Below are 57,671 nucleotides of genomic sequence, written 5' to 3'. Positions count from 1 at the left end.
TTTTTTTAGTCGTCATGGTGCCGTTCCTCCTTTCACGATCAAGTAATCGAGCGGTCTAACGGTAATGCCGCCGCTGGAATACGTCGTGTTGCCGTAGTTGACGATGATGCGCTTGCCGCCGGCGTAAGTCGTTTCCTTAACGTCCGGCGCGAGCTGCCGGTGATTCGTAATGAATTTGTTCTGAACGTCGCCCAGCGCTTCGTTGAACTTCTGGTATTCCTGTACCGCTTGGGTTTCCCAATCGCGGTAGTCCAGACTATACGTGTGCAAAGCGTCGGCGTTCTTGAGATCTTCGGCATTTTCGGCGATGAAGATGAACGCTGGAATCGAACCATACTCCAGGTCGCGCAAAAATTGCTTCTGATACTCCGAACGGTTATTTACATAAGCGGACGAGTAATTGACCAGCCCGTGCAGCGCGATTTGTACGAACGGAATCGAGGTTTCCGAGAACGAGTCGTACGAGTAATCGTCGATCAGATGACCGATCGTGCTGACGTAAGGGAAAGCGAAGTTACTGGACTGGGTTCCCCGAATATCGAGAGAAGCGTCCTTGAATTTCTGGAACAGCTCTTGCTGCTTCTTCCGGCTCTCCTCGCGGCTAAGCGGATAGTTCGTGTTATAGTCGCTGTCGACCGTGCGTCCCAAGCCTGCTCTATTCTCTCCTGGTGTGCCATCCACACCAAGAGTGATACCGTCTGCGCCCAGTTCTTTGAAGTTTTTGATCTCTTTATCGAGCAGCTTCTCAAGATAGCCCAGGCTGACATAATTGCCTTGAACGGTACCGCCCAAATCACGCAGGCCGTGCTGTCTTCTGTTGAAGCTTCCGGCTTTGGTCGAATTGAACATATAGTTCGTATCCAAGTAAACCGGAATATCGAGCGTATGGGCGAACTGGATGAACTGCTTCATCCCGGATGCACCGCCCAGGCGGCTGTCCACCGGCAATGGCGCTCCGAATTCGGCGAAGCCGCCTTCCTGCCATGCCATGTAGTTGACGACCATGTTGTCGATGCCGAGTCCGTACAGACGCTGTACGATTTTCATCGCATCGGACGTTGTAGTAGCCTTCAAGTAACGGTCAGTAACAAGTCCGTCCTCGCGGCCGGCCCCGAGTAGGTTAACCGTCATCGGAACTTTCGAACCGTTTTTAGGTTTAATCGGTTGCATTTTATAAGTATCCATCAAATATTGACGATAACGTTCGGCCATGCCTACATAGTTTGCCTTCGCTTTGTCAAGCATGACGTAACGGACGGCACGATCGCCCGTGAACCGTTCTTTCTTGTTGTAGGTAATAAAGAAACGGCCCTTCTGCTCGTTCGTTACTTGTCTGTAAGTAGACCGGTAGTTCTGCTGAGCGGTAATCCAGTTGTAACCGCTGAATACGCCGGATGGCGAAGCGACTACATCGGCCGCTTCGGCGCCGTTCTCGACGATCGTCAAGAAGCCTTTGTCGCCGGACTTAGCCCCGAATACGGGCACCGTGATCGGATTTCGCGATTGCGGATCGTTGTTAGCTTTGAACGATGCATCCATTCCGTATATCGGCTCTTGGTAAATCCGGTTGACGTTCGTATTATGCTCCCGATACGGAATCAATGCGCCGGAACCGTCCGGTATGAACAAGTAGCCGTCCTGACCGTAGGAATGGTCTGCTCCGAAGAACGGGTACAATCGGATCCAGATCAGGCTTAAGGAACCTTCCTTAATGCCGGAATCCACAATCTTGGTTACGACGGTGTCTTTCTCCACCTTTACCTCGATCGGAATCGTAAATTGCTTGGACGGCATATCGAACGTAAGCTTGAATCCGCCGTCAATCGATGCGACATCGATAATTTTACCTTGCTCTTCAAGCAGGTTCGTTTCCTTCGGCTGCGTAACTTTCCCGGTTAAGTCGATATAGCGCAGCATGACCGGCGAGCGAAGGTGGGTTCTCCAGATCCCTTCCTGCTTTTCATTCGCCCACCGCTCCGGATCGGGGTACGACCGCCAAATGTTGCCGTTGCGTTTATCCAGCACATTGAAATGACCCGTCTTGGAATCGAGTCTGAGCTCAAGCTCTCCGGATTGGGCGACCGTCTTGAAATCCGCTTCGTTCGGCAGCTCCGCCAATCCTTTGTCGACTTTCACCGCTCCCACGTTCGCCTGGGCGGCCGCCTGAACGGCTCCCCTGTCGAGCGTGCTTATATCGAGCCGGAGCGTAACATACAGGAGCAGAGCAATGATTAGAGCGGCCCATATCCAATATTTGATAGGAACTCGTTTGAGCAGCTTCATCGCATCTTCACCTCCTGATACACTTCGATAATAAAGTCTTTCAAGTCACTGCTCAGACCGATGACGACGAGTGCAAGAATCGCAAGCGTTGCAAAAGCGACGATCGTAAGAAAGATGTTGACGATCGTCTCGCCGACCGAATAGTTTTGCAGCGATTGGATTTTCCAGAATATCATCGCGGCAGTCCATACATACAATATATTTTCGATGAAATCGTAAATCGCAAGCTCGGACGTGGTCATAACATTGGAAATAACCGCAAGCGGAATTCCTACCAATATGACCGGAATCAGTGCATATGCACTGCCGACGAACACGTCCTTGAACCGTCCTTCGCCTCGATAGATCGAGCTGACCAAGTAGTTCGCTACGACCCAGCCGAGCCAGATAAGCACGAATTGAATCAGGATCGCGATGATGTTGACTCTGCGAATGTCGACCATGTTGAAGGAGAAGCTCGTAAACAATCTCATGATGACGATCGATGCATAAGCTCCGATCAGCAAGATGATAGCGCTCAAGTAGCCGCCCTTGAACTCATAGCGAAGTGCGGTGAAGCCGTCGATCGGGTGCTTCAGCAAATAGAACATATGCTTGAACTGCACGATAAAGTTGTTTTTGGAGCGTACCCGGTTGCGCCACGCTTTCCGCCATTTCGCCTTCCGTGTCGATTTCTCGAGAACGGCATACAGGATGGCGGCGATGATTAGGATGGAAGCCATCAAGGAGAAATGGCTCTGGAACCATTGCAGACGGATTTGCCAGAAAGCGTCGGAGTAGCCTTTATGGTCGTCGCCTTGCTTGAACAGCTCGAGCGCTTCCTGGTAATTGCCTTGCTTGTAAGCCGCTTTCGCCAAGCCGAGAATCGCCGGGGAGAAGCTGGCGTTCAACCGCAGCACTTCCCGCCAATGCTTCTCGCTCTCCTCGTAACGTCCGGCCAGCGTCAGCTTGTTCGCTTCGTTCACCTTCGCCCCGAACTCGGACAGCTTGAACAGCTGGATAACGCCTTCCTGACCGTCAAGCAGGAACAAATCGTTCTTGGAGTTGGCGTCGACCGCTACGGGGTTTTTCATCAAACCGAGCTGGGTCGTGTTCGCCGACGAAGGGCCTGCCCAGAAAAACAGCAAGTTGCCGTTGGCATCATACTGGTTAATGTATTTGTAGGAAGAGTCGATTGCCGTAATGTTGCCATTCGAGTCGATCGTCAAGTCGACCAATTGCGAGGTCACTTGACCTCCGGTCGCGAATCGGACATCGAATCGGCGAATCTCGCCGAAGGCCTTGCTTTCAAGCATATTCAAGCCTTTGATACTGAGCTTCTTAATCTGCTCGGTCTTGATGCCTTGACCTGCCGTAGTCGTGTACATGAAGCCGTCATCGTCGGCCGCGACGCTGCTGATCGCGCCAGGCAGCTTGCTGATTTCGTTCGCGTACATTTCCTTCGTATACAAGAGCCTCTTCATCGCATCGAGCGGAGAGAAGATCGTCTTATTCGCTCCGTAGAAGCTTTGGAAGTTGCCTTCCGGATCAAGCTGGAGCAATCCTTGGTAACCGCCCAAAACGGCGATATAAAGGAATCCCCGCTTGTCGACCACTAGCCGCGTCGGGTCGTATTTGAATGCTTCCGGAATATATTTTGAATTCGGCTTTATATACTCCCGTACGAACTTGCCGTCTTTATCCAGCCGAACGACGCGTTTGTTGCCCGTGTCGGCTACGTAAATGTCCAGCGAGTCGGTGACGAACACGCCTTCCGGCTTGTTGAACGGTTTTCCTCCGCCTTCCGTCGTGATATAGCGGACGAACGTTCCGTTCTGGTCGAACTCGACGATCCGGTTGTTACCGGTATCGGCTACATAAATATGGTCGTTCTTGTCGATAAACAAATCTTTAGGATTTTGCAGCGGCGACGGGCTCGTTTCTCCCGGCTTGTCTTTGTTCGGAATCGTCAGCTCTTTGCCGAAAATCCCTTCGGGCGTATAAGCCGGCTGCGTCCAGATGAGGCGTCCCTGCTTCTCTTTCGAGTTCGTCCAGTAAGGCACTTCCGCGTAAGCGGACAGCGGCATCGCTGCCACCGCGGCCACCATCAGGACGAGTAGCGACAGGATCCGCCAGCTTCTTCTCGATTTCATGGTCAGACCTCCGAATCTGTCTAGTCCTTTATTTGATGCCGGAATGCGCCATCGTGGCGATAACTTTTCTTTGGAAGATCAGGAAGAATATCAAGTTCGGCAAGAACAGTACGAGCGCCGAAGCGGCCGCTACGCCTTGTCTCGCTATCCCCGTAGCTCCGCCTGTAACGAAGGTGGTGAGGAAGAACGGGAACGTCTTCATCGACTCGTCCTGCATAAACAATCTGGACGTCCCAACATCACCCCATGCGGCCTGGAACGTCAGAATGGACACGGTTGCTACGGCCGGCAGAATGAGCGGGATAACGATTTTATAAAAGACCGTAATCTCGCGTGCGCCGTCAACCTTGGCCGCTTCCAGCAGCTCGTTCGGAACGTTCACTTCGATAAACTGCCTCATCAGGAACACGCTGACGGGAGCCGCCAAATGCGGCAAAATATGGCCGAAATACGTGTTCATAATGCCCAGATGAGAAACGACCAAATACCGTGGAATGGCTACCGTTTCCGCCGCGAACATGAGCGACAGCAAGATCGTTGCGAACAAAATATTGCGGCCCGGAAAATTGTGCTTAGCGAGCGGATAAGCGCACAAGGCGCTGACCAGTACGACCCCGATAACCGTAAGCGTCGTAACTACGATACTATTAAACAAATATCGGGTAGCCGGTACGACCGCGTTGGCCGTCAGCAGGAACAAATCCTTGAAGTTTTGCAGCGTCGGATCTTCCACGTAAATGCGCGGCGGGAAAATAAACAGCTCCTGAACCGGCTTCAAGGCGTTAGTGAAGTTAAATACGATCGGCACAACCATGAATAGTCCGACCAGCGTAAGCAGGACGTATAATATTTTTTGAAATCCGTCAATCTTATTCAATCGACTTCTTCTGCGCAGCCCTACGGATGACAGCATGCGCGAGAGCCGGCTTGTAGTGGCGGTGCCTGCCATCATTCGTCACCCCGCGATCCGAATAGTTTGTGACTGAATTTGTTGGCCATGAACATCAGAACGAGCAGGAATACCGAAATGGCAGAAGCATAACCCATCTCGAAGCGGACATCTCCGTAGTCCTGGATATGGCTCATCAATACGTGTCCCGAATATTGGGGAGTCGGGAATTGGCCTGACAATTGTTGTCCGATCTCTCCCGCCTTAAACGCTCCGACAATCGCCATAACGGCGGCGAACAGCAATAGCGACTTCATCGACGGGATCGTAATGTACCAAATTTCCTGCAGGCGGCTCTTGATGCCGTCGATCCGCCCGGCTTCGTAAAGCTCCTTATTGACGCTTAGAATGCCGGCCAGTTGGGCGAGGAAGCCTACGCCCATACTCGACCATAACGTCAGCGTAACCATCGAGCCCATCAATAATTTGGGGTCGGTAACCCACAATACCGGTTTCTCGATGATGCCCAAGCTAAGCAGAAAGTTGTTCAAGTAACCGATCCGGTCCCCTGCGAGCAGCGGCCCCCATATGGCCGTCATCGCGGCGCCTGCCGCAAGAGACGGGCTATAGAACACCAGAGCGTACAGTGTTCTGGAATAATTAGGGAGTTGGGCAATCAACCATGCCAAGATAAAAGAAGCGATATAACCGCCCGGACCTATCATGAGCGCGAATTTGATCGTATTCGGCAGCGCATGCTTCAGGAAGATCAAATCCTGGGACAGCAGGTACAAATAGTTTTGCCAGCCTACGAAGCGGAACGGCTCCAACGCGTTGAAGTACGTAAAGCTTAGCAGTGCGGCAAGAAAAACCGGAATAAAAATGAACAGCATAAAGCAGATTACGAAAGGCGCGATGAACATATAAGAAAGGCGATAAGACCATACAAGCTTCAGAAACGTGTTCAGTCGCTCTCCGATTCCTGGCTTCTTACTCTCAGCAGTTTTTATTGCGACTCCGGCATTACTTCGGGACAAATCGGTCAACTCCTTCCCACGGCTTCGTCACTTGAGGCATATCGAGCGTATGCAGCACGGTTCCGTCCGGCGCGACAAACCCGAATTCCTGTTCCTTGCGGACCATCTCGCGGTCGATGTTGACGATCGCTTCTTCGAGCGATTCGCGGTAGTTCATCGCGTCAACGACCGTACGCGTCCATGCATTGTTTAGTTCCCGCGGCACGAAGTAGGCGCCCGGCGGGTTCGGCATTTCTTTGTACCATTTCCATTGCTCCAAAATCACTTTCAAGTCATCTCTCGGCCACGGCAGACGCGTGAATGCTTCGATATTAGCCGTAGCCCAGCGGAACGTGATCCCGTTGAACGATTCGAGATCATTGCCGTACCGTGCCTGCACGTCAGCGGACACGAGCCATTTCAGGAATTCCCATGCCTGTTCTTTTTTGTTTGAGCTTTCGTAAATAAACCCTGTCGTTTGACCGCCGGACGACCAGCGCTCGACGACGCCACTCGAATTTTTGATTCCCGGCAATGGCGCAATTCCCCACCAACCGGTCAACTCCGGAGCGGCTGCGGCCATCGTTACGTACGTATTGTAATCGGCAACCCCGATCGGCATGTTGCCTTTGCGGAAATGCTGGTAGAAGCTCGGAACGCTTCTCTCGAGATCGTAGATGTTGAACAGGTCGGTCCACTGCTTGAACCCTTTAAACGCTTCCGGCGTATTCAAGGCCGTACCCATGCCGTCTTTGGTGAAGAACTCCGCGCCGTTCTGGTATATGAACGTAATGAAGTCGGTTGGCGGCACATAGAAGTTATACCCGCTCTGCTGCAGTGTCGGCAGCATGTTGTATACGTCTTCCCATGTGTCCGGCACTTTCAGATTGAGCCGCTCCAATATATCTTTGCGGTAGAACAATACTTTGAACGACTGCGTCTCCGGCAGGGCGTAGTAGCCTTTATTGTAATAGAACGGAAGTAGGGCGCCCGGCGCGAATTGACTCGCAACCTTGTTGAAATCCGGGAATTTCGTCAAATCATACAGCGCGTTCCGCATTGCGAAGTCGATCGATTTGTCCTGCGGCTGCCCGAGAGCGATGTCCGGCGAAATACCAGCGGCGTTGGCGTAAATGAGCAGGTTTTCGTCCGGCAGCAGGCTGACTTTTACTTTGATGCCCGTCTGCGGCGTGAACATTTCGTTCGTCAATTCCTGCAGCAGGTTGACCCAGTCGCGTCCGCGGTTGACCCATACGTTAAGCACTTGATCATCCATCTTGCTTAAATCTTCCTTCTTGGAGAACGAACGGAAGAAGTTCAGCAAGCCCGTCTTCGTTTTCTGGAAGAAATTCGCTTCCATCTTCGGCTGGCTCGCGCCTACCGGCACGATATAGATTTGGTCGAGCTGCAACGGCGCTCTGATTAACGTCTCGCGGATCGTCCCGATTCTTTCCTGCAGACTCGAGATGTCGTCCATATGGTACGGAATTTCGTTCGGATATCTCAGGTAGCTTTCGATATCTTTGACCGCGTTCAGAAGTATTTGCGTCACGTTCTCGCGAATTCCGTTCGCTTTCAGCATATCGTCGGCCATCAGTTTCATCTGATCGCGGATCGCCTCAAGCCGCTTCGGCAGCTCCGGGAAATCCTCTTCGATTTTCCATGTCCGGTTTTTGTCGACCACGTTGCCGGTGAGCGCCTTCAATTCGGCCGTCAGCTCGCGCAATTGGCTTGTCGCCACTTCGGACTCGACGATCACCTTTTGGAAAGGACCGGTGGTAGCCGTCATGGTCAAGACGTGATCGCCTTTCTCGAAATAAAACTCATATGGCTTCTCGTCCGCTCCGGATAAAGTAACGCCTTTCCAGTTCGGATCGTAACGGAACTGGTAAGCGCTCAATTCCTGGAACGGAATCTTTCCGTCGATGGCAATCGTCCGGAAGGACGCCATGTTCGAGATCACATTTTGCTTGGCCCGCATGGAGATTTGGTACCGGCCGCTTTCCGGAGCGTTGAACGACCAGGAGATCGATTGTCCGCCTTTCTCCCAGCGCGTGCCGCCTACCGTATTGAACGTCTCGTATTTGCCTGCTTCCGGCAATGACAAAGCGTCCTTATCGACTGCCATCTGGATGGCGGCGTCGTTCTTGGTCGTCATTTCTTCGGCTTGGAACGTTATCGTCTTGCCGGACTTGGCTTGCTCCGCCGGAAGCTTCGCGGCGTACGTCTTGTAATCCGGATAAGAATCGGGAGGCGCGAGCGTCAGTTGGCTGATCGCTATTGCTTCGCTGCCGGCCAGGCGGATCGTATGCTCGCCCGCGGACAAATACCATTGCAGCGGCTCGCTGTAGGCGTTCGCGGAATCGCGGAACGGCTCGTCCAGCCACCGCTCGACGGCGAGCGATCTGGGCCGGATGTCATCGCCCTTCTCGTCCTTCTTGACCGGCAAATCGTCCTTGAACAATCTGCGGAATGGAACCGCTCTCGCTTCGCGGAACGGAAATTTGCCGTCGATCGACACGGCCAGCATAACCGGCCGGCGGTTCAGCTGCGATTCCGGTTGGGCGCTGTAAGGATAATATTGCAAATTAAACTGGTAAAGCCCTTCCTTGTCCACGCGGACCTTGTACTCGATCCAGTTGTCGCGGTCGCTCTTCCAGAGCAGCACATTGCTTTTCCCTTGGTAAGAGCCGGGCCCGGCCAACTGCAGCGATTGCGAGGAAATATCGGCACCGTTTATCCGGTAAGTGTTCGTAGCATTCGCATAATTTTTCTTCTTCCATTCTTCGAGCGTCTGGGCGAAAAACGGCTCGAAATTCGTTGTCAACCCCGCTGAAAGCAGAGGGGTGCCCGACGACGAGGCGGCTGAAGAGGCCGGAGCGCTAGGCGCTGTCACATTGGACGCGTGTACCGCTTTCTCCGCACCCGGATTGACGATGCCCGAGCCGAGCAGCACCGAAGCGGCCAGCGTGACGGCTACGGCGGCGCGTTTATTGTTTGTTCGGCGACGTTGCAATGGAGATCCTCCTTTCTTCCTCACAAATCGATGAGCCGTTCTCCGCTATCCCGGTCGAAGAACAGCGCCTTGTGCATGTCTACGGCTACCGAAATTTTCATCTCGTCATTGTAGAAATTGCGCGGGCTTGTGCGGACGACCAACAAATTGGGCGCTCCGACATCCAGATGCAGGAAGCGGTCGGCCCCCATCAACTCGTTGAATTTATGAATGCCGTTCATGACGGCGTTCGGGAACGCGTCGAATACGATCTGATCGACGCTGATGTTTTCCGGGCGGATACCTAGCGTTACGACTTTGTTGACTAACCGTTTGGCGATGAGCGCCTTCGCTTTGCCTTGGGGAATTTCGAGTGCGAAGCGGTTCGTGTGGAATTCCAGCTTGCCGCCGTGCTCTTCCAATCTTCCTTCGATAAAGTTCATCGGCGGCGATCCGATAAAGCTGGCCACGAACGTGTTCGAAGGATTGTTGTATACTTCCTCCGGCGTGTCGACCTGCTGAATGATGCCGTCCTTCATGACTACGATCCGGTTCGCCATCGTCATGGCTTCGGTCTGATCGTGGGTTACGTAGATGGTCGTAACTTCGAGCTGCTTGTGAAGCCGGATGAGCTCGGAGCGCATCTGCACGCGCAGCTTGGCGTCAAGGTTCGACAGCGGCTCGTCCATGAGGAATACTTCGGGATTCCGTACGATAGCCCGGCCCAGCGCGACCCGCTGGCGTTGACCGCCGGACAGCTGCTTCGGCTTGCGCTCCAAGTACGGCTCGATCTCCAGAACGCGTGCCGCCCGTTTGACGGCGATATCGATTTCGTGCTTGGGCGTTTTGCGCAGCCGCAGGCCGAAGGCGATGTTTTCGTACACGGACATATTCGGATACAAGGCGTAGTTTTGGAACACCATGGCGATATCGCGGTCTTTCGGAGGAAGGTCGTTGACGAGAACGTTGTTGATGTAAATCTCGCCTTTGCTGATGTCCTCCAAGCCTGCGATCATGCGGAGCGTTGTCGATTTGCCACAGCCGGAAGGACCGACGAACACGACGAACTCTTTGTCTTCGATTTCCAGATTGAAGTCTTTTACGACGTTCAGCTTGTCTTTGCCGTACTGCTTATAGACGTGATTGAACAATATCCGGGACATGAGCCGATTACCCCCTCGATTGATTTGCTGACAGAAAACGGTTACATGGCAACATACACTTCATTATAAAGAGATAGCTGTGAAATTGGTGTGAAGAAAACGACACGATTCGGGAGATAGACGGCTTCGGGGGCTGAATAAGATAAATTTATTGTGAATTTCCCGCGTATTTCCGGTTATTCACGAGAGAAGTCCCAATTCCTGCCTCGGGTTGCGCGGATGAATTTCATGTGAAGATTGCGTGCGTAGTCGGCGTGGACATCGGCTAAGCGTGTACAATTAGGAAGATATGAAATAACTACGCGGGGAGTGAGCCGTTTATGCCTTATGAGCAATATGAAGACAGTATCCGACTGGATAAGCGCAAGAATGCGAAAGAGAACCGTTATTCCCCATATTGCGACTTCATTTATTACGAATCGACAAAAACGCCGGGAATTATGCTGGCCGCGCGCATTATTAAGCCGTCCAAGCCATCCTACATCGTCGCGGGCACGCATGGCTGGCACATGAGCATTCCGAAGTTCGTGCATATGGATGAGCCCGAGCCCGGAAACGAATATTTGCGGGTCGAAGTCGATATGCGCGGACGCGCCCACTCCGAAGGATCCCCCGACTGCAACGGCTGGGAGCTATACGACGTGATCGACGCGATCGAATACGCGAGAATCCATTACGCGGACTATATCATCGATTCGGACACGGTCTATTTCGAAGCGGGAAGCGGCGGCGGCGGCAATGCGATGGCGATCGTGGGCAAATTCCCGGATTATTTCGCGGCGGCGACCGCCTTATGCGGCATTTCCGATTATGCGCTTTGGTACGAGAACGATGAAGTCGGCGAGTTCCGCGACGAGTTGGACGTATGGATCGGCAGAAGTCCCGCCGACGACGCGATGGCCTATCGTTCCCGCAGCGGCGCGGAGCTGGTCGGCAACCTACTCACTCCGATCTATCTGGCCCACGGGGAAACGGACATCCGGGTTCCGTGCGAGCATACTCGCCTCTTCGTCGCCAAAGCGGCTGAGGCCGGTAAGAGCGATCTGGTCCGCTTCTACGAGCTGCCCGGAGTCGGAACCCGCGACCATTGGGGACTCGCGACAGCCGAGATGATGGACAAAGTCAAGAAGGAGAGCGAATCGAACCGGCTTCGTCACCGGTCGCCGGTTACCCTTCCCGAACGCGGCAGTCTCACCGTCGGCGGATATTTGTTCACGAAGCGTTTTTCCGTCGTGCTCGATAGTTCGGATAAAGTCGCTTATCTGGACTACGATTTGAATACCGGCCGCTTCGACGTTACTTGTGAGGTGGAATGCGGATATACGCTGAGGGTCGGGGACGAGTCGTTCGTTCGCCAGGCGGTATTGCTGCGCTGACCGACATCTGGCAATTTGTAAAAGTAATCGATTGCACATGCTAACCGCTGCCGGAGGCTCCCCTCTCGCAGCGGTTTGTTGTTGTTTTCCACAAAAATCAAATTTGCGCGGCATAAATACTCGATTTTATATTGACTTTGAGAATGATAGACATTATCATTTGTTATGTGATATTGAGAATCGTTATCATTAAATTGCGCCGGCGACGGCTGATTCGAATACGGACAAAGGAGTGTGCGGAATGGCTCGTTTATTCGCCGAGAAGCTGCATATCGCGTACGGAGACAAGGTGATAGTCAACCAGCTCGACCTTTCGATACCCGCGGGTAAAGTTACCGCGCTCGTAGGAGCGAACGGTTCAGGGAAATCGACTATTTTGAAAACGATGGCGCGGATCATGAAGCCGCAGAAAGGCGGAGTGTTTCTCGACGGCAAATCGATTCATCAAATGCAGACGAAGGAAGTGGCGAAGCAGCTGGCCATTTTGCCGCAAAATCCGGTGGCGCCCGAAGGTCTCACTGTAAGCGAACTTGTCTCGTTCGGCCGGTTTCCCCATCAGAAAGGCTTCGGCTCGCTTAGCAAGGAAGACAAGGAAATGGTCGGCTGGGCGCTGCAGGTGACCGGCATGACCGGTTTCTCCGACCGTCCGATCGAGCAAATGTCCGGCGGACAGCGCCAACGGGCATGGATTGCCATGGCGCTCGCGCAAGGAACGGATATTTTATTCCTCGACGAGCCGACGACGTTTCTCGACATGGCCCACCAGCTCGAGGTGCTGAAGCTGCTCGAGCGTCTCAACCGCGAGGAAGGGCGCACGATCGTTATGGTCGTTCACGATTTGAACCATGCGACCCAATACGCGCACCATATCGTCGCCATCAAGCACGGTGAAGTCGTCTATGAAGGCAGCCCGGGCGAAGTCGTCCATCCCGACATGCTGCGCGAAGTGTTCGGCATCCGGGCCGATGTCATCCCCGACCCGCGCACCGGCGCGCCGCTCTGCCTGCCGTACGGTTTGGCCGGGGAAGCGGACCACGCCGATTCCAATGTCGTGAATTACGGCCACAAACCCGGGGACAATCAGGCGGCCGTGGGCCGAACCGAAGCCGCGAAGGAAAAGGTCGGCGCGCTTTGATCCGCAGTTTTGCTAATTACCAGAAAAAAGGGGACCCTATTCCATGAGTAAGCTTATTAAACCGTTAACCTTCATGCTCGTTTTCGTATTTATTTTGGCGGGATGCGGCTCTTCCTCCCCCGCTCCGGCAGACAACAAGCAGGGTGCCGCGCCATCGGCGAACAATTCGGGAACGAACGCCGCTCCCGCGACGAAATCGATCCAGCATGCGATGGGCACGACCGACATTAAAGGCACGCCTTCCAAAATCGTCATCCTGGAATGGAGCTATGCGGAGAGCTTGCTGGCTGTAGGTATGCAGCCCGTCGGCTTGGCCGATATCAACGGCTATAAGAAATGGGTCAACGCCAAGCCCGAGCTGGCCGCAAATGTCGTGGACGTGGGAACGCGCCAGGAGCCGAACTTGGAAATCATCGCGAGCCTGAAGCCGGATCTGATCGTAACAACTACTGCCCGCTCCAAAACGTCTTATGACAAGCTGAAGGCGATCGCCCCGACGATCGTGTTCGACCCTTCCTCGGAGCAAGCATCCAAGGACATGTACGCCGATATGATCAATTCGTTGAAGACGATTGCCGACATCGTGGGCAAAAGCGCTGAAGCCGACAAAGTGGTCAAAGATCTGGACAAAACCTATGAGGACGCCAAAGCGAAGCTGAAGGCGGCGAGCAAGGAGGGCGCGGAAATCGTCCTTACGCAAGCCTACAGCAATCAGAACGCGGCCGTTCTACGCATCTTTACCGACAACTCGTCGGTTGTCCAAATTTATACGAAACTCGGTTTGAAGAATGTCTATAAGCCGGAAAAATTCGAATCGCAAGGGTTCGCCACCGCATCCGTCGAATCGCTGCCGGCGGTCCAGAAAGCCAACTTCCTGTACGTCGTACAGAACGACGACAACGTGTTCGAGAAGCAGTTGAAGGATAACGCCGTATGGAAAGGACTCGCCTTCGTGAAGGAAAACCGCACTTATTCGCTCGGCGGCGACATGTGGCTGTTCGGCGGACCGCTCTCGATCAAAAATATCGTCGATAAAACCGTAAGTCTGTTGACGGCGGCAAAATGATGACTCAACCTCAGCCAATCGTCCAGAACAGACCGAAACGCTCCGGCTTGAAGAGCATTTTCGTATTCGGGGGCGGCCTGCTAGCGCTGGTCGTCCTCCTTTTTGCGTCCTTGACGCAGGGAGAAGCCGATATTACGACGAGGACGGTAATCGACGCCCTCCTCTCGCCGCAACAAAGCCTACAGCATAACCTGGTGCTCGGCATCCGCTTGCCGAGAGCCGTAATGGGCATGCTGGCCGGAGCCGCGCTCGCGGTCGCCGGCGTGCTGCTGCAGACGATTACCCGCAACCCGCTTGCGTCTGCGGGTACGTTCGGCATTAATTCGGGAGCCTACTTCGTCGTCGTGGCGGGCACCGTATTTATGCCGTCGTTGATTTCCTCCGCCCCGCTGCTAATGGCACTGGTCGGCGGCTGCGGCGGCGCCGTCATGGCCTACTTAATGGCAGGGGGAACGCGGGGAACACCGGTGCGGATGGCATTGTCCGGCATGATCGTCACGATGGTGCTCTCCTCGTTCACAAGCGCGCTGCAGCTTCTGTTCGAGAATGAAACGAACGGCCTGTTCATGTGGGGCTCCGGCTCGCTTATCCAGAACGACTGGAAAGGCGTCCAGCACGCCTGGCCGTGGATCGCGGCGGGAGGGGCCGTCGTGCTGCTGTTCATCCGCACGCTCGATATGCTGGAGCTCGGCGACGACACCGCCAAATCGCTCGGGCAAAAAGTCGATGCCGCCCGGCTGAGCGCTCTTGCCGCCGCCATCCTGCTCGCGGGCGTCACGGTCAGCGTCGTCGGTCCGATCGGATTCGTGGGGCTGATCGCCCCTCACCTCGTCCGCCTGATCGGCTTCCGCCGTCATCGTCTGCTGCTTCCGGCAAGCGCTTTATGGGGGGCCGTCGTCCTCGTAGGAGCGGATACGATCGCCCGGCTGTTCCGCAGCACGATCGGCGAGCTTCCGGCGGGTGCGGTTACGGCCCTTATCGGGGCGCCGTGGCTGATCTGGCTGGCCGTCCGGGGAACGAAGGAACAGCGGAGCGTGGAAGCGGCCAGCTCGATGAGCGTCGGCTTCGCTCCAAAGAAAGTGCCATATTGGCTTATGCTTGCTCTGATGGGCGTGCTTCTGGCATCATGCTTCGTAATCGGACTTGCCGCAGGCGGATTGAAAATTCCGGTCGGCGAAGTGCTCGCCGTGTTAACCGGCGGCGGTCAGGATATGTACCGGAACATCATCCTGGATATGCGGATGCCGCGGATCGCCGTCGCGATGCTGGCCGGGGCCGGACTTGCGGTGTCGGGCGTCATGCTCCAGGGAGCGGTGCGCAATCCGCTTGCCGACCCTTCCATTATCGGCGTAACGTCGGGCGCCGGCGTCGGCGCTTTGCTGCTGCTGGTCGTATGGCCGTCGGCGCCGGGATCGCTCCTTCCCGTTACCGCCTTCATTGGAGCGATCGCCGCCGCCATCGTCGTGTACGCACTCTCCTGGCGCAAAGCGCTCCATCCGACCGTGCTGACGCTGGTCGGTATCGCCGTTACCGCAATCGGATCGGCCGCGATTCATTTTCTCGTCATCAAATCGGGGATGGGAGCCGCCCCGGCGCTAGCGTGGTTGGCCGGCAGCACTTACGGGCGGGGGTGGGAGCAATTCCGGTGGCTGGCGGCGGCTATCGTCCTATTCGTCCCGTTCGCCTGGCACCTCGGCCGTAAAATCGACTTGCTCGCCTTCGGCGATCCGGTATCGCTCGGGCTCGGCCTCAAGCTGCAGCGCACGCGGATGATCTCGGCCGGCGTCGGTGTCGCACTGGCGGCTATCGCCGTTTCCTGCATCGGCACGGTCGGATTTATAGGTTTGTTGGCGCCACATGCCGCCCGGATGCTGGTCGGCCAAAACCAGCGTAAATCCGTAGGTTTGGCGGCACTCCTCGGTGCACTGCTGCTTCTGCTCGCTGACATTGTCGGGAGAGTCGCCATCGCGCCCAAGGAGGTTCCCGCCGGGCTGGTCGTCGCCTTGATCGGGACCCCGTATTTGCTGGCGCTTATGTACCGGAGCTTCGGTAGACGTTAAATGAGGCCCTTTTCAAAATTACCCGAGCCATGATCCGGCTCATTCGAACCGATTCCGCAACTGTAACTGGAAAACATGCCGTTAATTTAACGTTATACGCCTCTTCGAATCGTTTAACTGGAGAACCGAGACTGTCGATTAACTGAAAGCGAAGCGAAAGCACGCCGTTCCAAGTGAAAAGATACCTTCTTTTACTCAGACAGCTTGTTTTAAAGTCCTTGATTTATCAAAGATTTAGCGGTTGGAATTTAAATCCAAAACTCGCCAGAAGGTATCCTTTTCACTTTCCACTCCTTTACACACGAGTTAATCGACAGTCTCGAACCTGCAGTAAATTTTGACCGAATTTGCTCTTTCGGCTCGATTATGACAAATTTTGATGGAGGTTCCCGTTATTGCCCGCTATTTGATCTTTTCCGAATAAATGTACTGCATGATTTCCATTTAGCGGGTCGAGGTTGAGTTTGCACACCAAGGACCGTCCGGGCGTTTTCCCGGACGGTTAATTTTATGTCGTTATACCGCCATCGTCACGACAAAACCGCAACAATTGCCGCCGCTGCCACCGCCGCCAATCCCCCGGCCAACGATCCGGCTACATTGACCACATCGTTGTTCCAGCCCGCGTAGCCGCGGATGCGGACAGCAGGTCGGCCGCAATGGTGCTGCAGTTCAACCTCGCGGCCGCATACGCCGCACCGGAACATCTGCTGCACCGTAGCGCCAAGCAGCGAATCGGCAAGCGATCCGATCGTGCCGCCGAACAAGCCGATGCCTGCCCATACCGGCAATAGGAGCCATTCTGAAGCCATTCCGGATGGATTGTACTGCCCGGGAACCACCTGCAGCAACAGCCAGGCCGCCAACCCGATAAACAGACCGCCTGCCATCGACGCCGCCAAGCCGAGTCCGGACACGCCGCCCGATGTCCCGGCTTCAACCCGCCGTCCGCTTAGGATCGATCTTGGCGGAGTTTTGCTCAAGCCCCCGATTTCCGTCGCCCAAGTGTCCGCATTGACGGAAGCCATGACGCCAAGGAAGGCGTACCACCATACCGGATGAGGCATCCACGCATGGGCGGCGCACATTAGCAAGGCGAGCCCTCCGTTCGCCGCCACCTGGCCGGCATCCCGTCTTCCCGATTTTTCATACCCGCTCTCGGCTTTTTCCTTGGCCTTCTTCTTCCACTTGGATAACAGCGTCGACGATAAGAAGAAAGCGATAAGCGTACCGAACCATACCACGCTGCCAAGCGTAAACATGGCCGTTCCCAAAATCACGGCCGCGGCAAACCCGCTTCCCGACAGCGACCGTTTCAAGTAAGCCGCCCCGGCTATGAGCAAACTTCCCGAAAATCCAATCAACAGTTCCAACGCGCGCCCTCCCGTTAACCCGATTCATGCTCTCGAACTTATCATACACGGACGACGGCGGGAGTCAAGCCGGCCCCGCATCTCGACCTGCCTCCTTCCCGTTCGCCAGCATTCGACGCCGGAATAGGACTTTTTTTCGTCAAGATGCAGGAAGAATGACCCTTCACAGGGAATACAATGAAAATTAGAGTTACGCAGATGAGGAGTGGAACAGGTGCACGAAACATATGACTTTGAAAAGCCGCGTCTGAAAAAAGATTTGGAGCCGGAGGAGCTGCTCGGCGTCATTCTCGAATACGCAGCCAAAATTGCTAACGAGCGGAATCTGGACAACGTGCTCATGCTGATGGCGGATATGGGCAAGCAGATCGTCATCTCCGACCGGTGCACGGTGTGGCTGCTGGACGATCAAAGAGGCGAGCTGTGGTCCAAGGTCGCGCACGGCGTAAAAGAGCTGCGCATACCGCTCGGTGCCGGCTTGGCCGGTCATTCCGTACGGACCGGGGAACCCATATTTATCGACGACGCCTACACGAACGAAGAGTTCCACGATGTGTTGGTCAGCGGGGCGCTGCGCACCGACCAGCAGACCGGCTACCGGACGAAGGCTCTGCTCGTGATCCCGTTCCGCAACAACGAAGGCGAGGTAATCGGTTGCTACCAAGCCGTCAATAAAATGACGGACAGCGAAGTGTTCTCCGAGCGCGATCTGCGCAACTTGTCGCTGGCCGCCTCGTATTCGGGCAAATCGATCGAGTCGGCGATGCTCGCCCAGGAAATCGAAGAGACGCAGCGCGAAATCATTTTTACGATGGGCGAGATCGGTGAAAGCCGGTCGAAGGAAACGGGCAATCATGTCAAGCGGGTTGCCGAGTACTCGTACATTTTGGCGCTCGGCATGGGCATTCCGCAAGCGGAGGCGGAAATATTGAAGATGGCGTCCCCGATGCACGATATCGGCAAGGTAGCAATCCCGGACTCCGTGCTGAAGAAGCCGGGCAAGCTGACCGACGAAGAATTCGACATTATGAAAACCCATACGGAAATCGGCTACAGCTTGTTGAAAAACTCGAAACGGCGCATCTTGAAGACGGCCGCCGTCGTTGCGGAGCAGCATCATGAGAAATGGAACGGGAAAGGTTACCCGCGCGGCTTGAAAGGCGAAGAAATTCATGTATACGGACGAATTACGGCGATCGCGGACGTATTCGACGCATTGGCGAGCGACCGAGTGTACAAGAAGGCATGGGAGCTCGACCGCATCTTGAACTTGTTCAAGGAGGAGCGCGGCCAGCATTTCGACCCGGACGTCGTCGATTCGTTTTTCGAGCATTTGCCCGCCATCTTGAAAGTCCGGGATGAATATGCGGACCATTTACTGGAACAGCACTGACGAAATTGACATTTAAAAGTACCGCTGCGCCCCGTACGGCGGCAACGGTACTTCCGCCGAACGCGGCCCGGATCCGAATCGACCGGGCCTTTTTCGTTCGAGCAGCTGTCCGGCGCGCCTGCCCTCTCTCCTACTCCTTAAGCGATCCGACCATGGCGCCTTTGACGAAATATTTTTGCAGAAACGGATAGACGATCAAAATCGGCGCAGTGGCGAACAAGGTGATGCCCGCCTTGAGCATTTCCGGCGTCAGCATCGTTGCGACTTCGGCGGAATTCGCCACGTTATTCGCCTGCTCCTCCACGACAAGGTTGCGCAACAGCACCTGAAGCGGCATTAAATCTTTGCTGCGGATATAAATCAGCGCGCTGAAATACGAATTCCATTGGCCGACCGCATGGAACAAGGCGATCGTGGCGATAACGGGAGTCGACAGCGGAATGGCGATACGCGCGAAGCTGCCGAGCTCGCTGCAGCCGTCGATTTTCGAGGCGTCGAACATTTCGCTAGAGATACCTTGGAAAAATGTTTTCATAATAATCACATTGAACGCGTTCAGCGCTCCGGGGATCATGAGCACCCACAGCGTATTCTCCATCCCAAGACTGCGGATGAGCAAATAGTTCGGAATGAGCGGCGCCGAGAAAACGAACGTGACGATGATCCCTCTCAGCACCCATTTCCTCCCGTTCATTTGCGGGCGCGACAGCGGATAGGCCATCGTCGCCGTGAAGGCGAGGGCGATGATCGTACCGAATACGGTAATGAAGATGCTTACGCCCATCGAATTCCAAATGTTGCTCATCCCTAGTATCGTTTTATAGACGTCGATATTGAACCCTCTCGGCCAAAACGTAACGAGCTTCGCCTCCGCATAAAACCGCGAGCTGAGCGAAACCGCCGCCAAATGGACGATCGGGGCGATCATCGTCAGACAGAGCACGACGAATGCCGTGCCGTTCAACCATGAAAACCAGTCCAGCCTTCTGCGTACAGGCATCGGTCTCCCTCCCTTAGTAGATGCTTTCTCCGGTCGTTTTGCGGCTGAGCGTGTTCAAGCCGACGACGAGCAGCAAACCTACGAGCGATTTGAAGATGCCGATCGCCGTAGTCAGACTGAATTGGGCGCCCAGCAAGCCGACCCGGTATACGTAAGTGTCGATCACTTCCCCAACGTCGCGCACGAGCGGATTCAGCATGATAAGCACCTGCTCGACGTTCGAATCGAGCACATGGCCGACCCGCAGCAGAAACAGCACGACGATCGCCGGCATGAGCGAGGGGAGCGTGATCGACCATATTTGCCGGAAACGGCCCGCGCCGTCCACCATCGCCGCCTCGTACAAATTCGGGTTGATTCCGGACAGCGCCGCCAAATAGATGATCATGCCCCATCCCATTTCCTTCCATATGCCAACCGAGACGAGGATGCCCCGGAAATATTCGGGCTGCGTCAAAAAATCGGTTTTCTTCATGCCGAACCAGCTTAATATCGTATTGAGAAAGCCGTCGACCGACAGCAGGTTGATGAAAATGCTTCCGACGATAACCCAGGACAAAAAATGCGGCAAGTACAACAACGTTTGAACCGGACGCTTGAACCACGTTTTGCGTATTTCGTTCAGCAGCAGCGCCAGTACAAGCGGCGCGGGGAATCCGAAAATGATCGAATAAAGGCTCAGCACAAGCGTATTTCTTAAAATATTGTAAAATTCGTGGTACGTAAACATTTTCTCGAAATGCTGCAGGCCGACCCATTTGCTGTCCAATATGCCGGAAAAAATGCTGTAGTCCTGAAACGCGATGACATTGCCGAACATCGGTACGTACCGGAATAGGACGAAGTGCAAAATGCCGGGCAGTGCAATGAGCCAAAGCAAGAGCGAGTCGCGGGACGTGATTTTCTTGAGCATGCACACCCTCCTTTCATCGTGAAGGAACGGATGCGCCAGCCGGATTCGCTCCGGCCGGCGCATGCCGCACGCCGTGAATGATTATTTTTTGTGGAACTTGTTGTACCATTCCGTGGCTTCCTTGATCGCGGCTTCGCCGCCGCGGCGCTTCCACTCCGCCACGAACTTGTCGAACGAGGCGTCCAGCTCTTCCTTGCCGGTAACGACTTTGGCGAACATATCGAGGAACAGCGTACCCGCACCGGTTCCGACCGCGAGCTCCGGATTCGTCTTCAAGCTGGACAGCGTAGGCATATACAGCGCATCGTTTTTAATCAAATTTTTCTTGGCGATTTGAATGCCGTTCTTAATCGCTTCCGTATTGGGCGATACCTCGAGCACTTTATCCAGCATCCGTCCGTCGCCGCGCGGATTGATCGACAGCTGATAGAAGATCAAGGCATCGTTTTCTTTGTTGGCCGGATCGGCTGCATCCCATTTCGGCTTGCCGTTCTCGATTTTGTAGTTGTAGTCCTTGATGCCCATCCCGAAAAATTCATCCGCTTCATCCGACCATGCCCAGTTGAGGAACTTGATGACGTCCTCGGCTTTTTTGTTCTTGCTCGGTACGACCCAGACGAAGTAAATTTGGTCGCCTTGGGCGGAGATGCCTTTGCCTTTCGGGCTTTCCGGAGCTTCCAATACGAAGATTTTGGCTGTTTTCTCTACAAAGCCGGCAATATTCCAGTCCGAGTTGTAGTTCGTGATGTCGTGAATCCAGACGCCGCCTTTGCCTTGCTTGATTCCGGCCCCCCAATCCGTTCCTTTGTTGGTGAACAGGTTCGGGTTGATGTAGCCGTTGTCGTACATGCTTTTCCAGAACTTGATGGCATCCTTCATTTCCGGCTGAATCATGCCGGGTTGAAGCTGTCCGTTTTTCAAATACCACATATTCGGATCGTAGCCGAAGTTGGAGAAGAACAAGTTCGAGTAGATCAGATTTTCCCGGACGTACAGGCCGTATTCGTCGTTCGCATCGCCGTTGCCGTTCATATCCTGCTTCTTGATCGCTTCGAAAAACTTCAAATAGTCGTCGACCGTTTTTGGCTGCTGCATGCCGACCTTGTCCAGCCAATCTTGGCGAATATAAACGACGCGGGTGGCGGGCAGGGCGGCCAATGCCGGAATGCCGAATATTTTGCCGTCCTTGCTTACTTTCGGGCTGTTCCAGGCTTCCGCGGGAATTTTCTTCTTCAGGTTGGGCCCGTATTTATCGATGAGCGGCGTCAAGTCCTGGAAGACGCCTTTGTCGAGAGCGCCGGGGTGCATCGTCGAGTCGATGCTGTCGGTGCGGATCATGTCGGGCAATTCGCCGGATGCGAACCGCACGGTCATTTGCTGGGTGAAATCGTCCCCGTGTCCGAGAAATTCGTATTTCAAATTATAGTTGGACAGTTTGGACAATTCTTTGATATACCGGTCGTCGTCCTTCACCTGCATCGCATACTTCGCGTTGGCGTGGGACACCAGAATACTCAAGTTTTTCGGCACCTGGGCGCCGCCGTCGCCGGAAGCTTTGTCCTCCTTCCCGCCGCAGCCGGCCAGCACCGTGGCGGTGACGAGCGAAGCCGCGAACAGGGTTGCAACCGTTTTTCTCGCCATTGTCATGCAAACACGCTCCTTTTTGTTTATTTGCAGAGCCGCAGGACGATCGTACTCCGCCTGCTTGCTCTTGGAGGTTGGCCCCCTACGCTTCTTATCATGTAACCGTTTGCAATACCGTGCAATGCTCCATTGTTTGGATCGGCCATCGCAAATAATGATAAAGATCAGCCAAAAAAATGATAAATGAATTCCCCCGAAAAAAGAAAAAACCGCTGCGGCAGCAAGGACAATTCCGATCGAGGCGCATCGTGTCGTAAAAAAGCCAAGGTGAACGATCTGGAGCTTCATTTGCTGTGCAACGGCTTAGTGCGGGTTGCGTGAATCAACCGGACAATCGTTTTTCTTTACGGTATTCGCCCGGAGGAATGCCGCACCATTGCTTGAACACGCGATTGAAATTTTGAACGCTGGCGTAGCCGATTTTATCCGAGATATCTTTAATCGGCATATCGGAGTGCTCCAGCCATTCCCGCGCTTTGTTCATGCGCAGCTCGAGCACGAATTCGCTGAAGTTGACGCCCGATTCGTCCTTGAACAGCTTGCTCAAGTAAGAGACGGACAATTGAAAACGGTCGGCCGCCTTCTGCAGTGTCATGTCCTCGTCCAAATGCTGCCGGACGTAGCTCATCACTTCGCGGATCGTCTTCGTCTGCTTGGAGACCGCCTCCAGTTCAAGGTGCGCCTTGACGGCCGGGAAAAGCTCGCCGGCGAGCCAACGCTCGAGCTCCGGCAGCGATCGCAGTTGATGCAGCTTCCGGTAAAAATCGATGCCCGTCGCCTGACGGATGTCGCAGCCCGTCTGCTGGAGCATGTAATCGAGCTCGCCCAGCATATAGGAGAACAGCCCCATCGCCGTCTCCGGCTTCATGTTGGTCTGGCGCAGCTCGGCGACGAGTAGGCTCAGCAGCTCCCGGGAATCGTCCATATTGCCGTTGAAGACGTGATGCACGATCCGCTTCTGCGTCTCGCCCGTTTCCCGGCTAAGCCGCATGAGCCCTTCATCCGCCTCGTCGGCCGCAATCGTCATATCTTCGCCCACGATGAACCGGTGGTTGAGCAGCGCGGCCGCTTCCTCGTACCCTTTGCCGATTTCGGTAAAAGCGCGGAGCGGACTGCCGATCGCGACGCTGATCGCGAACCGGAAATAGTTGCGTACGTGCCGCCTCGCCTCGTCCGCGCGCTGCCGCAGCAGCGCCTTCGCTTCAACTCCGTCGGAGTCCATCCCGACCAGCAGCACGACTTGTCCGGTTTTCGGCGTGAATACGGCGATGAACGGAACGCCGTGAAACGTTTCCTCCATCATTTTAAGCAGCGCATAATGGATGAGAGCACGATCCTTCTCCCTGTACGTCTGATGGAAAGCGGCGATATCGTCGGCTTCCGCCACGCATACGAATACGAAATCGCCCTTCAGCCTGATGCCCGCATGCTCGGCGGCGATCGCAAGCTCTCGCTCGGACATTTCGCCGCGGAGCAGCTGCTGGAATATGCCTTGCCGCAAGTAGGGGAACTGCTCGTTCAGCCGGTCGTTAAGCTGACGGTTCGCATCCGCGAGCTCCTCCACGTAATCGCCGAGCATGGCGAGCCCGTCGCCTCTGCTCCGCTCTTGACGCTGCCGCGGCATAAGCTTCTCGGTCAACCGCTGAATCGGAACATACATGCGGCTCGTGCCTAAAGCCGCAACGACTGCCCACAGCAGCGCCTGAACGGCAACGACGATCCATGTCGTCAGCTGGATGCGATGCGACTGGGCTGTCAGCGCCTTCATCGGGGTAATCGCGATATACGTCCAGTCGTTCGCGGGCGATTTTTCCGTCTGCACTTTATAGCTCTCGCCTTCGATCGTCACTTGTCCGGACCGCTCTCCGGAACTGCCGGCCTTGGCCGGACGGATGACCGTATCGAGCGGTTTGCCCATCTCGCTGCGGTTCGAGCTGATGACAATACGATTTTGTTCGTCCGCTACCATTACCCGCGTCCGGTAGCCGTTCTCCATTGATCCTACGAACTGCAAAATATGTTCGGGACTGACGTGCAGAACGAGCACCCCGTCGGTATAAGCCGACTGGATCGGTACGGGTCTGAACAGCAGCAGTTCGGGCTGATCGTCGAACGAATTGGCCGGAACGATGATCGCCTCGTTCTCCCGGGGCTTCATTTTGTCGAGAATGGTCAACAGCCTTTTCTCCGCGAGCTGCTGGGCGGAATATTCGTTCGAATAAGTGAAATTGTTGAACTTCTTGTAGACGATGGAGACATTGAACAGGACGGGCGACGTGCTGCGTATTCGCCGGATCGTCTCGTTCATTTCCAGCGAGGCCGACAAATTTTCGATTCCGGGACCTTCTCGCACCGATTTTTCTACGGAAAGGTTGGTGGCGATATAGATGGAGTTCGTGTGGATGCTTTTCGTAAACTGGTTAAGCTGTACCTGCATCTGATTCAGCATGTATTGGTGGTTTTGGTCGACCTCCCGCTGAATGCTGCGGGAGGCGAAGTACGAGGAAAGCAGTCCGACGGTCAGTACCGGGAAGATGCTCAAGACGAGCGAATATACAAGCAGCTTCCGCCGAAACGACAGCTTCGCAAACCGCCTGATCCGCCTGTTCTTCATGGCGCTTCATCCTCCCCCGTTCATGATGGAATGGCATCACAATATCAAAACGATAGTGGCCGACGGAGCAATGTCGGCTTCCGACCGTTTGCCTGTTGCCGGATCGACAACGGCTAGCCCGGAAATTCCGCTGCCGGCATTTTCCGTTATATAGATTCGGTCATTCATTACTGAAATAGTTAAATCGAAAGCGCCTCCTCCGGTAGGGAGCTCGAGAATGCAGCGGCTGGCGACATAGCCTGCGTACCCGGGCTCGAACGATCCGGAACGCGTCAATTCGCCGTACGACCAACGCTGTGTTCCTTCGAACAGCTGGATTGTCCGCCCCGCAGCGGCGTGGGTTGCCTGGAAGCCCGCACGTCTGCCGCTTAAGTTAGCCACAATGAGATAGCCGTCCGTCTCCGCGCATATGCATTCGTCTGCGTCTCCCGACAGCAGCCGTGTCCTGCTTGCAGCTTCGGCCGTTTGTTCGGCCGACGCATTGGGCAGCGTCAGCATCGCGAATACGGGAAGCTCTTCGGCACCGGCGAAATGTCTCGCGGCTCTGGCATTCAAAGTGAGCACGTCTTCGACGCCTTTCCATTTCGGATATTCGTGCTGGTTCAAGTAGGTGACGCCCTCGGACCCGAACAGTACATAACCGATCTCGCCGTTTATGTTGACGTATGGCAGCGGTCCGAACGAATCCAGTGCATTCGGCTGCTTCCCGTAAAATCCTTCATACGCGGCGGCCGCACCAGGGGCCGTCAGCGCCTTCGTTCCGTCGGCGTATCCTTGCAGGTCGGCATACCGTTCGTTGCGAATCCCGATCATCCCGGTTCGCAGCGATTTCACGGTACAAGGGGCGTTGACGCGGATTCGCTCGGCATAGAAGCTTCTCCCGTCTGGCAGCGAGACGAACCCGACCCGGTGCGCAAGCTTCGCCTCTTTGCCCCGCAGGATGAGAGCCGTCGCTCCGAAGCCGTCTTCCAGACGCGTAATGCGATGCTCCTCGCAATGAACACTCTTCGTCTCGTTGTAGACAATGCCGGGCGGCTCGTCTTCGAACTGCACATCGCCGGTATGGCTCGCATACATTGGCGTCACGCTCCACATCGATTTGGCCGGAAGCGTAATGGCCATCACATGGCTTCGCCAACTGAACGAGGAGAACGCCTGATCCGTTTTGTGGACGATCGTGCCCCCGTACGGATAATAATGGACGCCGTTCGTGCAACTGCTCCAATCGCCGTCCGCGGACGGCTCCGCTCCTTCGCCTCCGAACGAGTGGAGCAGGTAAGCGATCAGCAAGCTGTGCGCCGAGCCGAACTCCATATCTTTCGCGGTCTGGTAGCTTTCCGCGACGATGATGCATTCTTCCCCGTTCTCTTCGAGCAAGCAGCCTTTGCTGTTGCTGTTCTGCAGCCGCTCCACGAAGTTAAGCGCCTCGCGCTCCAATCTGGCGGCATCCCCGTCACCGTGAAGGACGCTCATATAGGCATGGCATTGCAGCGAAGCGTGCTGCAAATTGTACCACCAGTCCTGACCTTGCACCGGAATCGGAATTCCGTCTACTCCGCTCCAAGGCTTAATCGTCTTCTCATACATCGGCGTGTTGTTCCGAGTCAGTTCGGACGGGATGTCCCGGCCAGCCATCAGCTCGAGCAGCGCATAGAGACCGCGGAGCGAAATCCCCGCCATCATATAGGAAGGATGTACGAAAGCGTGATTCTCCGCCGTATAATCAGGATGAAACGTCACGGTGAATGCGCCGGGGATGCGACGGACACGATCGCTCGGCAAGGTGACGGAGTTGAGCGACCATCGCAAAGCCGCTTCCCTCCACTGCTCCCGGCGGGGATGATCGTTCATCAGCGCTGCGGCTGTACCGATACCGGCTGCGGTCCAGCCATTCTCCTCGCACTGGGTGTCGACATAGACGCCATTGCGCGGCTCTTCTCCGCTCCACCGGTCGGCGTAATATTCCAGCACGTTATGAACGAGCGCCTTCGTCTCTTCGTCCAGCTCGTCGGCGAGCAGCCAAGCCGCGCAGCCGAGCGCGTGCACGACCGTACCGGTTTGACTCGCCCGGAAGAAGCCGTCGCCGTGTCCACCCCACTTTTTCCCGCTACAATAAGGATTGCGGCTGACGACCCGCACGCACTCTTCGGGCCCCGTATCATGCGTAAAGCACAAGTAGCGGATGGCGCGTATAGCCTTGTCCTTGACCGATTGGCGGCTTTGTCCCGCGACGGTCTCGTCGAATGGTCCCATCGTACCGACCGCGGCGAACACGACTGCCGAGTAAGCGGTTTCAATACCGTACCAGTAGGCTCCGCCGAAAAAATGGCCGCAATTCGGACGTTCCGTCCATTCCGCAAATTGACTGTCCGCATAGCGTACCCATTTCAGCATGATCCGATACAACCTCTGGGTAAGCTCATTTTCGACCGCAGAGCCGGAGCGAAGCCGCGTCCACGCCGCCTGTGCACGGATGCCGTTACCATTCGCCGTCATCATCATCATCCCTCTTCTCCACGATACAACTTGTACTGTACTTGTATTATACCGTTTAAGAAGCGGGACGTACAGTTTCATTCCCCCGGACAAAAAAAGAAACGGTCAGACTTGATACAGTCTGACCATGAATATGGCTAGGGAGTCGTCTTTTCGCAGAGCGGTTTGCCTCTAGACGAGCCGGACGACGCCTTCTCCCCAAGTTTCGGAGCCGAACTGCAGCACGAACCGGTCTCCATCCGCTACCTGACCTACGCCTGCGGGAGTTCCGGTGAATATAGCGTCGCCAAGTCCAAGGCCGAAATGTTCCGCGCAAAAGTCGACGATCGTCTGCAAATTGAAAATCATATCGTTCGCGTTGCCCCGCTGCGCCTCCGAACCGTTTTTCAACAAGACGAATTCCTTGGAGCCGAGCGCTTCCGTTCCGCCAAACGGACGGAATGCCGTAATCGGGGCGGAATGGCGGAAGCCTTTGGCCGCAAGCCACGGGTACCCTTTCTTCTTCAGCTCGCTCTGTACGTCGCGAAGCGTGAAATCGATGCCGAGGGCGACGCCGTCCACCAGCTCGTCGACGCGAATTCCTTTCTCGTAAGGACGGCCGATCCGGATGACGATCTCCATCTCGTAATGCACCTCTCCGCGGCTGCCCGGCAGGCGAATCTCTCCGCCGTCCAAAGCGATAAGCGAATGGGTCGGCTTCGAGAACAGCATCGGCTGCTCGGGAACCGCATTGCCCAGCTCGGCCGCATGCAAGCCGTAGTTTCTACCTACGCAGTAAATGTTGCGGATATCGTTAAAACTGGTCATGGCACGTTCTCCCGTCGGTTTGGTTTAAATGGCGGTTCATTTCTTGTTCTGTATCCGTACAGTCCCGTCCTGGCCGACTTCCGCTTGGAACGAAATGCCGGTCAATCGGTCGAACAGCTTGGTGGCCGCGTCCCCCGTCATCGGCTCCGGATTGGCCAGCTTGGTCAACACCGGCACCGTCTTCAGCGCACATCCGCCTTCCTTCGAGCAAGTCGCCTGCAAAATAACACTTTCCCAAGTAAGCGGATTTTCATTCATCGTAAATATAAAATTGCCCAAGCTGTAAGCGATCCATTTTCCTTTGTAATTCTCGAACCCTTGCAGCACGTGAGGATGTCCGCCGACGATCAGGTCGGCTCCGGCATCGATGTATTGGCGGGCGAAATCTTTCTGATACTTCTCCGGCTGATCCTGCCTCTCGACGCCCCAATGCGCGACCACAATGACAAGGTCGGCCTGCTTCTTGGCGTTCTGGATCGCCTCCAGCGGCAGCTTCAAAGCGTATGTATCGGCTACGCCGGGGCGGTCTTTGCCGGCTTTCCAGTCCTGCGTCGGCACCACCTTGCTAAGACCCAGGAAGGCGATCTTGATCCCTTTCTTCTCGACGATGACCGGCTTGAACGCCTCGGCGACGTTGCGGCCCGCGCCGAACCAGCGGATGCCTGTCTTGTCGAGATGATCGAACGTATCGAGCAAGCCTGCCGTACCGTAATCGAGGATGTGGTTGTTGGCCAGGTTGACGAGATCGAAGCCCGCTTCCTTGAACGCCGGCAATGCTTTCGGATTGGAACGGTAGGCGTATTCCTTGACGGCGGCCGTCCCTCTCTCCGTGATCGGCGTCTCCAGATTGGCGATTGTCAAATCGGCCGATTCCAAGTACGAGCGGACTTGTCTGTAAGGGTAGTCGTAGCCGTTCGCTTTCAGTGCGACATCCACATTGTCCGCGAAAATGACGTCTCCCACGAACGCTAGCGAGACGCGATTCGGGTCGTCCGTTTCTTTGGAACCTTCCGGTACCGGCGCCGGAGGCGTGACGGAAGGGGTTTTGCCCGGATCATCCGTCTTACCGCCTCCGGCCGTCCCCGTGTCCCCGGCAGTCCCGGCATTTCCGGCCGTCCCCGCGTTCCCGTTCGCCGCACCCGCATTGGCGGTTCCTTGCTTCGGCGCATCCGTGCCGCTCGGATTGTCCGCCCCCGGTCCGCTCTTGCCGTCAGGCTCCCTATCCTTGCCGCCCGCCGTTTCCGTTCGGGTCCCGGAGCCGCTCTTGCCGCCGTCCGTCGGAGCTTGCCCTTGTCCGGCCTGCGGCTTCGGGTTCGGGTCGCTTGGGGCCGCATCTTTGCTGCCCGTACCGTTGTTATACGAAAGCCACAATATGAACGCCAACGCGAAAAATGCCACGATAAACGCCGAAGACACCCACCGTCGTTTATATTTCCGTTTCGAGAGGCTTCGCTTGCGCTGGTATTTTTCCTTACGCGATGAATGCTCCATTTAGACTCCTTTGCACAGTGGACTTTGAACCTATTATAGCAGAAAAAAGAAGCATCCGGCTCCTCTTTTGCAGAGGACGGATGCATCCTAAACGGATCGGCGATTCGCGCTTATACTCTATTTGCATCTTCCGGAACGGTTGTTTCGCGGACCGGGTGATGCATCGGATCGGCGCGGATGGCTCCGGTTGTCGCCGGGCTTTGCGGCTTTATTGAACTTGCCGGTTCTGGCGGTATCCGCCCGTTTTCCCGGTTTCGAGCTGTACCATTCATCGGATTTCGCCGCTCCTGTTCGTCTTGCCGGCTTGGCTGCAGCTTGGCGATTGCTCCGGGTTTCGTCAAATTCGACCTTCCCTTTCCTGCTGCCACGCCCCGCTGACGGTGTGGATTCGGAATCTTTGCCAAACCTGCCGGCCGGCTTAGACTGCTCACGCACGTTCGGCGAGCCGTCTCCGTGCCTCCGCTCCTTCGAACTTGCCGAAGTTCGGGAACTGCCGGTCCTTGTGTTCGCATGTTCAGCATCGGCATTTACATGACCCGGATTTCCCGGTTCACTTCGGCGGGCGCCGCCTTTGGAAGTCATACCGCTAATACTAGCGCGATCGGAAGCGCTTCTGCCCTGCCAACGCTTGCCGGCCCGTTCTTTGTCCGCGCCCGCTTTGGACGGCGTTCTCGCATCGGTGGATCGCCGCTCGTCGCTCGCGCGGCTTCCTTGCACCTGTTTCCGCTCCAGCACGGAGCCGATCGCGCGTTCGATCTCTTTCAGCTCTCCCGCATCCTTCGGGGCGGCCAACGTGATGGCGATTCCTTGCTGCCCCGCCCTGCCCGTACGGCCGATGCGGTGAATATAGCTTTCCGGGTCCTGCGGAATGTCGTAATTGTACACATGCGTCACGCCGTCGACATCCAGCCCCCGTGCGGCTACGTCGGTCGCCACCAGCAGCTGCACCCGGGCTTCGCGGAATCGTTTCATGACCGCTTCCCGCTTCGCCTGCGTCAAATCGCCGTGCAATTCGTCGACGTTAAGCCGTTCCGCCGCGAGCGATTCCGTCAGTTTTTTGGCGCGTATTTTCGTTCGGCAGAAAATGACGGCCAGAAACGGAGGGTTCTCGTGCAGCAGCTTGAGCAGCGTATCTTTCTTCTGCCGGTCCGTCGTCTCGACGACGTATTGGCGAATTTCGTCCAGCGTAATCCGCTTGCCTTGCACGCGAATATCTTCCGGACCTTTCATATACCGTTCGGACAATACGCGTACCGATTCGGGAAAAGTGGCCGAGAACAGCATCGTTTGACGGTCATCCGGCGTTTGCCGTATAATTTCCTCGACCTCCGGGAGAAAGCCCATGTGCAGCATCTGATCCGCTTCGTCCAGTACGAGCGCCGACAGCCGCGACAGATCGATCGTTCCGCGCCTTATATGATCGAGCAGCCGTCCGGGTGTCGCAATGACGATATCGGGCGAACCTCCCAGCCTGTGGGCTTGAGCGATCACATCTTGCCCGCCGTATACCGCCATCACGGTTGCGCCTGCCGCATCCGCCAGCTTACGGGCTTCCGAAGTGATCTGAATCGCCAGCTCCCGGGTCGGAGTAAGGATCAGCGCGCGGACAAATTCGTTACGCGGAGCGGACTTCTCCGTCAGCGGCAAAAGAAATGCCATCGTTTTGCCGGTGCCGGTCTGCGCTTGCACGATAACGTCGCGCCCCGCCAAGGCGAAAGGGATCGTTCGTTCCTGCACGGGGGTCGGCTCGGTCAAGCCCGCACGCTGCAAAACGCCGCACAGACTGGCACGGATGCCGAGAGACGAGAAAGTTGGGTTCAAAATTGTTACCTCTTTTCCGACGGCCGGATCGCGACCGCATCGATTTGGGAATAATTATAGGCGAAACGGCCGGCGGCGTCCAATCGGGTACAATAGCGCCGCTAACACTTGACAATTTTCGCGCAAACACTTATCTTAAAATTAAGATAAACAACGATTGTAAAGCTCCAGAAAGGAGACCTCCATCATGGAAAAACAGACTAACGACAGCCTGCAGCTGTTCGTCGTACTTTCCAGAGCGAGCCAATGGGTCAACGCGCACGCCGACCGGCATATTCGCCGAATCGGGCTGAACCGGACCGAATTTGGCGTACTCGAGCTCTTGTATCATAAAGGACGCCAGCCGCTGCAGCAAATCGGCGAGAAAATATTGATGACTAGCGGAAACATTACTTACGTAGTCGATAAATTGGTGCAAAAAGAGCTGGTAGTCCGCGTAGGCTGCCCGGAAGACCGGCGGGTATGGTACGCCGAAATTACCGATAAAGGGACGGCTTTTATAGAAGATACGTTTCCGGAGCATACTGCCGTTATCGAGGAGGCGGTTAAAGGACTGTCGCCGGAAGAGCGGCGAGCCGCCTACGAATTGCTGAAGAAGCTTGGCCGCAGCGCCGAGGAAAGCTTCAAGAAATAACATTTCCAGCCGAGGAGGACTTGCGATGAATATTGCCGTATATCCCGCAGCCGAACAAGGAGAGGGCGAATTTGACGGAGGAAGCATAACCGAGCGGAAGCCGATCGGCTTCCCGGGCGAAGGAGGCGCCGTGAAGCGGGTAGGCCCGCTCTTCTACTGGGCATGGGCATTCACCCGGGAAGAAGGCTACATTCCGCCTCACCCGCATCAGGGATTCGAGATCGTGACTTACGTGATCGAAGGAACAGCCGTTCACGGCGATTCGCTTGGAACGAACAGCACGATCGGACCGGGCGGCGCGCAGGTGATGCAGACCGGCTCCGGCGTCCATCACGAGGAGCGGTTCATCGGACCCGACATGGAAGGCTTTCAAATCTGGTTCGAGCCGGATCTGCGCCGATCGAGGCAGCAGCCGCCGACTTACCGTCAGTTCGAGCATGAGCAATTTCCCAGCGAGCAGCGCGACGGGGTAAGCGTCAAATACGTAATCGGCGGCCCTTCTCCTGTCGTTCTTACGACAGACGCATTGATGCTTGATTTGATCTTGTCCCCGGGCGCCGAGTACCGTCAGGAGCTTCCGGCCGGCCGATCGTGGGCCGTCTTGGCGATACGCGGCAGCGGAACGATTCGGCGCGCGGATCATTCGGCAGGGCCGGTACCGATCACTCACCAGGACTTTGCAGTCATCGATGCCGCTGCCGGCGAAGAGATCTTGCTGAGGGCTGCGGAAGACGAAGCTGTTCGACTCATCGTCATCGAAGTGCCGACGCAGGTAGACTATCCTTTGTACAACAAGCGGTAAGCCGACAATTGGATCGATAGAGGAAAAAAGCGACTCTATTCGGGCGAAAGCCCGGGGCAGAAACAAATAAAGGAAACTTTTGCATCTATTTCGCCTATTTCATGCACGTCGAATGGATTTTGCCAGGAAACGGCCTTAAAGGCCGTTTTTTTCCTTTATTCTTCTGAAGGCATAGAATCCGCCAAAATAAGGACAAAAATTTCCGCAATAAGTTCCAGCCTCAACATCCACTGACGGAAACTGTCAGGCTGAGCCGGTATAATATAGCTATCAAGCAATCCGAACGATAAGAAAGGAGAAATACTGCCATGGAAGCTAACCCAAAGCCGGATTCCACCGTCGAGCGAAGCGACAGTAGACCGGGGCCCGTCCTCGGCACCCGCGCGCTGAACCGTGCCTTGCTGGCGCGTCAGCTGCTGCTGCGCAGAGCTAGCATGTCCGCCTATGACGCGCTCGAACACCTTGCCGGCTTCCAGGCTCAGGCGCCGACCCCGCCCTATATCGGATTGTGGACTCGGCTCGAGAGCTTCCGCCACGAAGAGCTGTCCGACTTGATCGTTAACCGACAGGCGGTACGAATCGCGCTCATGCGCTCGACGATCCACCTCGTAACCGCCCGCGACTGTGTTGGCTTCCGGCCCGTCCTGCAGCCTCTACTTGAGCGAGCCCTGATCGGCTCCTATGGCAAGCGGCTCGCCGGTTTGGACATCGCGGCACTCGCGGCTGCCGGTCGAACGCTTGTCGAGGAACGGCCGCGCACCTTCAGCGAGCTCGGCAGGCTGCTGCAGGAGCAATGGCCGGACCGCGATCCATCCGCGCTCGCCAACGCGGTACGCAATTTCGTGCCGCTCGTCCAAATACCGCCCCGCGGCATATGGGGCTCCTCCGGTCAAGCCGCCCATACGTCGGCCGAAGCTTGGCTGGGAACTCCGCTCTCCTCCGACACCTTGCCGGACGAGATGATCTTGCGATATTTGGCGGCTTTCGGCCCTGCCACCGTCAAAGATATGCAGGTGTGGTCGGGATTGACCCGGCTGAGCGAGGCTGTAGACCGGCTCCGCCCGCAGCTGCGTACATTCATCGATCGGATCGGCAACGAGCTGTTCGATTTGCCTGATGCACCGCTGCCCGACCCGGACGCTCCTGTCCCGGTACGGTTTCTGTCCGAATTTGACAACATGCTGTTATCTCACGACGACCGCACCCGAATCATCGCCGACGAACATCGTCCGCTCGTATTTACCGAGAACGGAATCATCCGGGCAACTATCCTTGTCGATGGATTCGTTAACGGGTTATGGACAATCGAGCGTAAACGCAAAGCCGCCGACTTGATCATCCGCCCTTTCGGGCCGCTGTCCGAGGAAGCTTCCGATGCCTTGCTCGAGGAGGGCGCCAGGCTGCTCGAATTCGCCGCTGCCGATTCCGTTACCCGAGAAATCCGGATGGTATCGCCCGAATGACTTGCGTCGGACTGTCTTCGCTTCGCCGAGACAACCCCTCTTCCAGAACCGCGACCCGCTTGACATGCTCATAAACGTTGCAAATTGGAGCGGTTAGACGTCTATTGTGGTAAAATACCCCTAAATAGAGAAATGCTTCATACCAAAGGGGGGCTTGCCGATGAACCGATTTTTCGACGCCGACAGTCCGAACGTATTTACTGCTTATTCCCTGACCCATATGATCGCATTGGCCGTTTTTGTTGCCGCGGTAGTCCTGCTATACATAAGCCGTCATTGGCTTCGGCAAGGGAGAAGAAGCCGCTACGGCCGTTACGCCTTGGCGGCTTTGTTGATCGCCTCGGAAGTCAGTTTGAACGCTTGGTATGTAGCGGAGAACGTATATGACGTCAAGTACACGCTGCCGCTGGAGCTGTGCAGCCTCTCCCTGTATTTGTCCATAGCGATGTTATTCCTCAGAAGCCGGTTTGTTTTTCAAATCGTCTATTTCGCCGGGATCGGCGGGGCGATTCAGGCGCTGCTGACCCCCGTCCTATACTACGACTTCCCTCATTTTGTATATTTCGAATTTTTCGCCGCCCATATCGCGATCATTTTGTCGCCCCTTTATATGGTATGGATGGAAGGCTTCCGACCGACGCTGAAATCGATCTTCGTCACGCTCGGCTTCCTGAACGTCATGCTCGTTATCGTATTCTTCGTCAACACCGCTACAGGGGGCAACTACATGTTCGTGGCGAGCAAGCCCGAGACGGCTTCGCTGCTCGATTTCCTCGGGCCGTATCCTTGGTATTTGCTTTCGATGGAAGCCGTCGCCTTGGTGATCTTCCTGCTCTTGTATTGGCCGTTCGCCGCTCGGGCCTCCGCCACTAAACGGAAGAGCTCGGGTTAACAGGCTCGGAAGCAAGCTTTCCGCCGACTGCTGGCGGTTATCTGTTTTTCAAGGCGGCGACCCCTGACTCGCTTCCTCCTCTACCCTGCGCAGCATGATCGTGCCCATCGCCATATCGTTAATATCGATGTTCCTTGTAGCGTCGCTCGCTGGCGTTACTCCATTATATAAGCGGCGTACCGTCGTTCAGAATGCTCGCAAGGCGGACCAATTCGGACAAAATAAGATATGGACGGCTTGAGGCGACTCGCCTATAATTTAGTTGATAATAATTCTCATTATCATCAGGAGGGTCAAATCATGTTGAAAAGCATCAAGCTTTCTCTGGGGGCCGCAGCCGTCCTGCTTGTCGCCGTACTGGCGGGTTGTGGCGGAGCGGGCGAAAAAGAGGCTAATTCCGGGGCAGCTCCCGCATCGGGTACCCAAGCTCCCGGCGCCCAAGAGGAAACCCGCACGATCAAGCACGCCAAAGGAGAAACGAAGGTGCCGGCTTTGCCGCAGAAGATCGCGCTCATTAACGATAACGCCTACGAGGACAATATGCTTGCCATGGGCGTGAAGCCTTACGTGGGCTCCACCTTCGCCTGGTCGGACAAAAAGTTTTATCCGCATATCGCCGATGAGCTGCAAGGCGTCCGCGGGATGGACGGGCAAGCGCCCAACCTGGAGCAGCTGTCGGAATGGAAGCCGGATTTGATTATTATAAGCGGGCAGAACGAGAAGTTTTACGAGCAGCTGAGCAAAATCGCCCCGACGGTCAAAGTCGCGTTCAATGCGGATTGGCGCGTCACGCACATGCAGCTGGCCGAAATCGTAGGCAAGACGAAGGAAGCCGAGAAAAATTTGCAGGATTACGACAAGCTGCTGGCCGAAATCAAAAACGATGTCCAAAAAGCGATCGGCACGCAATCGGTAATGGTTACCGTCATCAACGAGAAAACGATCCGGATTCAAGGAAAAACAGGCCATGCTTTGAACGATTTGCTCTATAAAGATCTCGGCTTGACGCCGGCGGCGGGAATCTCGAACGAGAACCGCGCCGAAGTGTCGCTCGAAGGAATGAGTACGTTCAACCCCGACCATATTTTCATGCAGCGCAATCGGTTCAGCACGATCGAGCAGGTCGTGAAGAACATTCAAGACAATCCGGTATGGAAAAATATTAGCGCGGTCAACAATGGCAACGTTTACCAGGTAGACAACTGGCTCGCTATGAGCTGGGGACCGAAGGGGCGGGCGATGATTTTGGATCAGATCAAGAAAGATTTGAAGGCGAAATGACGCCGCAATCCCATAAAGGTCGCGACGCGGCGCTGTATATGCTCGCTTCCGTCCGCAGACGCAGGCGTGCCGGTCCTTACTCGATGCCGCACCGGCAAGTCGCGCTGCCGGCGCTCTGTTTCGTGAAACATGGGGAAGGCAAGCTGCTGCTGGACGGCATCGCATACCGGTTCGATCCGGGCAGCCTGTTCTATTTCATGCCCGGCATGGCCGTACAAGCGGAGCTGGATGCGCCCCAACTCGATTATTATATCGTCCTGCTGGACACGGTCTTCGTCTCGGGACGGAAGGGAGCCGAGCCGCCGGATGCCGCCTCTCTCCGACTGCCGCCGTTTCTGGTGCCCGGAAGACTGCTTACCCGCGAAAGCCGGCAGCTGCTGAAACGGTTCGAAAAGCTGCATGAGGAGAACCGTTCCTTGACGCAAACGCCGTCCGGCCGCTCCCTGCAGCACATCCGGCTTCAGGAGCTGTTGAACTTCATCGTGCAGGAAACCGCGGGACGGGAGCCGGTTAAGGAAACGGGCACCAATATCGAACGGACCGTCAAATATATGAAAGAACAATATCGGACGAAAATCAGTCTGAATACGCTCGCCGACATGGCCGGCTTCACCCCGAGCTCCTATTCGAGAGCTTTTGCCAAAACGGTCGGAATGTCGCCGATCGAGTTTTTGACGGGCCTTCGCGTCGCCGGGGCGAAGCAGCTTCTTTCGCGGCCGGATTGCCGGGTCAAGGACGTGTCGGCAGCCGTAGGCTTCGAGAGCGAATTTTATTTTAGCCGTATATTCAAGCAAACGGTCGGCGTCTCCCCATCCTTGTACATGAAGCGGGACCGGCTCCGCGTCGCCGTCGCCTCTTGCCTCGCTCTGGAGGATAACCTCCTATCCGTCGGCTTCGAGGCAGCGGCGGCGGTCAATTGCTTCCGGTATCCGGGCATGGACGACGAGGAGCACGGCCGGACTATGGCCGCTCATTTGGCGGCGCTTCGGCGGGCCTGTCCCGATCTGATCGTCGCTGACTGCTTCCATGCCGCATTCGAGGCGCAGCTGAAGCAAATCGCTCCCGTCGTCATGTTGAGAAACGATCCCGATTGGCGAGTGAACCATACCCGGATTGCCGAACTCGTCGGTCAGGAGGAAGAAGCGAAACGGACGATCGGCTCAATGGAGCAGCGTGAGCGTCAAGCGCGCCTCTTGCTCGGAAGCACCCTCGGTAAAGCGAGGATCGCCATTATGCAGGTCAACCATAAACTGGCCCGCCTGCAAGGGACGGCCCATCATCCGCTGAACGAGCTGTGCTACAACGGACTGGGCTTGCAGCCCGGAGGCAATATTCCCTCCAGTCATTTCCGGCAGGAGTTCACGCCCGAGTGGCTGCCCGCTCTTGAGGCCGATTATCTTTTCATCCACAAAAACCACATTCGCGCAGGGTGCGACCGCATTTTCCGGGTCATGCAAAGCACGGCTTCGTGGAATTCGATCCAGGCGGTGCGCGACGATAACGTCCATTTCATCCCGAACTGGTTCCGCATGAGCTGGACGCCCCCGGGCCGGCATCGGATCATAGACGAATTGCTTGCGCTTGCGAAGGCGGGCGAGTGAGCTACGGAAAATGAACTCAAGCGGGCCCCCGCCGATGACAGGGAGCCCGCTTGATTCGCGATGCGGCGCTATTCTCTTCTCACAACCCGGAACGCGCCGCCGTCGTCCAGAAACAGCCGGTTGGCCGGATCGTTTCTCAGCTTTACGTTCGCCATCTTCAGCTTCATTTCTTCCAGCTCGACAACGTCCCAGTCAGCCGGATCGCCGACTTCCCGGGCGGCCAGAAACGATTCCCGTTCACCGAGCGCGGCCGCTTCGTCGTCCCAATCCTTTACGCCGTAGTACGGAAGCTCGTAACGGTTGACGAGCCCGCAGGCGAACAATTCCGAGCTTGCTCGATGCTTCAATACAAATGGCATAAGGCACCCCAATACTTTACCCCAATACTTTACCCCAAAAAGTGACGTATTGCTTCATTGCTTAATCCGGGTACTTTTCGGGGACCCCGATTCTGAACCCCAAATTACAGATAAGGATTCTCGTGCTTCGCCTTCAGGCGGTTCCAGCGCCGCTCCACTTCCTGCTCGAAGGAGGCGAGCGCTTCGGCATTTTCCGGCTTCGTCATATGCTTCGTCTTGCCCATCGAGCCGAGCCATTCCGCGACGGACACCTTCTTGTTCTTCTCTTCCGGATTGTACGTAATGTTCGTAATGCCGTTCTCCACCTCGTAGAGCGGGAAAAAGTTGGAGCTGACGGCCGCATCGATAATATTCGTGCCTTCCTGATCTTCCGACAGCCAGTTGAGCGGACAGGTGATCAGGATTTTGCCGTAGACGAGCCCTTCGTTCTGCGCATACCATTGCGCCTTGGCCGCTTTCTTGACGAGATCCTGCGGATACGACTCGGAGCCGGTGAACACGTACGGAATGTTCGTCGCGGCCATGATTTGCGCCGTATCCTTATGGTGGAACAGCTTGCCGGCCTGCTTCTTGCCGACGTTGGACGTCGAGGTCCGGTGACCGATCGGCGTAGAGTAGGACAGCTGGGCTCCGGTATTCATATATCCTTCGTTGTCGTATTCGAGGATGATCATTTTATGATTGCGCAGTGCGGCTCCGATCGCCGGTCCCATGCCGATGTCCATCCCTCCGTCGCCCGTTATCATGACGAAGGTGAAGTCGTCCGGCAAGTTCAAGTAGTCGAGCTCGCCCCGGCGCTTGCGCTCCCAGAACATCTCGACGACGCCGGATAAAGTGGCCGCCCCGTTCTGGAACAAATTATGAATATAAGTCGCTTTATGCGCGGAATACGGATAGCCCGTCGTGACGACCATCGCGCAGCCGGTATGGAACAGCGCGACGATGTCGCCCTCGATGCCCTTGAAAAACAGCTCCAGCCCGGAGAAAATGCCGCAGCCCGGACATGCCCCGTGACCCGGCGCGATCCGCTTCGGCTTCTTCGTAAGCGATCGGAGCGGCGGAATGCGCACGTTCAGCTTGCCCGTCGCGGCGTCAGGCGTTACCGTGATCAGGCCGGTTTTCAGGTCCTCGTACTTCATCGGGTTCAACACCCGCTTCGGCGCTTTGGCCGGATCGCCCGGCGTGTGGCCGTAGTAGTCGAAAGGCTTCTCAACGTATCCTTTCTCGGCCGCATCGATCGCGAATTTGAACAAGTTATGCCCGTCCTCGGCATAAAAATCTTTGCCGCCCAAGCCGTAAATACGGCTGATGACGAGCGTATCGCTGTTGCCTTGGGTGAACAGCGCGGCCTTGATCTCGTTCACCATGTTGCCGCCGTGTCCGCCGTAAGAGTCGGCGCGGTCTCCTACCGTTACCGCCTTCACGCCTCTGAGCGCTTCGGCGATTTGCTTCTGCGGGAAAGGCCGGATCATGTTCGGCGCGATCGAACCGGCTTTGATGCCTTGGGCGCGCAGCTGGTCGACCACGTCCTTGATGATTTCCGAAGCGGAGTTCATCAGGAATACGGCGACTTCGGCATCTTCCATCCGGTACAAGTCCAGTATCGGATAGTCGCGGCCGGTCAGCTCCGCATATTCTTTGCGGATACGGTCGTACACGTGCTCCGCATTGTACATCGCCATCGACTGCTGGTAACAGTTGTTGATATAATCCGGCTCGTTCATGTACGGGCCGACAGTAATCGGATTGTTCCGGTCGAGCACGTCCGGGTATCCTCTCGCCGGGAGCGCGCCGATAAATTGATGCACGTCGTCGCGGTTCGCGAACGTCATGACGCGGCGCTTCTGGTGTGACGTGAAATAACCGTCCGACGCGACAAGCACCGGCAGCCGCACTTCGGCGTCCTCGGCCAGCTTGAGCGCGATAATGTTCATGTCGTAAACGGCCTGGGGGTCCCGGCACATCAGAATCGGCCAGCCGGTGTTAAGCGCATAGTACAGGTCCGAATGGTCTCCGTGAATGTCCAGCGGTCCGGAGACGGAACGGCAGACGAGATTCATGACCATGGGGAAGCGAGTACCCGATTGAACCGGCATTTGCTCGATCATGTACAAATACCCGTTTGCGCTCGTTGCGTTGAACACGCGCCCGCCGGCCGCGGATGCGCCGTAGCATACTCCCGCCGAGCCGTGCTCGCCGTCGGCCGGAATCAGCACGACGTCGTGCTGGCCGTTCGCTTTCATCAGATCGAGAAACTGAGCGACTTCCGTCGACGGGGAAATGGGGAAATAGCCCATAATGTGATAGTTGATTTGGTGAGCCGCATAAGCGGCCATTTCGTTGCCGGATTCATATACGACGCGCTGCTCGACTTTGCCCGTTTGCTGCTCTTCGCGCTTGATGTCAATTGCCATGTACTCTTGTCACCCTTTCGATTGGTTATAGGAACTTTAACGGAATAACGTTTCTGCTCGCTGAAGAGCAGGACTTGCCGATCCGCAAGCCCCGGTCGCAAGTCAGGGCGGTAATTCCGTTAAAGTTTCTTAGGGGAAAAGCTACACGATCGCCCGGTCGAACCGGTGCGGCACCCGATGCTTCTCGGCGTAATCGTCGTCGTCGCGCGATTTGGACAGCGCTTCGGTCGGACAAGCTACGACGCATTTCAGGCAGCCTTTGCAGTACTGGTAATCGATGCCCTGGAGGAACATTTGCGGACGGCCTTTCTTGTCGGGCAATTCGTCCCAGACGAAGCAGAAGTCCGGACATACGTTGTCGCACGCGGCGCAATGGATGCATTTCTCGTCGTCGAATTGGGGCATCATACCCGCGCGGGATATGCTCAAATCTTTCAATATGCTGTTGCCCGGATTCGTAATAACGCCGCCGAGCGGCTGCGTCTCGTATCCGAGAACCGGGGTGTCCTGACGGACGAATGCCGGCATCGTCTCGCCTTCCGGCAGCTCGAACGTCTCGAATCTGACCTCGTTGTAACCCCTTTCAAACGTCCGGATTGCCGGCTGTACCGCTTGGGGGTATTTCTTCTCTAACGATTTGCGGATGACGCCCTTCATAAATTCCGCATCCAAAAAGTCGCACAACCGGAACAACGCGCCGAGCATCGCCATGTTAACCCGGTTTTTCTCTTCGAGGGCGATTCCGATGGCGTCGACGACCGCGATCGTCCCGCCTTTGAGCTTCATCTTCTCTTTCAGCTCGGCGGTCGACCGGGTGGAGTTGACCAGCACGAGGCTGTCCTCGTAAATGCCGCTGATTACGTTGACCGTCTTCGACAGCGACTCGTGGAAGATGCCGACCACGTGAGGCCGTTCGACCGGCGACGTATCGCGGATGTTCGTATCCGGACCGCAAAAGCGGATGTGCGCTTTTACCGGAGAGCCCTTCTTCTCCGAACCGTAAGAGGAAAAGCTGACTCCGTTCAGTTCGGCCCCCATGACGCCCGCTTCCGCCAGCATTTTGCCGGCGAGATTGGCGCCGAGGCCGCCGATCGATTCGAGGCGAATCTCGAAAAACCCGAGCTCGTTCATTTTCGGTAAGGATACCATAGACGTTGCTCCTTTCGGGATTAGGAGCCGCTGCGTATTTTTATGCACGAGTAGAGACGCTTGATCCTTGCCCGGGAAGAGCAAGTTGCGGCGGTACCGGATACGTAAAGGCGTAGCAGCTCCCGAGTTGCGGCGATTGGCGAAGTACGACTGCATTTGCTCGATGTGCGCCAAGTGCGAATAGTGTGACTATTCGGTCTCTCTTATTCATTTTACCAGCAATTGCGCCGTCAGCAATCTTTTTTTCGGAATTTTCACGCAAACGACTAATATCAATTTATAATGGGGTTATTGAACCGGCATGCTTCCCTACTATGCATACGTGCGGTTTCGCCGAAACGTGAATCGAAATGGCCGTGGGACGCCCGCGAGAAAGAGGTATTTTGCCCGTGTCTTACCTCCCTGAATACATTGAGCATTATCCGAATATGAATACGGCCTTCCCTCTCCATATCTCCATCAACCGGCTGAAAAGCGGGTACAGGGCCCACCGGCACGACTATTTGGAAATATCGTACGTCATCGAAGGAGAAGGCTCCGAGACGATCAACGGCGTCGAGCATTCGATGAAGCCGGGGACGCTGTCGTTCATACAGCCGTACCAGATTCACGAGCTGCATACGAGCCCGGGCTGCACATTGTCGCTGTACAACTTCCGGTTCAGCCACGGGCTGTTCGCGGAGCTTGAGAGCAAGGCCGAGCTGCAAAAGCTGCTGGTGCATACCGATCCTTCCCTCGCCTCCTATCATTGCTTCGAGGGCGAGCCGGAGACCGCAATGAGACGGTCGTTCGATGCGCTGTACGAAGAATACCGGGGCGGAGAGAGCTGGAAACGGCTGAAAATAAAGGTGATGCTGATCGACATCCTGATCGTTTTCGACCGTCACCGGAAACGGGCTATAGCGGAACATGCCCAGACGGATGAAGCTGCCGCGGGCAAAGGCATGTATTTGGACATTATCCGGTTCATCCAGCATCATTTCAAGGACGACCTAACGCTGAACGCCGTCGCCGGCCATTTCCGCATCAGTCCCGCCTACTTGAGCGCACTGTTCAGGAAAAAAGCGGGGCGGACGTTTCTTCAGCACGTGCACGACGTGCGGCTCCGCCATGCTTGCGGCCTGCTGTCGTCGACCGATATGAAAATATCCGATATCGCCATGGAGGCCGGATACGGCTCCTATAATACGTTCTCGCGCATTTTCCGCGAACAAAAAGGGACGACTCCGAACGATTACCGGAAGCTGTCAGGAGAGCCGGATATGCCCCCGAAGCTGTCGTAAATCGTCTGAAGTCGTAACTAGTCCCCCAAAAGTGGAGCCGGCCTTCGTTGCTTATTCCAAGTACTTTTGGGGGAGCCCCCTACTGGACCCCCAAAGTGGAGCCGGCCTTCGTTGCTTATCGTCAGCTGCCGATCCCGGCCTCCGCGAACAAGCGGCTATATTGCGCGGCCGTCCTGCGAACGAGCTCTTCCGCAGGCTCCTGCTGCGGCTGCTGGGTGAGCACCTCCTGCGCGAGGACGCCTTTGTAGCCCGTTTGCTTCAAAGCTTTCAGGAAGCCGACCAGGTCGATGACCCCTTCGCCGGTAATCAGCCTTCCGTTGTCCAAAGCTTCTGAAACCGGGACGTCCGGGGCGTCGTTCAGATGTACGTGGACGATTTGGTCCGGACGCAGCCGTGCGATGTCATCGGTGCCGAGACCGTTCGTATACCAATGGTACGAGTCAAGCAGCAGGCCGACGTTCGGCTCGCCGATCGCCTCGATCATGTCCAGCGTATCGGCCATCGTCCAGATGAACGGGTTTTTCCAGCGCGTCCGCAAATGGTGCGGGCCGACGAATTCAAGCCCGAGACGAATACCGTAGGCACCCAGCATTTGAGCGCACAAGCGCAGCCGCCGAATCGCCGAGGCCATGAACGCGGCGGCCGGCTCGTCGGTCGAAGGCAGAATATAGGTCGTGCAAGAGGTACAACCCAACTGCCGCGCCAATGCCGCATTTTTCAGCAAGGCGGGAAGTCCTGTCCGGAACTCGTCGTCCGTTGTCCGCCATTGAACCGGCAGACCTATCGAACCTACTGCGACGTTATGCGAGCGGAGCAAGTCCGCAGCCCCTTCGACGCCGCGCCCTTCGGCAAGCCCCCCCACATCGATATCCACCGCTTGAAACCCGTGTCGCGACGCCAAAGCGATAAACTGTTCGACATCGCCGACGTTCCCGAGCCCCGCTCGAGTCAATCCTTTAAGCATGGTTCGCCCTCTCCTTTCGGATATTCGCTTTTTTAGGTCCTTTACCGCAGACCGTCCCAGTCCAGCTTCACTTCGCTGCCCGTGCGCGACGATTCGTAGATCGCGTCGATGATCAAGTTGTTCGTCAAGCCGGTCATCGCCGACGTCAGCGGCTGTTCGCCTTTCTCCACGCAATCGAGGAAATGGCGGCTCAGCCGGATGCGCGCCCCTTCGTCATTGCCCGGCGTCTTCAGCTCGACTTCCATCGCGCGGTCGAACGACTCGGACAAAAATTTGCCCTCTCCCCCGCGCAGCGAAGCTCCTCCCTCGGAGCCCATCAGATGGACGAACGGCTTGCTGTCCGTATCCATATGGACCGCCCAGCTCACTTCGAGCGTCAGCGTGCTTCCATCCTCCATCCGGACGAGTGCGGTGCTGAAATCTTCCACGTCCCACACGCCGTTCCAATCCGGAGTCCCCCAGCTGCCGATGCCTTTCTTCTTCGGTCCGAACTCGGCATAGACGGCTCCCGATACGGAGACGGGCTTCGGATCACCCATCAGATGCAGCGCCAAATCGAGCATATGTACGCCGATGTCGATCAACGGACCGCCGCCGGACATATCTTTGCGCGTAAACCACGTGCCCCAGCCCGGTATGCCCTTGCGGCGGTACCAGCCGGTTTTGGCCGAATAAATCCGGCCGAGCTCGCCCTGCTCCACCTGCTTCTTCACTTGCAAGGGCAGCCAATCCCATCTCATCTGGTGCGATACCATCAGCACGTTGCCGGTTGCGCGCTGCGCCCGGACGATCCGTTTCGCATGCTCGGCGTCGAGTCCCATCGGCTTCTCGAGCAGCACGTGCTTGCCCGATTGGAGCGCGCCAACCGCCAAATCCGCATGGAACCGGTTAGGTACTCCTATAATGACCGCATCGATATCGCTGCGGGCGATCAGCTGCTCCGGGCTCTCCTCTACGCTCGGAATGCCGAACTGCTTGGCCCGCGACTCCGCCAGAGGCTTGTATTTGTCCGATATGGCGACGATCTCGCACCGTTCCGCCAATTTGCTGAATTCTGCGGCATGAACCGCGCCGATGTTGCCTGCTCCGATAATGCCGATTTTCGTTTTCCGACTCATTGTCGTTCCCCTCTCATTATGACAGTTGTTGTCCATCCTACGTTTTATCATATCGCCTGCTCCGAACTTATGCGTTTCATTTTTTACGATGAATATCCCATCTTTTAATAAGCCCGCCTTTAAAAATACGACATAGTTGCCGCACTATGCCAAAAAGCCGGACAGCAATCGTCCGGCGGCACAAGTTGCAGCTATTTGGGCGGAGAAGAGGGGGCCTTCCCGTCGAGTTTACCCTGGTACCCACCACATAAGGTACATTTGAACACTAATTCACACTCGAAAGACTATTTAGTCTGAAATAAGGTACAAATGAGCACTATCCCCAGCCGATCAGCCTCATCAAGCCCTGTTTACTCCGCTCCCCCGCCACTTAAGGTACATTTGAACACTATCTGGCACTCGAAAGGTCATTTCGTCTGAAATAAGGTACATATGAACGCTATCCCCAGCCGAGCAGCCTCATCATGCCCTGTTTGCTCCGCTCCCCCGCCACTTAAGGTACATTTGAACACTATCTCGCACTCGAAAGGTCATTTCGGCTGAAATAAGGTACATATGAACGCTATCGCCCGCCGAGCAGCCTCATCATGCCCAGTTTATTCTGTCCCCCGCCACATAAGGTACATTTGAACACTATTTCGCACTCGAAAGACTATTTCGTCTGAAATAAGGTACATATGAACGCTATCGCCCGCCGAGCATCAAGCCCTGTTTACTCCCTACCCCGCCACATAAGGTACATTTGAACACTAATTCGCACTCGAAAGATCATTCGTCTCCAATAAAGTACTAATGAGCACTACGCCCGCCTCAAGCTCCGCCGGCTCGATCGGACAACGCCTCCTGCACTCGGTCAAGCTGTTCCGGCTCGAGGACGATTTTACCCGCCGCGGCGTTCGACTCGAGCTGCTTGACCGTCGTCGAGGAAGGAATGAGCGGCCCCATGCCGGGCAGCGTCAGCATATAGGCCATGACGAGCTGGCTGACCTCCAGCCCCCACTCGCGGCCGAGCGCCGCCAACCGCCCCAGCTTGCGCTCGGTCTCCACGTCGATCCGCCAATCCCCCTCGTCATAACGCCGATCTCCGGGCCCCACTTTGGCCGCATCCAAGTACCGGTCCGTCAGCAGCCCGCGCGCGAGCGGACTCCACGGAACGAACGAGATTCCGTTCGCTGTGGCGTAGCCGAGCACCCCTTCCTTGTCGGACTGCTCTCCGTTCAGAACGTCGAACTGGTTCTGCACGGCGGCGATCCTGCACCGCACGGAAGCCGAAGCGGACGTCTGCCTGTACAGCTCGAGCATCCCGATCGTGAAGTTCGACACGGCAAAATAACGGACTTTCCCCGACGATACCAAATCCTCCACGGCCGCCAAGCTTTCCTCCGCAGGCGTGTCCGGATCGAAAGCGTGGAAGTACAGCACGTCGATCCAATCCGTTTGAAGCCGTGCCAAGCTCGCCTCGACCGAATCGACAATGTTGGAGCGGGACAACCCGCTATGATTCGGCGTCGTGCCATCCATCCCGCCGAACAGCTTCGTCGCCACTACGATGTCCCGCCGGTTCGCCGGATGGGCGCGCAGCCATCTGCCGATAACCCTCTCCGAATTGCCCGAGCCGAAATTGTACCGGTTCGCCGTATCCCAGAACGTGACTCCGAGCTCCAATGCCCGGTCGAACAGCGCAAACGCTTCCGACTCTCCGACGCGCGACCCGTCTCCCGTCTCGGGGAACCCGATTTTCCAGGTGCCGAGACCGATATTCGATACCCGAAGTCCCGTAGAGCCAAGCCTCCGATAAGGCATTCCATTGAATTCGGTCGTGCGGAACGGTACGTTGTACATCGCCGGATTAGGCGTAAGTGCATCCATTTCCATATCCTCCTCGCACTCGAAGTTGTATTGTACCTGTATACTTTCCTCATCCGATCATACCACAGTCCGGTAAGGATGCGGTAGCAAGAAAGATGCCGAACTCGGACTGGAGTCGGGCGGCGCGTTTCCGTGCGGTTCATCCCGAATGTGGCATGTATATAGCAAAAAGGAGGGGAAATCCCCTCCGGATAGTACAAACTAGTTGCTTTCGACCCGGTTGCGCCCCGCCCGTTTCGCCTTGTACAGCGCCTCGTCGGCCAACCGGAACAAAACCTCGGAATCGACCGCCGAGTCCGGATAGGCGGCCAATCCGACGGATACCGTGACCGGTCTGCCGATCGGACTTGCGGACTGCTCCAGGCAGAGGCGGATCGTTTCCGCGTAGCCGGCCGCTTCTTTACGCGTCGTGCCCGGCATAAGCACGACATATTCTTCCCCCCCGAACCGGCAGCAGACGTGCTCCCTTCTCGTATTCGCCCGGACCGTTTGCGCCACGGCCCTGAGTACCTCGTCACCCGCGTCGTGCCCGTATGTATCGTTCACTTGTTTGAAATGGTCCAAGTCCAGAATCAGCAAACAAAACGGCACTTTCTCCGCCATCCATACTTGGATGTAATGATCCATAACCCTGCGGTTGAACAAACCGGTCAACGGATCCGTATGGGCTTCAAGCAGCAAATTATCATATTCGTGGCGGACATGATTGACCGCGATCGCCATAGCCCCGTACAGCTTGTTCGCTTCATAATTCCAGTCGTGAATGCGCGGGAACGGCTCGTCCGCCGCGGTCCGGTACGACAGCCGGGACGCGAAGCGGGCCAGCTTGACAAGCGGTTCCGACACTTTGCCGATCAAATAATAAATGATGATAATGACGACAAGCATGACCGGAATCGTATACAGAGCGATGCCAAGCACCTGCTTCTTGGAATCGGACAGCACCGCATTCGTTGGCGTCTGCGAAACGACTCCCCAATTTAGCCCTTTGAGCGCCGTATAGCTCGCCAGCATATCGATTCCGCGCGTATTGACGAGCCGCTGTGCTCCGGATTTGCCGGCCATCAAATCTTGCACGGCGACATTCTCCGACCCGTTCTCGCCGATACGGCTGCGATCCGGGTGGTACAAAATGTAACCGGAAGAGCTGACGACAAATACGTAAGACCCGCTGCCTCCGCTCGGGACGCCCGTGATCATTTTGCTGAGCAGATTTTGTTCTTGCAGCCGTATCGATGCGCCCAGAAATCCGCGGTACGTTCCGTTCTCGTCGAACAACGGTTCGCTGACCAGCACGATCAGCCTGTTGCCCACGCTCATATACGGCTCGGACACGAGGGGGCGTTTTTCCCGGAGCGCCTGGGCGACCCCGACGCTTTCCACCTTCTGCCCCGTCATTTCGGTAATGCCGGCGGACGAATGCAGGAGGATGCCGTTCTCATTTACCATGGAGACCGAATTGAAATCGGGATGATTCAGCAAAAACAAATTCAACATTTCGGACACGTCCGTCTGGCCTTGCTTGCGCATCAAATAGCGGGCGGTTTCGGACAAGCTTGTCTTCATGGTGAAAAACAATCCGTCTACCGAATCGGCGATCCGGTCGGAGTTGATTTTATTCATTTCCAGCGTAATTCGGGTAAGCGATTTCTTCTCGTTCCGGTAAGCAATGAACATACTAGCGGCAAGCGTAGTCAATCCGGACAAAATGACGAGAACGCTGACCATCAGCTGCAGGGTGAACCCTTTTTTTCGATCCATGGCGAATCCCTCTTCGAAATAAAAGATGATGTAGCATATTCGACAGTATTCGACCAACCTCCTTCAAAGCTTATGATGAAATTTACTTAAACCTGTTCGCCCCGCCAAACGATGGAATCCGGCCAGACAGACGGAAAAAACGGTTTTAGGGATTCGTTCTCTAGCCGGCGTCTTCGCCCTTTTGCTACGATTATTGCCGTTCGTCCCTGCGGAATGCTGCCGCATACGGCAAAACCGCTATAAGGAGGCCGGTTATGTTATTCGGCGTACTCGCCCGAAAAGCTTATGCCCGGAATTTGCAGTATCGTTTGTCGCACGCCCTCAACACGGCCGCCAGCGCCGTCTTCGGTTACGTGTTCGTCTCGGTATGGGCGAGCATCGGAGCCGAAAGCCCTCTCGGCGAATACGGCACGGACGGGATGATCACGTACATCGCGTTCAATCAGGCTTGCTTCAGTGTGACGCTGTTCGTCACGAACGGCTTGGGACTCGACCGGCAAGTCCGAACCGGCCAAATAGCGCTCGATCTGATGCGCCCCGTTCCTCTGTTCGCCCAATTGTTGTACCGCGAATGCGGACAGCTCGTTTATCAGCTCTTGTACAAAGCGGTTCCGCTCTTCGCGCTTTACGCCTTGACGCTGCCTCTCGTCATTCCGCCGCACCCCGGAGCTTGGGTGGTTACATCCGCCGCCGTTATTCTCGCCGCATACATCAACATCTGCATCAACTATTTGATCGGGGCATTGGCGTTATGGTCAACCGAATCGAGATGGCTGTATTGGATCAACCTTTCGGCTTCGGCGATAATGGCCGGCGGAATGATCCCGCTCGAATGGCTTCCGGAGTGGCTGCAGCGGATCAGCGCGGTTACTCCGTATCCGTATATGCAATATATGCCCGCCCGGCTGTTTCTGCAAATGGAGAACGGCCTGGTGCTGCTGCCATCGCTTGCATGGTGTGCGGCGCTGACGCTCGTATGCGTCGGAATGACCGGACTGCTGCGTCGCAAGGTGGAGGTGCAGGGCGGATGAGCGCTTTGAAGCTGTACGCTTTGCTGATTCGGGCGAGCATTCGCAGCCGGATGCAGTACAAGTTCAACTTTGTTCTATCTTCCTTTTTCGCTTGCTTGATGTACGCGCTCGAATTTTCCGTAATCGCTCTCATATTATCCAAGTTCGGTGCCCTGAAAGGATGGACGCTGCCCGAAGCGGCCTACTTGTACGGCGTCATCATCCTCTCGCATACGATATACCGCATATTCGCCTCAGACGTTCACCGGTTGGAAAACTATTTCGTCAGCGGCGATCTGGATCAGCTGCTCATCCGTCCGGTCCCGGTCCTGCTCGCGCTCATGTCGCAAAACTTCAGCCTTCAGGCCGGTCAGTTCGTCCAAAGCGCCGCCGTACTCGTCATCTCCATCGCAACGCTGCTCTCAAGCGGTCAAGTCGGCTGGACCGTCATTCCGCAGACGGCTTGCGCCGTACTCTTCGGAGCGGTCATTTTGTTCTCGATCGGCCTATGTACGGCAACGGTCGGATTTTGGACGACGCGCATCAACGAGCTGCAAAACTTCACGGAGGACGCTTCGCGCAATGCCGCCCTTTACCCGCTGGACATTTTTCCGGCCTGGCTCAAAACGATTCTGCTCACCGTCATTCCGGTCGGATTCGTCAACTATATACCGGCGCTCTACATCATCCGGCATGAAACGGGTCCTTGGCTGCTAGCCGCTACGGCCGCTTTCGCGATGTTGTTCCTATGGGCGAGTCTGCTGTTTTGGCGTTACGGAGTGTCCAAGTATCAAAGTACGGGAAGCTGACTGCGCTCGAAACGGTCTCAATTCGAAAGGAGCATAGGCATGATCGAGGTTAAGGATATCCGCAAAACGTTTCGCATTCCCGTGGCGAAAACCGGCCGATTCTCGGCCGTACGCACCCTGCTCAGCCGCGAGCACATATGGAAGGAGGCGGTTAAAGGCGTCAGCTTCAACATTGAAGCCGGCGACTTCGTCGGTTACATCGGACCGAACGGAGCGGGAAAATCGACGACGATCAAAATGCTGACCGGCATTCTTCATCCGACGGCGGGGGAGGTGCGGATACACGGCTGCAGTCCCCAGAAGCATCGGCGGCAGGTCGCCAGGCGCCTTGGCGTCGTGTTCGGACAACGCAGCCAGCTATGGTGGGATTTGCCGGTCAAAGACTCCTACGACATACTAGCCGCCATGTATAGGGTGGAGGATGGGCGGAAACGCGCCCGGCTCGCGCAGCTTGGCGATCTTCTGCAGCTGGACGAGTTTTTCGATACGCCGGTTCGGAAGCTGTCGCTCGGCCAGCGGATGCGGGCCGACTTGGCGGCGGCGCTGCTGCACGATCCGGACATTTTGTTTCTGGACGAGCCGACGATCGGGCTGGACGTTATCGCCAAAAAAAAGATACGCGATTTTCTGCGGACGATCAATCGGGAACTCGGCAAAACGATTCTGCTCACTACTCACGACATGGACGATATCGAGCAGTTGTGCCAGCGGGTCATCGTCATCAACCGGGGAGAGCTCGGCTTCGACGGAACGATTGACGAGCTGCGCGGTCGGATCGGTCTGCCGACCGTCATGAAAGTGTCTTTCCTCGGCAAGCCGGACATCCCGCCTTCGTGGCACGCGCCGTTTACTCTACGGGACAATCGGGACGGCCTCTTGACCCTGGAGTGCAACCGCAATGAGGTGACCGCGATGGATGTACTGCGGGAAATCAGCCTTTGGGGCGAAGTGGCGGACGTACATATGGAAGAGCCGGAGTTCGAGGACGTCGTGCACCGGATTTATTGATCTTTCGCTCGCGGCCATGCGCGAAATATCTCTTATTTCGCGCATCAGCCCCATACCCTGACATATAAGAGCTCCAAACAAATCCCCCAGAAGTAAAGTTCTGCTTCGTAGCTTATTCCTATTACTTCTGGGGGAGCCCCGTTATCTCCAAAAATTAGCTTCGCATAATTTCCTATACAAAAACAAAACCGCCCAAGCTCCCTGCCTCGGTGCTTGGACGGTGCGATCAGACGTACGCCGTCTGTTCTAGAAACAGATTATGCCATTTTCATCCGCTCGGTTCATGCCCGCGCGCGTTCCTTCAGCTTGCGCAAACGGTGCATGACGCCGCTCTCGCCTTTACCGAAGAAATCGTGCAAAACCAAATATTCCGCATACAGCTCTTCGTAAATCCGGACATGCTCCGGATTGGGCTTGTATGTCTTCTTCACGGGCGGCGCCATCCGGGCCGCCGCTTCCGCAAGCGAGTCGTAGCCTCCTCCGGCCGTTCCCGCCGCCACGGCTCCCATCATCGCAGAGCCTAGCGCGGTTGACTGCTCCGCGGCCGGGATGTCGATCGGCTTGCCGGTCACGTCGGCATAGATCTGCATCAGCAGCGAGTTTTTCTGCGGAATGCCGCCGTTGGCCGCCAATACGTCGACCGGAATGCCGCTCTTCTCGAACGCCTCGATCACCCGCTTCGTGCCGAAAGCGGTCGCTTCCAGCAGCGCCCGGTATATCTCCTCCGGCTTCGTGTGCAGCTTCAGCCCTACGATGAGGCCGCTCAAGCTCTCGTCGGCGAGGACGGACCGGTTGCCGTTCCACCAGTCGAGCGCGACCAGACCGCTCTCTCCCGGCGCCAAAGCTTCGGCGGCGCGGCCAAGCCAGTCGAACACGGACACGCCCTCCTGAGCGGCGGCGTCACGGACGTACGCGGGGACCGCTTGCTCAACGAACCAGGCGAACAAATCGCCGACCGCAGGCTGTCCCGCCTCATACCCGAAATAGCCTGGCACGATCCCGTCTTCGACAACCCCTCGTATGCCTTCCACCGGCTGCTCCGTATCGGCGATCAGCATATGGCACAGCGACGTTCCCATCGCCAGCACCATCGTTCCCGGCGCAACGACTCCGACACCCGGCACGGCCGCATGCGCATCGATGATGGCCGCTGCCACCGGAGTGCCCGGCGCAAGCCCGGTAAGGCGCGCCATCTCCGGCGTCAGCTCGCCCGCTTTCGTCCCGGACGCGATCACTTCGCCGCGCAGCTTCGTCTCGGCGAGACGCTCGAGCCGCGGATCGGCGGCCTTTAAATAGTCGGCGCTCGGCAGCCCTTCCGTCTTGTGCCACGTCCCTTTGTATCCGGCGGCGCAGCTGTTCCGCTTGAGCGTCCCGGTCATCTCCGAGACGAGCCAGTCGGCCGCTTCCACGAACCGGTCGGCCGCCGCATAGAGTTCGGGGTCCTCGCGAAGCGTCTGGGCCACCTTCGGCAGCATCCATTCGGACGATAAACTGCCCCCGTAGCGGCCGAGAAACGTTTCACCGCGCGCCTCGGCGAGCTCGTTCAGCCTGTCGGCGTCCTCCTGGGCGGCATGATGCTTCCACAGCTTCACCCAAGCGTGCGGCCGCTGCTTCCACGTTTCCTGGAAGCAAAGCGGGACGTTCCGTTCATCGACCGGAAGTATCGTGCACGCCGTGAAGTCGATTCCGATCCCGACCACCTCGTCCGCGGAAACCCCGGACAAGCGCAGCGCTTCCGGCACGGACCGACGCAGCACCTCGATATAATCGTCGGGATTCTGCAGCGCCCAGTCGGTTCCGAGCTTGACCGCGCCGCCCGGCAGCTCTTTATCCATAACGCCGTGCGGATAGGGAGTGACGTGCGAAGCGAGCACGCGGCCGTCCCTCGTATCGACCAGCAAGGCCCGGCCGGACTCCGTTCCGTAGTCGATGCCGATCGCGTATGTTCCTTTCATGACTCACCTTTCCTCTCGGATCATTTATAGAGCGGGCCGTACACACCGCAAGCGCGGTAGTCCGCTCCTTCCGGATCGCTCGTGCCGAACGCGCTCCATGCCGCCGGACGGAATACGCGATCTCCCGGCACGTTGTGCATGCTGACCGGTATGCGCAGCATCGAAGCGAGCGTAATCAAGTCGCCGCCGATGTGCCCGAAGCTGACCGCGCAATGGTTCGAGCCCCAGTTGTTCATGACGGAATATACGTCCTTGAATACGCCTTCCCCCGCCAAATTCGGCACGAACCAAGTCGTCGGCCAAGTTTGGTTCGTTCTGCGGTCAAGAACGTCGTGGATGTCGTCAGGCAGCTCCACCGTGTAGCCTTCGGCAATTTGCAGCACCGGTCCGACGCCGGCAATCAGGTTGACGCGCGCCATCGTCGCCGGTATGCCGCCTTTGGTCGTGAAATCGGTGGAGAAGCCGCCTCCGCGGAAGAAGTCGACCGCCGGACACCATTTCGTCGATTCCAGACAAGCCTTCGCATCGTCCTCGGAAATGTCCCAGAACGGCTTGATCGCAGGCGTTCCGTCCGCCGCCTTCTGGGCGCCGGTCCAATCGAGCGAGGCCGGACCGGAATTGATCAGATGGATGACGCCGCCCTCGGCGAGCCCGGTCAGCTTCTTGCCGGTCACGCGCTCTACCGCGTCGGGACTCCAATACGTGCGGACGTCTGCGAACAGCTGGGCGGAATTGGTCAGTAAATGGCCGAACATCATCGTCACGGCATTCAGCGTATCGTTCTCGGTCGACACCGTGTAAGGCTCGCGAATGCCGTTCCAATCGAACGAAGTGGTCAAAATCGCTTCCATGAAATCCCCGGTCGGGAAATAATCCGTCCAAGCGCGTTGTCCCTGGAAGCCGGCTGCGATCGCGTTGCGGCCGTGCGCCTCTTCGCCGTAGCCCATCTCCGCAAGCTTCGGATTGCCGACCATCAGATCGCGGGCGATCAGCGCCATTTTCACGACCGTTTTCCAGTCGCCGTCTTTCTGCTCCCGCGTTCTTTTCAGATGTACCGGATTGACGTCTTCGCCTTCCCCGCAGTTTTCCTTGACCCACTGAAGCGCTTTCTCATACTCGTCCTTGTCGTAGATGCCCATCTCGATCCGGCGCACGAACTCCGTCATATCGACATATTCGTTGCGCATGCCGAGATAGCGCTGGAAGAACGGCTCGTCGGCGATACAGCCGGCAATCCCCATGGAGACGTTGCCCATAGACAAATAAGATTTTCCGCGCATCGTGGCGACAGCCAAAGCCGCTTTGGCGAATTGCAGCAGCTTGCCCGCTACATCGGGCGTAATCTCTTTATCGCCCATATCTTGAACGTCTTTGCCGTATATGGCGAACGAAGGCAGCCCTTTCTGATTATGAGCCGACATCGCCGCGGCCAAGTAGACCGCGCCCGGCCGTTCCGTGCCGTTGAAGCCCCAGATCGCTTTCGGTATCGTCGGGTCGGTGTCGATCGTTTCCGTAGGATAGCACCAGGACGGAGTTACGGTAATCGATACGCCTACCCCTTCGCGTGCGAACTTCTCCGCAGCCTGCGCCGCTTCCGCCACTCCGCCGATCGTCGTATCGGCGATGACGCATTCGACCGGCTGACCGCCGGAATGCTTCAAGTTTTCCGTCAGCAGCCGAGCGACCGAATGGGCCATTTCCATCGTAACATTCTCCAGCGATTCGCGAATTCCTCCTTGACGGCCGTCCAGAACCGGACGGATGCCGATTTTCGGCAAGCTTCCCTTGTAGCGGTTGACGAACGATTGGCTCATGTGTTGCTCCTCCTTTTAATTGGGGTTATCGATAACATTCGACGATATGCGAAATATTTCGACTTCCCGATTCGTACGAAATCCGATTAAGGTTATCGATAACATAGTGTTGTCGATATCAGTTTAGTCCGAAAACCAAAAACGCGCAAGCATCTTTTTATGGACGGATCCTCACAAAAAAAACCTCCGCTCACTATAGAACGGAGGGTTGCATTCATATCGCTCGTCTACCGCAGCGCCGGAAAGGAGATATTACCGCTCGCGATCCGCTGCAGCGTCTCGACATAGAACTCGTGCTCGCACTGCAATACGCGTTCGGCCAACGTTTCCGCCGTATCGCCGGCCAAGACCGGCACCCGGGCTTGCGCCAAAATCGGCCCTTCGTCATACTCCTCGTCCACCAGATGCACGGTTACGCCCGTTTCCCGTTCGCCCGCGGCGAGAACGGCTTCGTGGACGCGCCGTCCGTACATCCCGTGCCCGCCGAATTTGGGCAGAAGCGAAGGGTGTACATTGACGATGCGGCCCGCGAAGGCGCGGAGGGTCTGCGGGCCCAGCTTCTTCATGTATCCGGCCAATGCGATCAGGTTGACTTCATGCGTAAGCAGCGTCTCCAGTATCGCTTGATCGAGCCGCTCTTCTTCCGGGTACGCCTTCGAGCTCAAATGGTAGGACGGAATACCCGCGGTGGCGGCCTTCTCCATAGCTCCCGATTGCGAATTGTTACTGATCACGACCGCGACCGAGCCGTCGAGCACGCCGCCCGCGCAAGCGTCGATAATCGCCTGCGCGTTGGAGCCGCCGTGCGATGCGAATAGAGCGATGTTCAGCTTGGGCACGATTACCGACTTCCTTTCCATATGATGCCGCGAACGGCACCGACGGCCGAGCGCTTCCATTCGCCGATTTCCCTCAACAGCACGGCGGCACGGTCATCGTAAAGCTTCACGGCCTCCTCGTCCTTCAGGGAAGCCAGATTGATTTCTACGGTCAAATAGGCGGAATGGGCCGACGCCTCGAACAAAATGGCGCCGATCCCCAGATCGGAGATCACGTTCGGATTCGCGGATGCGGCGATGTCCGCGGTCAGCTTCAAAGCATCGCGGCAAATGCGCATCAATCCGAGCGGCACCTCGATTGCCTGCAGCGATGCGACGTGAAGCGCCTCCTTGCGGATGCTTTTCTCTTCCTCCGTCGTTTTCGGCAGCTTCATCGCGTCCATATAGCGGTTAAACGAAGCGATGTCGGCCTCCAGCATATCTTCGCAATCTCGGGTCCAGCCCTGCAGACGATCGGCCGCATCCTTCATCGCCGCCTCCGCATCGGCGAATTTCGCTCCCTGCGTGAAATTGGCGGCCATCGAGACCATCGCCGCCCCGAGAGCGCCCACAAGCGCGGCTACGCTGCCTCCGCCGGGTGTCGGCGTCGCCGCCCCCGCCTCCTCCACGAACGTGCGGATCGACCGGTCGAACATACCGCTAGTCGTCTTCGTCATCGGATCGCTCCTTTCTTCGCGGTCTGCGCCTGCAGACGAATCGCTTTCATCGCATTCTCGAACAACAGGGCGGTCGTCAACGTTCCGACCCCGCCCGGCACCGGCGATACGGCCGCCGCCGTTTCGATCGCATCCGCACTTACGTCTCCCGCGATGCTCCCGTCCGGACGTTCGTTGATGCCGGCATCCACGACAACCGATGCGGCGTGCAGCATGTCCTTGGTAATCAGTCCGGTCCGGCCGACCGCCGCTATGACTATATCCGCCCGTCTCACGTGGCTTGTCAGATCGGGCGTGCGCGAATGACAAAGCGTAACGGTCGC

Annotated in this window: 43 protein-coding genes (2 of these 43 running past the window's edge); 15 read left to right on the top strand and 28 right to left on the bottom strand. The window is 56.4% G+C overall.

What is annotated here, in order from left to right:
* The 7 genes in view from FE783_RS18425 to FE783_RS18395 are tightly spaced (at most 28 nt apart) and all read right to left on the bottom strand, a layout consistent with a single transcriptional unit that may run on beyond the window.
* Positions 1–16 carry the 5' portion of a carbohydrate ABC transporter permease gene (locus FE783_RS18425; RefSeq protein ID WP_138880848.1) on the bottom strand. It extends 857 nt beyond the left edge of the window, so only the first 16 of its 873 coding nucleotides appear in the window; it begins with the start codon at positions 14–16; its stop codon lies beyond the left edge, outside the window.
* Positions 13–2,283 (bottom strand): DUF5696 domain-containing protein, encoded by a 2,271-nt coding sequence (locus FE783_RS18420; RefSeq protein WP_138880847.1) that lies wholly within the window; start codon positions 2,281–2,283, stop codon positions 13–15. The genes FE783_RS18425 and FE783_RS18420 overlap by 4 nt, the downstream gene beginning before the upstream one ends.
* Positions 2,280–4,415 (bottom strand): YIP1 family protein, encoded by a 2,136-nt coding sequence (locus FE783_RS18415; protein ID WP_138880846.1) that lies wholly within the window; start codon positions 4,413–4,415, stop codon positions 2,280–2,282. Before FE783_RS18415 ends, FE783_RS18420 begins: the two co-directional genes overlap by 4 nt.
* Positions 4,416–4,443: 28 nt before the next feature.
* Complete coding sequence (locus tag FE783_RS18410) at positions 4,444–5,364, bottom strand: carbohydrate ABC transporter permease (RefSeq protein ID WP_420799750.1); 921 nt, start codon at positions 5,362–5,364, stop codon at positions 4,444–4,446.
* Positions 5,364–6,341 carry a carbohydrate ABC transporter permease gene (locus FE783_RS18405; protein WP_338015869.1) on the bottom strand — a complete coding sequence of 326 codons (978 nt, stop codon included), beginning with the start codon at positions 6,339–6,341 and terminating at the stop codon, positions 5,364–5,366. Before FE783_RS18405 ends, FE783_RS18410 begins: the two co-directional genes overlap by 1 nt.
* Positions 6,328–9,336 (bottom strand): extracellular solute-binding protein, encoded by a 3,009-nt coding sequence (locus FE783_RS18400; protein WP_138880845.1) that lies wholly within the window; start codon positions 9,334–9,336, stop codon positions 6,328–6,330. Before FE783_RS18400 ends, FE783_RS18405 begins: the two co-directional genes overlap by 14 nt.
* Positions 9,337–9,356: 20 nt before the next feature.
* A complete protein-coding gene (locus FE783_RS18395) occupies positions 9,357–10,478 on the bottom strand; it encodes an ABC transporter ATP-binding protein (RefSeq protein ID WP_138880844.1) in 1,122 nt (373 codons plus the stop codon).
* A gap of 320 nt (positions 10,479–10,798) precedes the next feature.
* Between FE783_RS18395 and FE783_RS18390 the strand changes: the two genes are divergently transcribed.
* From FE783_RS18390 to fhuB, 4 genes are all read left to right on the top strand, one after another.
* Positions 10,799–11,854, top strand: a complete 1,056-nt coding sequence (locus tag FE783_RS18390) for an alpha/beta hydrolase family protein (protein WP_138880843.1) — start codon at positions 10,799–10,801, stop codon at positions 11,852–11,854.
* Positions 11,855–12,095: 241 nt separating this feature from the next.
* Positions 12,096–12,989 carry an ABC transporter ATP-binding protein gene (locus tag FE783_RS18385; RefSeq protein WP_138880842.1) on the top strand — a complete coding sequence of 298 codons (894 nt, stop codon included), beginning with the start codon at positions 12,096–12,098 and terminating at the stop codon, positions 12,987–12,989.
* Positions 12,990–13,032: 43 nt separating this feature from the next.
* Entirely contained in the window at positions 13,033–14,055 is a 1,023-nt protein-coding gene (locus tag FE783_RS18380; protein ID WP_238403137.1) for an ABC transporter substrate-binding protein, read from the top strand.
* Positions 14,052–16,115, top strand: coding sequence for a Fe(3+)-hydroxamate ABC transporter permease FhuB (gene fhuB / locus FE783_RS18375; protein WP_238403136.1), 2,064 nt, complete (start codon positions 14,052–14,054; stop codon positions 16,113–16,115). Before FE783_RS18380 ends, fhuB begins: the two co-directional genes overlap by 4 nt.
* A 530-nt stretch (positions 16,116–16,645) precedes the next feature.
* Here fhuB and FE783_RS18370 read toward each other — a convergent pair.
* Positions 16,646–17,488 (bottom strand): DUF92 domain-containing protein, encoded by an 843-nt coding sequence (locus tag FE783_RS18370; protein ID WP_138880840.1) that lies wholly within the window; start codon positions 17,486–17,488, stop codon positions 16,646–16,648.
* A gap of 214 nt (positions 17,489–17,702) precedes the next feature.
* Here FE783_RS18370 and FE783_RS18365 point away from each other — a divergent pair, with 214 nt between their 5' ends.
* A complete protein-coding gene (locus FE783_RS18365; protein ID WP_202916208.1) occupies positions 17,703–18,881 on the top strand; it encodes an HD domain-containing phosphohydrolase in 1,179 nt (392 codons plus the stop codon).
* A gap of 130 nt (positions 18,882–19,011) precedes the next feature.
* Here the strand turns inward: FE783_RS18365 and FE783_RS18360 are convergent, their stop codons facing one another.
* From FE783_RS18360 to FE783_RS18325, 8 genes are all read right to left on the bottom strand, one after another.
* Positions 19,012–19,881 (bottom strand): carbohydrate ABC transporter permease, encoded by an 870-nt coding sequence (locus FE783_RS18360; RefSeq protein WP_138880839.1) that lies wholly within the window; start codon positions 19,879–19,881, stop codon positions 19,012–19,014.
* Between the two features lie 13 nt (positions 19,882–19,894).
* On the bottom strand, positions 19,895–20,794 hold the full coding sequence (locus FE783_RS18355) for an ABC transporter permease (RefSeq protein ID WP_138880838.1): 900 nt from the start codon (positions 20,792–20,794) through the stop codon (positions 19,895–19,897).
* 81 nt (positions 20,795–20,875) lie between these two features.
* Complete coding sequence (locus FE783_RS18350) at positions 20,876–22,441, bottom strand: type 2 periplasmic-binding domain-containing protein (protein WP_138880837.1); 1,566 nt, start codon at positions 22,439–22,441, stop codon at positions 20,876–20,878.
* Between the two features lie 319 nt (positions 22,442–22,760).
* Positions 22,761–25,052, bottom strand: a complete 2,292-nt coding sequence (locus FE783_RS18345; protein WP_138880836.1) for a helix-turn-helix domain-containing protein — start codon at positions 25,050–25,052, stop codon at positions 22,761–22,763.
* 36 nt (positions 25,053–25,088) lie between these two features.
* Positions 25,089–27,557, bottom strand: coding sequence for a hypothetical protein (locus tag FE783_RS18340; protein WP_138880835.1), 2,469 nt, complete (start codon positions 27,555–27,557; stop codon positions 25,089–25,091).
* A 162-nt stretch (positions 27,558–27,719) separates the two neighbouring features.
* Positions 27,720–28,355: a fumarylacetoacetate hydrolase family protein gene (locus FE783_RS18335; RefSeq protein ID WP_138880834.1), complete on the bottom strand. Its 636-nt coding sequence runs from the start codon at positions 28,353–28,355 to the stop codon at positions 27,720–27,722.
* Between the two features lie 36 nt (positions 28,356–28,391).
* A complete protein-coding gene (locus FE783_RS18330; RefSeq protein WP_138880833.1) occupies positions 28,392–29,846 on the bottom strand; it encodes a CapA family protein in 1,455 nt (484 codons plus the stop codon).
* Positions 29,847–29,963: 117 nt separating this feature from the next.
* Positions 29,964–31,667, bottom strand: coding sequence for a DEAD/DEAH box helicase (locus FE783_RS18325; protein WP_138880832.1), 1,704 nt, complete (start codon positions 31,665–31,667; stop codon positions 29,964–29,966).
* Positions 31,668–31,854: 187 nt separating this feature from the next.
* Here FE783_RS18325 and FE783_RS18320 point away from each other — a divergent pair, with 187 nt between their 5' ends.
* From FE783_RS18320 to FE783_RS18295, 6 genes are all read left to right on the top strand, one after another.
* The gene (locus FE783_RS18320) at positions 31,855–32,301 is read left to right on the top strand and encodes a MarR family winged helix-turn-helix transcriptional regulator (protein WP_138880831.1); all 447 of its coding nucleotides are present in this window, start codon (positions 31,855–31,857) and stop codon (positions 32,299–32,301) included.
* A 25-nt stretch (positions 32,302–32,326) separates the two neighbouring features.
* The gene (locus tag FE783_RS18315; protein ID WP_138880830.1) at positions 32,327–33,103 is read left to right on the top strand and encodes a pirin family protein; all 777 of its coding nucleotides are present in this window, start codon (positions 32,327–32,329) and stop codon (positions 33,101–33,103) included.
* 308 nt (positions 33,104–33,411) lie between these two features.
* Positions 33,412–34,566 carry a winged helix DNA-binding domain-containing protein gene (locus tag FE783_RS18310; RefSeq protein ID WP_138880829.1) on the top strand — a complete coding sequence of 385 codons (1,155 nt, stop codon included), beginning with the start codon at positions 33,412–33,414 and terminating at the stop codon, positions 34,564–34,566.
* A 160-nt stretch (positions 34,567–34,726) separates the two neighbouring features.
* Complete coding sequence (locus tag FE783_RS18305; protein ID WP_138880828.1) at positions 34,727–35,458, top strand: YwaF family protein; 732 nt, start codon at positions 34,727–34,729, stop codon at positions 35,456–35,458.
* A gap of 300 nt (positions 35,459–35,758) precedes the next feature.
* On the top strand, positions 35,759–36,739 hold the full coding sequence (locus FE783_RS18300; RefSeq protein WP_158301897.1) for an ABC transporter substrate-binding protein: 981 nt from the start codon (positions 35,759–35,761) through the stop codon (positions 36,737–36,739).
* Positions 36,736–38,340 (top strand): helix-turn-helix domain-containing protein, encoded by a 1,605-nt coding sequence (locus tag FE783_RS18295; RefSeq protein ID WP_138880826.1) that lies wholly within the window; start codon positions 36,736–36,738, stop codon positions 38,338–38,340. The genes FE783_RS18300 and FE783_RS18295 overlap by 4 nt, the downstream gene beginning before the upstream one ends.
* 68 nt (positions 38,341–38,408) lie before the next feature.
* Here the strand turns inward: FE783_RS18295 and FE783_RS18290 are convergent, their stop codons facing one another.
* The 3 genes from FE783_RS18290 to FE783_RS18280 form a co-directional block, all read right to left on the bottom strand.
* Positions 38,409–38,699 carry a hypothetical protein gene (locus FE783_RS18290; RefSeq protein ID WP_138880825.1) on the bottom strand — a complete coding sequence of 97 codons (291 nt, stop codon included), beginning with the start codon at positions 38,697–38,699 and terminating at the stop codon, positions 38,409–38,411.
* A gap of 104 nt (positions 38,700–38,803) precedes the next feature.
* Positions 38,804–41,113 (bottom strand): thiamine pyrophosphate-dependent enzyme, encoded by a 2,310-nt coding sequence (locus FE783_RS18285; RefSeq protein WP_138880824.1) that lies wholly within the window; start codon positions 41,111–41,113, stop codon positions 38,804–38,806.
* 141 nt (positions 41,114–41,254) lie between these two features.
* Positions 41,255–42,262 (bottom strand): 2-oxoacid:acceptor oxidoreductase family protein, encoded by a 1,008-nt coding sequence (locus FE783_RS18280; RefSeq protein ID WP_138880823.1) that lies wholly within the window; start codon positions 42,260–42,262, stop codon positions 41,255–41,257.
* Between the two features lie 389 nt (positions 42,263–42,651).
* On the opposite strand from FE783_RS18280, the gene FE783_RS18275 reads away from it, so the two are divergent.
* On the top strand, positions 42,652–43,545 hold the full coding sequence (locus tag FE783_RS18275; RefSeq protein ID WP_158301896.1) for a helix-turn-helix transcriptional regulator: 894 nt from the start codon (positions 42,652–42,654) through the stop codon (positions 43,543–43,545).
* A 121-nt stretch (positions 43,546–43,666) separates the two neighbouring features.
* Here FE783_RS18275 and FE783_RS18270 read toward each other — a convergent pair whose 3' ends face one another.
* The 4 genes from FE783_RS18270 to FE783_RS18255 form a co-directional block, all read right to left on the bottom strand.
* Complete coding sequence (locus tag FE783_RS18270; protein WP_138880821.1) at positions 43,667–44,509, bottom strand: sugar phosphate isomerase/epimerase family protein; 843 nt, start codon at positions 44,507–44,509, stop codon at positions 43,667–43,669.
* Positions 44,510–44,550: 41 nt separating this feature from the next.
* A complete protein-coding gene (locus FE783_RS18265; RefSeq protein WP_138880820.1) occupies positions 44,551–45,627 on the bottom strand; it encodes a Gfo/Idh/MocA family protein in 1,077 nt (358 codons plus the stop codon).
* 810 nt (positions 45,628–46,437) lie between these two features.
* The gene (locus tag FE783_RS18260) at positions 46,438–47,496 is read right to left on the bottom strand and encodes an aldo/keto reductase (protein WP_138880819.1); all 1,059 of its coding nucleotides are present in this window, start codon (positions 47,494–47,496) and stop codon (positions 46,438–46,440) included.
* A 201-nt stretch (positions 47,497–47,697) separates the two neighbouring features.
* Positions 47,698–49,257 carry a sensor domain-containing diguanylate cyclase gene (locus tag FE783_RS18255; RefSeq protein ID WP_138880818.1) on the bottom strand — a complete coding sequence of 520 codons (1,560 nt, stop codon included), beginning with the start codon at positions 49,255–49,257 and terminating at the stop codon, positions 47,698–47,700.
* A gap of 254 nt (positions 49,258–49,511) precedes the next feature.
* On the opposite strand from FE783_RS18255, the gene FE783_RS18250 reads away from it, so the two are divergent.
* The 3 genes from FE783_RS18250 to FE783_RS18240 are packed head-to-tail and all read left to right on the top strand — an operon-like array spanning position 49,512 to position 52,084.
* The gene (locus FE783_RS18250) at positions 49,512–50,288 is read left to right on the top strand and encodes an ABC transporter permease (RefSeq protein ID WP_138880817.1); all 777 of its coding nucleotides are present in this window, start codon (positions 49,512–49,514) and stop codon (positions 50,286–50,288) included.
* Positions 50,285–51,076 carry an ABC transporter permease gene (locus tag FE783_RS18245; protein WP_138880816.1) on the top strand — a complete coding sequence of 264 codons (792 nt, stop codon included), beginning with the start codon at positions 50,285–50,287 and terminating at the stop codon, positions 51,074–51,076. The genes FE783_RS18250 and FE783_RS18245 overlap by 4 nt, the downstream gene beginning before the upstream one ends.
* 39 nt (positions 51,077–51,115) lie before the next feature.
* Positions 51,116–52,084 (top strand): ABC transporter ATP-binding protein, encoded by a 969-nt coding sequence (locus FE783_RS18240; RefSeq protein WP_138880815.1) that lies wholly within the window; start codon positions 51,116–51,118, stop codon positions 52,082–52,084.
* Between the two features lie 281 nt (positions 52,085–52,365).
* Here FE783_RS18240 and FE783_RS18235 read toward each other — a convergent pair whose 3' ends face one another.
* The 5 genes from FE783_RS18235 to FE783_RS18215 all read right to left on the bottom strand — a co-directional run.
* Entirely contained in the window at positions 52,366–54,039 is a 1,674-nt protein-coding gene (locus tag FE783_RS18235) for a ribulokinase (protein ID WP_138880814.1), read from the bottom strand.
* A gap of 20 nt (positions 54,040–54,059) precedes the next feature.
* Positions 54,060–55,853, bottom strand: coding sequence for an L-fucose isomerase (locus FE783_RS18230; protein WP_138880813.1), 1,794 nt, complete (start codon positions 55,851–55,853; stop codon positions 54,060–54,062).
* 227 nt (positions 55,854–56,080) lie between these two features.
* Positions 56,081–56,692, bottom strand: a complete 612-nt coding sequence (purN, locus tag FE783_RS18225; protein ID WP_238403135.1) for a phosphoribosylglycinamide formyltransferase — start codon at positions 56,690–56,692, stop codon at positions 56,081–56,083.
* A gap of 2 nt (positions 56,693–56,694) precedes the next feature.
* Entirely contained in the window at positions 56,695–57,348 is a 654-nt protein-coding gene (locus FE783_RS18220; protein WP_138880812.1) for a cyclodeaminase/cyclohydrolase family protein, read from the bottom strand.
* Positions 57,345–57,671: the 3' end of a bifunctional 5,10-methylenetetrahydrofolate dehydrogenase/5,10-methenyltetrahydrofolate cyclohydrolase gene (locus tag FE783_RS18215; RefSeq protein WP_138880811.1), read on the bottom strand. 543 nt of this gene lie beyond the right edge of the window; 327 of the gene's 870 nt are visible here — the last part of the coding sequence; its start codon lies beyond the right edge, outside the window — the gene reads right to left on this strand; it ends in the stop codon at positions 57,345–57,347. The genes FE783_RS18220 and FE783_RS18215 overlap by 4 nt, the downstream gene beginning before the upstream one ends.

The organism is Paenibacillus mesophilus, from assembly GCF_005938385.1.
GTDB classification, from domain to species: Bacteria; Bacillota; Bacilli; order Paenibacillales; family NBRC-103111; genus Paenibacillus_AB; species Paenibacillus_AB mesophilus.
The sequence above is the reverse complement of the archived record's forward strand: the minus strand, read 5'-3'. Positions and strand labels throughout refer to the sequence as shown.

Bases quoted from the DNA above. Each gene is read 5' to 3' on its own strand.
- FE783_RS18420 (WP_138880847.1), bottom strand. From the start codon at position 2,283: ATGAAGCTGCTCAAACGAGTTCCTATCAAATATTGGATATGGGCCGCT.
- FE783_RS18415 (WP_138880846.1), bottom strand. From the start codon at position 4,415: ATGAAATCGAGAAGAAGCTGGCGGATCCTGTCGCTACTCGTCCTGATG.
- FE783_RS18410 (WP_420799750.1), bottom strand. From the start codon at position 5,364: ATGGCAGGCACCGCCACTACAAGCCGGCTCTCGCGCATGCTGTCATCC.
- FE783_RS18395 (WP_138880844.1), bottom strand. From the start codon at position 10,478: ATGTCCCGGATATTGTTCAATCACGTCTATAAGCAGTACGGCAAAGAC.
- FE783_RS18390 (WP_138880843.1), top strand. From the start codon at position 10,799: ATGCCTTATGAGCAATATGAAGACAGTATCCGACTGGATAAGCGCAAG.
- FE783_RS18385 (WP_138880842.1), top strand. From the start codon at position 12,096: ATGGCTCGTTTATTCGCCGAGAAGCTGCATATCGCGTACGGAGACAAG.
- FE783_RS18380 (WP_238403137.1), top strand. From the start codon at position 13,033: ATGAGTAAGCTTATTAAACCGTTAACCTTCATGCTCGTTTTCGTATTT.
- fhuB (WP_238403136.1), top strand. From the start codon at position 14,052: ATGATGACTCAACCTCAGCCAATCGTCCAGAACAGACCGAAACGCTCC.
- FE783_RS18360 (WP_138880839.1), bottom strand. From the start codon at position 19,881: ATGCCTGTACGCAGAAGGCTGGACTGGTTTTCATGGTTGAACGGCACG.
- FE783_RS18355 (WP_138880838.1), bottom strand. From the start codon at position 20,794: ATGCTCAAGAAAATCACGTCCCGCGACTCGCTCTTGCTTTGGCTCATT.
- FE783_RS18350 (WP_138880837.1), bottom strand. From the start codon at position 22,441: ATGACAATGGCGAGAAAAACGGTTGCAACCCTGTTCGCGGCTTCGCTC.
- FE783_RS18345 (WP_138880836.1), bottom strand. From the start codon at position 25,052: ATGAAGAACAGGCGGATCAGGCGGTTTGCGAAGCTGTCGTTTCGGCGG.
- FE783_RS18340 (WP_138880835.1), bottom strand. From the start codon at position 27,557: ATGATGATGATGACGGCGAATGGTAACGGCATCCGTGCACAGGCGGCG.
- FE783_RS18335 (WP_138880834.1), bottom strand. From the start codon at position 28,355: ATGACCAGTTTTAACGATATCCGCAACATTTACTGCGTAGGTAGAAAC.
- FE783_RS18330 (WP_138880833.1), bottom strand. From the start codon at position 29,846: ATGGAGCATTCATCGCGTAAGGAAAAATACCAGCGCAAGCGAAGCCTC.
- FE783_RS18320 (WP_138880831.1), top strand. From the start codon at position 31,855: ATGGAAAAACAGACTAACGACAGCCTGCAGCTGTTCGTCGTACTTTCC.
- FE783_RS18315 (WP_138880830.1), top strand. From the start codon at position 32,327: ATGAATATTGCCGTATATCCCGCAGCCGAACAAGGAGAGGGCGAATTT.
- FE783_RS18310 (WP_138880829.1), top strand. From the start codon at position 33,412: ATGGAAGCTAACCCAAAGCCGGATTCCACCGTCGAGCGAAGCGACAGT.
- FE783_RS18305 (WP_138880828.1), top strand. From the start codon at position 34,727: ATGAACCGATTTTTCGACGCCGACAGTCCGAACGTATTTACTGCTTAT.
- FE783_RS18300 (WP_158301897.1), top strand. From the start codon at position 35,759: ATGTTGAAAAGCATCAAGCTTTCTCTGGGGGCCGCAGCCGTCCTGCTT.
- FE783_RS18295 (WP_138880826.1), top strand. From the start codon at position 36,736: ATGACGCCGCAATCCCATAAAGGTCGCGACGCGGCGCTGTATATGCTC.
- FE783_RS18290 (WP_138880825.1), bottom strand. From the start codon at position 38,699: ATGCCATTTGTATTGAAGCATCGAGCAAGCTCGGAATTGTTCGCCTGC.
- FE783_RS18285 (WP_138880824.1), bottom strand. From the start codon at position 41,113: ATGGCAATTGACATCAAGCGCGAAGAGCAGCAAACGGGCAAAGTCGAG.
- FE783_RS18280 (WP_138880823.1), bottom strand. From the start codon at position 42,262: ATGGTATCCTTACCGAAAATGAACGAGCTCGGGTTTTTCGAGATTCGC.
- FE783_RS18270 (WP_138880821.1), bottom strand. From the start codon at position 44,509: ATGCTTAAAGGATTGACTCGAGCGGGGCTCGGGAACGTCGGCGATGTC.
- FE783_RS18265 (WP_138880820.1), bottom strand. From the start codon at position 45,627: ATGAGTCGGAAAACGAAAATCGGCATTATCGGAGCAGGCAACATCGGC.
- FE783_RS18260 (WP_138880819.1), bottom strand. From the start codon at position 47,496: ATGGATGCACTTACGCCTAATCCGGCGATGTACAACGTACCGTTCCGC.
- FE783_RS18255 (WP_138880818.1), bottom strand. From the start codon at position 49,257: ATGGATCGAAAAAAAGGGTTCACCCTGCAGCTGATGGTCAGCGTTCTC.
- FE783_RS18250 (WP_138880817.1), top strand. From the start codon at position 49,512: ATGTTATTCGGCGTACTCGCCCGAAAAGCTTATGCCCGGAATTTGCAG.
- FE783_RS18245 (WP_138880816.1), top strand. From the start codon at position 50,285: ATGAGCGCTTTGAAGCTGTACGCTTTGCTGATTCGGGCGAGCATTCGC.
- FE783_RS18240 (WP_138880815.1), top strand. From the start codon at position 51,116: ATGATCGAGGTTAAGGATATCCGCAAAACGTTTCGCATTCCCGTGGCG.
- FE783_RS18235 (WP_138880814.1), bottom strand. From the start codon at position 54,039: ATGAAAGGAACATACGCGATCGGCATCGACTACGGAACGGAGTCCGGC.
- FE783_RS18230 (WP_138880813.1), bottom strand. From the start codon at position 55,853: ATGAGCCAATCGTTCGTCAACCGCTACAAGGGAAGCTTGCCGAAAATC.
- FE783_RS18220 (WP_138880812.1), bottom strand. From the start codon at position 57,348: ATGACGAAGACGACTAGCGGTATGTTCGACCGGTCGATCCGCACGTTC.